Origin of the sequence: Jatrophihabitans endophyticus (genome assembly GCF_900129455.1) — a bacterium.
Lineage (GTDB): Bacteria > Actinomycetota > Actinomycetes > Mycobacteriales > Jatrophihabitantaceae > Jatrophihabitans > Jatrophihabitans endophyticus.
In genome coordinates this window covers 168,979-224,557 of sequence record NZ_FQVU01000006.1, presented here as the reverse complement: position 1 = coordinate 224,557, position 55,579 = coordinate 168,979, and the positions used below count along the sequence as shown (strand labels likewise).

The 55,579-nt window shown below is 72.9% G+C and carries 58 protein-coding genes (2 of these 58 running past the window's edge); 15 read left to right on the top strand and 43 right to left on the bottom strand.

Features of this window, described 5'->3' with window-relative positions:
- The 4 genes in view from BUE29_RS19770 to BUE29_RS19755 are tightly spaced (at most 10 nt apart) and all read right to left on the bottom strand, a layout consistent with a single transcriptional unit that may run on beyond the window.
- Positions 1 to 611 carry the 5' portion of an SIS domain-containing protein gene (locus BUE29_RS19770; RefSeq protein WP_073392170.1) on the bottom strand. 547 nt of this gene lie to the left of the window's left edge, so 611 of the gene's 1,158 nt are visible here — the first part of the coding sequence; the start codon lies at positions 609 to 611; its stop codon lies off the left edge, out of view.
- Positions 612 to 621: 10 nt separating this feature from the next.
- On the bottom strand, positions 622 to 855 hold the full coding sequence (locus BUE29_RS19765) for a Trm112 family protein (RefSeq protein WP_073392169.1): 234 nt from the start codon (positions 853 to 855) through the stop codon (positions 622 to 624).
- A 3-nt stretch (positions 856 to 858) separates the two neighbouring features.
- Complete coding sequence (locus BUE29_RS19760; RefSeq protein ID WP_073392168.1) at positions 859 to 2,229, bottom strand: phosphomannomutase/phosphoglucomutase; 1,371 nt, start codon at positions 2,227 to 2,229, stop codon at positions 859 to 861.
- 10 nt (positions 2,230 to 2,239) lie between these two features.
- On the bottom strand, positions 2,240 to 2,590 hold the full coding sequence (locus BUE29_RS19755) for a DUF3499 domain-containing protein (protein WP_073392167.1): 351 nt from the start codon (positions 2,588 to 2,590) through the stop codon (positions 2,240 to 2,242).
- 173 nt (positions 2,591 to 2,763) lie between these two features.
- Between BUE29_RS19755 and BUE29_RS19750 the strand changes: the two genes are divergently transcribed.
- Entirely contained in the window at positions 2,764 to 3,240 is a 477-nt protein-coding gene (locus BUE29_RS19750) for a metallopeptidase family protein (protein WP_073392215.1), read from the top strand.
- A gap of 197 nt (positions 3,241 to 3,437) precedes the next feature.
- On the opposite strand, the gene BUE29_RS19745 is transcribed toward BUE29_RS19750, so the two are convergent.
- Positions 3,438 to 3,686, bottom strand: a complete 249-nt coding sequence (locus BUE29_RS19745) for a WhiB family transcriptional regulator (protein ID WP_200800338.1) — start codon at positions 3,684 to 3,686, stop codon at positions 3,438 to 3,440.
- Positions 3,687 to 3,865: 179 nt separating this feature from the next.
- Entirely contained in the window at positions 3,866 to 4,813 is a 948-nt protein-coding gene (locus tag BUE29_RS19740) for a LysR family transcriptional regulator (protein ID WP_073392165.1), read from the bottom strand.
- Between the two features lie 54 nt (positions 4,814 to 4,867).
- Between BUE29_RS19740 and amaB the strand changes: the two genes are divergently transcribed.
- Positions 4,868 to 6,418 (top strand): L-piperidine-6-carboxylate dehydrogenase, encoded by a 1,551-nt coding sequence (gene amaB, locus BUE29_RS19735; protein WP_073392164.1) that lies wholly within the window; start codon positions 4,868 to 4,870, stop codon positions 6,416 to 6,418.
- A gap of 14 nt (positions 6,419 to 6,432) precedes the next feature.
- Here the strand turns inward: amaB and BUE29_RS19730 are convergent, their stop codons facing one another.
- From BUE29_RS19730 to BUE29_RS19680, 11 genes are all read right to left on the bottom strand, one after another.
- Positions 6,433 to 6,927 (bottom strand): pyridoxamine 5'-phosphate oxidase family protein, encoded by a 495-nt coding sequence (locus BUE29_RS19730; RefSeq protein ID WP_073392163.1) that lies wholly within the window; start codon positions 6,925 to 6,927, stop codon positions 6,433 to 6,435.
- Positions 6,928 to 6,999: 72 nt separating this feature from the next.
- Positions 7,000 to 7,173 (bottom strand): CsbD family protein, encoded by a 174-nt coding sequence (locus tag BUE29_RS19725; protein ID WP_073392162.1) that lies wholly within the window; start codon positions 7,171 to 7,173, stop codon positions 7,000 to 7,002.
- A gap of 86 nt (positions 7,174 to 7,259) precedes the next feature.
- Positions 7,260 to 8,108, bottom strand: a complete 849-nt coding sequence (locus tag BUE29_RS19720) for a transglutaminase family protein (RefSeq protein WP_073392161.1) — start codon at positions 8,106 to 8,108, stop codon at positions 7,260 to 7,262.
- Positions 8,108 to 9,031 carry an alpha-E domain-containing protein gene (locus tag BUE29_RS19715; RefSeq protein ID WP_073392160.1) on the bottom strand — a complete coding sequence of 308 codons (924 nt, stop codon included), beginning with the start codon at positions 9,029 to 9,031 and terminating at the stop codon, positions 8,108 to 8,110. The genes BUE29_RS19720 and BUE29_RS19715 overlap by 1 nt, the downstream gene beginning before the upstream one ends.
- A complete protein-coding gene (locus tag BUE29_RS19710) occupies positions 9,031 to 10,605 on the bottom strand; it encodes a circularly permuted type 2 ATP-grasp protein (RefSeq protein ID WP_073392159.1) in 1,575 nt (524 codons plus the stop codon). The genes BUE29_RS19715 and BUE29_RS19710 overlap by 1 nt, the downstream gene beginning before the upstream one ends.
- Positions 10,606 to 10,622: 17 nt before the next feature.
- Positions 10,623 to 11,720: an aminotransferase class I/II-fold pyridoxal phosphate-dependent enzyme gene (locus tag BUE29_RS19705; protein ID WP_073392158.1), complete on the bottom strand. Its 1,098-nt coding sequence runs from the start codon at positions 11,718 to 11,720 to the stop codon at positions 10,623 to 10,625.
- A gap of 31 nt (positions 11,721 to 11,751) precedes the next feature.
- A complete protein-coding gene (locus BUE29_RS19700; RefSeq protein ID WP_234971533.1) occupies positions 11,752 to 14,622 on the bottom strand; it encodes an FAD-binding and (Fe-S)-binding domain-containing protein in 2,871 nt (956 codons plus the stop codon).
- Positions 14,623 to 14,665: 43 nt separating this feature from the next.
- Complete coding sequence (locus BUE29_RS19695; RefSeq protein ID WP_200800328.1) at positions 14,666 to 15,811, bottom strand: NAD(P)/FAD-dependent oxidoreductase; 1,146 nt, start codon at positions 15,809 to 15,811, stop codon at positions 14,666 to 14,668.
- An 11-nt stretch (positions 15,812 to 15,822) separates the two neighbouring features.
- Positions 15,823 to 16,575, bottom strand: coding sequence for an amino acid ABC transporter ATP-binding protein (locus BUE29_RS19690; protein ID WP_073392156.1), 753 nt, complete (start codon positions 16,573 to 16,575; stop codon positions 15,823 to 15,825).
- A 53-nt stretch (positions 16,576 to 16,628) separates the two neighbouring features.
- Positions 16,629 to 17,561 (bottom strand): amino acid ABC transporter permease, encoded by a 933-nt coding sequence (locus tag BUE29_RS19685; protein WP_073392213.1) that lies wholly within the window; start codon positions 17,559 to 17,561, stop codon positions 16,629 to 16,631.
- Positions 17,558 to 18,454: an ABC transporter substrate-binding protein gene (locus BUE29_RS19680; RefSeq protein ID WP_073392155.1), complete on the bottom strand. Its 897-nt coding sequence runs from the start codon at positions 18,452 to 18,454 to the stop codon at positions 17,558 to 17,560. The genes BUE29_RS19685 and BUE29_RS19680 overlap by 4 nt, the downstream gene beginning before the upstream one ends.
- A 211-nt stretch (positions 18,455 to 18,665) precedes the next feature.
- Here BUE29_RS19680 and BUE29_RS22920 point away from each other — a divergent pair, with 211 nt between their 5' ends.
- Positions 18,666 to 19,073: a hypothetical protein gene (locus BUE29_RS22920; protein WP_200800327.1), complete on the top strand. Its 408-nt coding sequence runs from the start codon at positions 18,666 to 18,668 to the stop codon at positions 19,071 to 19,073.
- A gap of 78 nt (positions 19,074 to 19,151) precedes the next feature.
- On the opposite strand, the gene glgC is transcribed toward BUE29_RS22920, so the two are convergent.
- Positions 19,152 to 20,372 (bottom strand): glucose-1-phosphate adenylyltransferase, encoded by a 1,221-nt coding sequence (gene glgC / locus BUE29_RS19670; RefSeq protein ID WP_073392153.1) that lies wholly within the window; start codon positions 20,370 to 20,372, stop codon positions 19,152 to 19,154.
- A 90-nt stretch (positions 20,373 to 20,462) separates the two neighbouring features.
- On the opposite strand from glgC, the gene glgA reads away from it, so the two are divergent.
- From glgA to BUE29_RS19650, 4 genes are read left to right on the top strand one after another with little or no spacing between them, the layout of a single operon-like run.
- Positions 20,463 to 21,620, top strand: a complete 1,158-nt coding sequence (gene glgA / locus BUE29_RS19665) for a glycogen synthase (protein ID WP_073392152.1) — start codon at positions 20,463 to 20,465, stop codon at positions 21,618 to 21,620.
- 7 nt (positions 21,621 to 21,627) lie between these two features.
- Positions 21,628 to 22,770: an acyl-CoA dehydrogenase family protein gene (locus BUE29_RS19660; RefSeq protein ID WP_073392151.1), complete on the top strand. Its 1,143-nt coding sequence runs from the start codon at positions 21,628 to 21,630 to the stop codon at positions 22,768 to 22,770.
- Between the two features lie 31 nt (positions 22,771 to 22,801).
- Entirely contained in the window at positions 22,802 to 23,056 is a 255-nt protein-coding gene (locus BUE29_RS19655) for a type II toxin-antitoxin system Phd/YefM family antitoxin (protein WP_073392150.1), read from the top strand.
- Positions 23,043 to 23,426: a type II toxin-antitoxin system VapC family toxin gene (locus tag BUE29_RS19650; RefSeq protein WP_073392149.1), complete on the top strand. Its 384-nt coding sequence runs from the start codon at positions 23,043 to 23,045 to the stop codon at positions 23,424 to 23,426. Before BUE29_RS19655 ends, BUE29_RS19650 begins: the two co-directional genes overlap by 14 nt.
- Here BUE29_RS19650 and BUE29_RS19645 read toward each other — a convergent pair.
- The 3 genes from BUE29_RS19645 to BUE29_RS19635 form a co-directional block, all read right to left on the bottom strand.
- Positions 23,404 to 24,087 (bottom strand): peptidyl-tRNA hydrolase, encoded by a 684-nt coding sequence (locus tag BUE29_RS19645; protein WP_084181489.1) that lies wholly within the window; start codon positions 24,085 to 24,087, stop codon positions 23,404 to 23,406. The two genes, BUE29_RS19650 and BUE29_RS19645, sit on opposite strands and share 23 nt — an antisense overlap.
- Complete coding sequence (locus tag BUE29_RS19640; protein ID WP_073392148.1) at positions 24,084 to 25,370, bottom strand: leucyl aminopeptidase family protein; 1,287 nt, start codon at positions 25,368 to 25,370, stop codon at positions 24,084 to 24,086. Before BUE29_RS19640 ends, BUE29_RS19645 begins: the two co-directional genes overlap by 4 nt.
- Positions 25,371 to 25,477: 107 nt before the next feature.
- Positions 25,478 to 25,645 (bottom strand): DUF3117 domain-containing protein, encoded by a 168-nt coding sequence (locus tag BUE29_RS19635; RefSeq protein WP_073392147.1) that lies wholly within the window; start codon positions 25,643 to 25,645, stop codon positions 25,478 to 25,480.
- A gap of 241 nt (positions 25,646 to 25,886) precedes the next feature.
- On the opposite strand from BUE29_RS19635, the gene BUE29_RS19630 reads away from it, so the two are divergent.
- Positions 25,887 to 26,687, top strand: coding sequence for an enoyl-CoA hydratase-related protein (locus BUE29_RS19630; RefSeq protein ID WP_073392146.1), 801 nt, complete (start codon positions 25,887 to 25,889; stop codon positions 26,685 to 26,687).
- Here the strand turns inward: BUE29_RS19630 and BUE29_RS19625 are convergent.
- The 4 genes from BUE29_RS19625 to BUE29_RS19610 form a co-directional block, all read right to left on the bottom strand.
- On the bottom strand, positions 26,674 to 28,713 hold the full coding sequence (locus tag BUE29_RS19625) for a phosphocholine-specific phospholipase C (protein WP_073392145.1): 2,040 nt from the start codon (positions 28,711 to 28,713) through the stop codon (positions 26,674 to 26,676). The two genes, BUE29_RS19630 and BUE29_RS19625, sit on opposite strands and share 14 nt — an antisense overlap.
- A gap of 70 nt (positions 28,714 to 28,783) precedes the next feature.
- Positions 28,784 to 29,350 (bottom strand): DNA-3-methyladenine glycosylase I, encoded by a 567-nt coding sequence (locus BUE29_RS19620; protein ID WP_073392144.1) that lies wholly within the window; start codon positions 29,348 to 29,350, stop codon positions 28,784 to 28,786.
- Positions 29,331 to 29,828 (bottom strand): hypothetical protein, encoded by a 498-nt coding sequence (locus BUE29_RS19615; RefSeq protein ID WP_073392143.1) that lies wholly within the window; start codon positions 29,826 to 29,828, stop codon positions 29,331 to 29,333. Before BUE29_RS19615 ends, BUE29_RS19620 begins: the two co-directional genes overlap by 20 nt.
- Before the next feature lie 37 nt (positions 29,829 to 29,865).
- Positions 29,866 to 30,294 carry a PPOX class F420-dependent oxidoreductase gene (locus tag BUE29_RS19610; protein ID WP_234971531.1) on the bottom strand — a complete coding sequence of 143 codons (429 nt, stop codon included), beginning with the start codon at positions 30,292 to 30,294 and terminating at the stop codon, positions 29,866 to 29,868.
- 69 nt (positions 30,295 to 30,363) lie between these two features.
- On the opposite strand from BUE29_RS19610, the gene BUE29_RS19605 reads away from it, so the two are divergent.
- Positions 30,364 to 31,083, top strand: a complete 720-nt coding sequence (locus tag BUE29_RS19605; RefSeq protein ID WP_073392142.1) for an enoyl-CoA hydratase/isomerase family protein — start codon at positions 30,364 to 30,366, stop codon at positions 31,081 to 31,083.
- Here the strand turns inward: BUE29_RS19605 and BUE29_RS19600 are convergent.
- The 3 genes from BUE29_RS19600 to dapE all read right to left on the bottom strand — a co-directional run bounded on the left by BUE29_RS19600 (position 31,073) and on the right by dapE (position 33,577).
- A complete protein-coding gene (locus tag BUE29_RS19600) occupies positions 31,073 to 31,618 on the bottom strand; it encodes an LOG family protein (protein WP_234971530.1) in 546 nt (181 codons plus the stop codon). The genes BUE29_RS19605 and BUE29_RS19600 overlap by 11 nt on opposite strands.
- The gene (locus BUE29_RS19595; RefSeq protein ID WP_073392140.1) at positions 31,615 to 32,415 is read right to left on the bottom strand and encodes an LOG family protein; all 801 of its coding nucleotides are present in this window, start codon (positions 32,413 to 32,415) and stop codon (positions 31,615 to 31,617) included. Before BUE29_RS19595 ends, BUE29_RS19600 begins: the two co-directional genes overlap by 4 nt.
- 94 nt (positions 32,416 to 32,509) lie before the next feature.
- Positions 32,510 to 33,577 (bottom strand): succinyl-diaminopimelate desuccinylase, encoded by a 1,068-nt coding sequence (gene dapE / locus BUE29_RS19590; protein ID WP_073392139.1) that lies wholly within the window; start codon positions 33,575 to 33,577, stop codon positions 32,510 to 32,512.
- A gap of 105 nt (positions 33,578 to 33,682) precedes the next feature.
- On the opposite strand from dapE, the gene dapD reads away from it, so the two are divergent.
- Together dapD and BUE29_RS19580 are read left to right on the top strand one after the other, a co-directional pair.
- A complete protein-coding gene (gene dapD, locus BUE29_RS19585; protein ID WP_073392210.1) occupies positions 33,683 to 34,633 on the top strand; it encodes a 2,3,4,5-tetrahydropyridine-2,6-dicarboxylate N-succinyltransferase in 951 nt (316 codons plus the stop codon).
- A 44-nt stretch (positions 34,634 to 34,677) separates the two neighbouring features.
- The gene (locus tag BUE29_RS19580; RefSeq protein ID WP_143168275.1) at positions 34,678 to 35,469 is read left to right on the top strand and encodes a hypothetical protein; all 792 of its coding nucleotides are present in this window, start codon (positions 34,678 to 34,680) and stop codon (positions 35,467 to 35,469) included.
- A gap of 61 nt (positions 35,470 to 35,530) precedes the next feature.
- Here BUE29_RS19580 and fdxA read toward each other — a convergent pair whose 3' ends face one another.
- Positions 35,531 to 35,854: a ferredoxin gene (gene fdxA / locus BUE29_RS19575; RefSeq protein ID WP_073392137.1), complete on the bottom strand. Its 324-nt coding sequence runs from the start codon at positions 35,852 to 35,854 to the stop codon at positions 35,531 to 35,533.
- A gap of 85 nt (positions 35,855 to 35,939) precedes the next feature.
- On the opposite strand from fdxA, the gene BUE29_RS19570 reads away from it, so the two are divergent.
- Complete coding sequence (locus tag BUE29_RS19570; protein WP_159440911.1) at positions 35,940 to 36,893, top strand: GNAT family N-acetyltransferase; 954 nt, start codon at positions 35,940 to 35,942, stop codon at positions 36,891 to 36,893.
- Here the strand turns inward: BUE29_RS19570 and BUE29_RS19565 are convergent.
- From BUE29_RS19565 to BUE29_RS19515, 11 genes are all read right to left on the bottom strand, one after another.
- A complete protein-coding gene (locus BUE29_RS19565; RefSeq protein WP_073392135.1) occupies positions 36,890 to 37,339 on the bottom strand; it encodes a hypothetical protein in 450 nt (149 codons plus the stop codon). The genes BUE29_RS19570 and BUE29_RS19565 overlap by 4 nt on opposite strands.
- Positions 37,336 to 38,226 (bottom strand): N-acetyl-1-D-myo-inositol-2-amino-2-deoxy-alpha-D-glucopyranoside deacetylase, encoded by an 891-nt coding sequence (gene mshB / locus BUE29_RS19560; RefSeq protein ID WP_073392134.1) that lies wholly within the window; start codon positions 38,224 to 38,226, stop codon positions 37,336 to 37,338. The genes BUE29_RS19565 and mshB overlap by 4 nt, the downstream gene beginning before the upstream one ends.
- A 35-nt stretch (positions 38,227 to 38,261) precedes the next feature.
- Positions 38,262 to 39,515, bottom strand: coding sequence for an ABC transporter ATP-binding protein (locus BUE29_RS19555; protein WP_073392133.1), 1,254 nt, complete (start codon positions 39,513 to 39,515; stop codon positions 38,262 to 38,264).
- Positions 39,512 to 40,600: an ABC transporter ATP-binding protein gene (locus tag BUE29_RS19550; RefSeq protein ID WP_073392132.1), complete on the bottom strand. Its 1,089-nt coding sequence runs from the start codon at positions 40,598 to 40,600 to the stop codon at positions 39,512 to 39,514. Before BUE29_RS19550 ends, BUE29_RS19555 begins: the two co-directional genes overlap by 4 nt.
- Entirely contained in the window at positions 40,597 to 41,556 is a 960-nt protein-coding gene (locus BUE29_RS19545) for an ABC transporter permease (protein ID WP_073392131.1), read from the bottom strand. The genes BUE29_RS19550 and BUE29_RS19545 overlap by 4 nt, the downstream gene beginning before the upstream one ends.
- A complete protein-coding gene (locus BUE29_RS19540) occupies positions 41,549 to 42,535 on the bottom strand; it encodes an ABC transporter permease (protein WP_073392130.1) in 987 nt (328 codons plus the stop codon). The genes BUE29_RS19545 and BUE29_RS19540 overlap by 8 nt, the downstream gene beginning before the upstream one ends.
- A gap of 136 nt (positions 42,536 to 42,671) precedes the next feature.
- Positions 42,672 to 44,420: an ABC transporter family substrate-binding protein gene (locus BUE29_RS19535; protein WP_073392129.1), complete on the bottom strand. Its 1,749-nt coding sequence runs from the start codon at positions 44,418 to 44,420 to the stop codon at positions 42,672 to 42,674.
- 159 nt (positions 44,421 to 44,579) lie between these two features.
- Positions 44,580 to 45,335: a nitrilase-related carbon-nitrogen hydrolase gene (locus BUE29_RS19530; RefSeq protein ID WP_073392128.1), complete on the bottom strand. Its 756-nt coding sequence runs from the start codon at positions 45,333 to 45,335 to the stop codon at positions 44,580 to 44,582.
- On the bottom strand, positions 45,332 to 46,480 hold the full coding sequence (locus BUE29_RS19525) for a pyridoxal phosphate-dependent aminotransferase (protein ID WP_200800324.1): 1,149 nt from the start codon (positions 46,478 to 46,480) through the stop codon (positions 45,332 to 45,334). Before BUE29_RS19525 ends, BUE29_RS19530 begins: the two co-directional genes overlap by 4 nt.
- Positions 46,481 to 46,562: 82 nt before the next feature.
- Positions 46,563 to 48,431, bottom strand: coding sequence for a translational GTPase TypA (gene typA, locus BUE29_RS19520; RefSeq protein WP_073392127.1), 1,869 nt, complete (start codon positions 48,429 to 48,431; stop codon positions 46,563 to 46,565).
- Between the two features lie 20 nt (positions 48,432 to 48,451).
- On the bottom strand, positions 48,452 to 49,981 hold the full coding sequence (locus BUE29_RS19515; protein ID WP_084181483.1) for a DEAD/DEAH box helicase: 1,530 nt from the start codon (positions 49,979 to 49,981) through the stop codon (positions 48,452 to 48,454).
- A gap of 212 nt (positions 49,982 to 50,193) precedes the next feature.
- Between BUE29_RS19515 and BUE29_RS19510 the strand changes: the two genes are divergently transcribed.
- The 3 genes from BUE29_RS19510 to BUE29_RS19500 are packed head-to-tail and all read left to right on the top strand — an operon-like array spanning position 50,194 to position 52,888.
- A complete protein-coding gene (locus BUE29_RS19510; protein ID WP_200800323.1) occupies positions 50,194 to 50,865 on the top strand; it encodes a lysophospholipid acyltransferase family protein in 672 nt (223 codons plus the stop codon).
- A 20-nt stretch (positions 50,866 to 50,885) separates the two neighbouring features.
- Positions 50,886 to 52,280, top strand: coding sequence for an MFS transporter (locus tag BUE29_RS19505; protein WP_073392207.1), 1,395 nt, complete (start codon positions 50,886 to 50,888; stop codon positions 52,278 to 52,280).
- Positions 52,277 to 52,888, top strand: coding sequence for a hypothetical protein (locus tag BUE29_RS19500; protein ID WP_073392125.1), 612 nt, complete (start codon positions 52,277 to 52,279; stop codon positions 52,886 to 52,888). The genes BUE29_RS19505 and BUE29_RS19500 overlap by 4 nt, the downstream gene beginning before the upstream one ends.
- A gap of 13 nt (positions 52,889 to 52,901) precedes the next feature.
- Here BUE29_RS19500 and nicT read toward each other — a convergent pair whose 3' ends face one another.
- From nicT to BUE29_RS19485, 3 genes are all read right to left on the bottom strand, one after another.
- The gene (gene nicT, locus BUE29_RS19495) at positions 52,902 to 54,038 is read right to left on the bottom strand and encodes a Nickel transporter NicT (RefSeq protein ID WP_073392206.1); all 1,137 of its coding nucleotides are present in this window, start codon (positions 54,036 to 54,038) and stop codon (positions 52,902 to 52,904) included.
- Between the two features lie 201 nt (positions 54,039 to 54,239).
- A complete protein-coding gene (locus BUE29_RS19490; RefSeq protein ID WP_073392124.1) occupies positions 54,240 to 54,815 on the bottom strand; it encodes a TerD family protein in 576 nt (191 codons plus the stop codon).
- 77 nt (positions 54,816 to 54,892) lie between these two features.
- On the bottom strand, positions 54,893 to 55,579 hold the 3' portion of the coding sequence (locus BUE29_RS19485) for a TerC family protein (protein WP_073392123.1). The gene runs 327 nt beyond the window's last position; only the last 687 of its 1,014 coding nucleotides appear in the window; its start codon lies off the right edge, out of view — the gene reads right to left on this strand; its stop codon occupies positions 54,893 to 54,895.

Sequence of the window (55,579 nt, the reverse complement as noted above, 5' to 3'; positions counted from 1 at the left end):
GTGAAGGCGTCCCCGTCGGGGCGGCACGCCTCGGCCTGCCCGTCGAGCGCCTCGGCGATCTCGACCAGGACGGCCTGCGGCACGCTCGCGGCCCCGAGGACGTCCAGCGCCTGCAGCAGCGGCACCAGTACCGACCACCGGGCGGCGCGCGGGTGCAGGTCGCGGGGCAGCTCGGCCACCGGCGCGCGCCCGGCCGCCACGGCGACCCGACTCCCCGGTGGCGCGACGACGGCCATCGACAGGCCGCGTTGCACGCCCTGCGCGGCGAGCTCGGCGAGGCGGGGGTGTCGGCCGTCGGCCGACCCGACGAGCAGCGCGTCGGTGGCGCCGGCCCAGCGGGGCAGCTCCACGCCGTCCCAGCTCAGCGCCGGGGCGCGACTGCCGCTGAGCCGCCCGAGCAATCGGGCCGCGCCGGGCGCGCCGTCGACCGCGATGAGCAGGGCGCGCGGCGGCCCGGCGCCGGCGAGGCGGTCCACGCCGAACTCGCCCACGGTCTCGATCGCGCGGCGCACCTGCGCACCGGCCGTCGCCAGCGCCCAGAGCAGCCGGCTCTCGTCGTGCCGGCGCAGCTGCGCGGGCTCGTCGAGCAGGGCCTCGTCGAAGGGGCTCACGATCTCGGGCTCAGCCGTCCGCTGCCGGGCCTGCTGCCGGGCCGGGCGCCGGCACGCCGATGCCGTTCGGCCCGGGCGTGGCCTCGTCGAGCAGCAGCACCGGGATGCCGTCGTCGACGGGGAAGCTCGACGCGCAGGAGGTGCACACGAGCACGTCGGCGCCGTCGCGGGTGTCCTCGCGCAGCGGCGCGTGGTCGTCGCTCGGGCAGGCGAGCAGACCGAGGAGGTCGGCGTCGAGAGCCATCGCCTAACCCCGGATCGCGGCGAGGGCCTCGTCGCGCACCGTGGCCATGGCGTCGTGCGTCGGCCCCTCGACGTTCAGCCGCAGCAGCGGCTCGGTGTTGGACGCGCGCACGTTGAACCACGTGCCGTCGGGCAGTTCGACGGTGAGGCCGTCGAGCTCGTCGATGCTGGCCGCGCGCTCGGCGAAGGCCGCGCGCACCGCCTCGACCCGGCCGGCCTGGTCGTCCACCGTCGAGTTGATCTCCCCCGACGCGACGTAGCGGGAGAACTCGGCGGTGAGGTCGGCGAGCGAGCGGTCCTGCTCGCCGAGCGCGGCGAGGACGTGCATCGCAGCCAGCATGCCGGTGTCGGCGAACCAGAAGTCGCGGAAGTAGTAGTGCGCGGAGTGCTCGCCGCCGAAGACGGCGCCGGCCTTGGCCATCTCGCCCTTGATGAACGAGTGCCCCACCCGGGTGCGGATCGGCTCGCCGCCGTGCTCGCGGACGATCTCGGGGACGGCGTGCGAGGTGATCAGGTTGTGGATCACCGGGCTGCCCGGCGACTTGGCGAGCTCCCGGGTCGCGACCAGCGCGGTGATGGCACTCGGCGAGACGGGTTCGCCGGCGGCGTCGACGACGAAGCAGCGGTCGGCGTCGCCGTCGAAGGCGATGCCGATGTCGGCGCGCTCGGCGACGACGCGCTGCTGCAGGTCGACGATGTTCGACGGCTCCAGCGGGTTGGCCTCGTGATTGGGGAACGAGCCGTCCAGCTCGAAGTACAGCGGGACGATCGTGAGCGGCAACGCGGGCAGCACGCTGTCGCCGAGGACGGCGGGCGCGGTGTAGCCGCCCATGCCGTTGCCGGCGTCGACGACGACGGTGAGCGGGCGGATGCCCGACAGGTCGACCAGGCCACGCAGGTGCTCGGCGTAGGCGGTGAGGAGGTCGACCTGCTCGCTCTCGGCGGTGGTCGCCCCGGTCTCGGGGATGCCCTCGTCGAGGTAGCGGCCGGCGAGGTCGCGGATGTCGGCGAGGCCGCTGTCCTGCCCGATCGCGACGGCGTTCGCCCGGCACATCTTGATGCCGTTGTACTGCGCCGGGTTGTGGCTCGCGGTGAACATCGCGCCCGGCAGCCCGAGGTGCCCGGAGGCGAAGTAGAGCATGTCCGTGGACGCGAGCCCGCCCTCGACGACCGAGGCGCCGCGCAGCATGGCGCCCTCGGCGAACGCCCGGGCCAGCCCGGGGCCGGATTCGCGCATGTCGTGCGACGTCACGATCCGCTCGGCGCCGACGACGTCGACGAACGCCGCGCCGATGGCGCGCGCGATCGACTCGTCGAGCTGATCGGGGACGATGCCGCGTACGTCGTAGGCCTTGACCAGTGCCGAGAGATCCACGCCCCGAAGCCTAGTGGGGCGGGGGCACCACCCGCAGGTGCCCGCGGCGACCGGTCGCGGCGTCGCCGTCACCGGCACGGGGGGCGACCTCGGTGCGGGCGGCCTCGCGCACCGCGTCGGCGAGCGCCTCGAGGTCGTCGGCGTGCGGGATCGGCGCGGGGAACTCCCCCACGTGGCGCATGACCTCCCAGCCGCGCGGGACGGTGAGTCGGACCGCGTGCTCCTCGCACAGGTCGTAGGAGTGCGGCTCCTGGTAGGTGGCCAGCGGGCCGACCACCGCGGTCAGGTCGGCGTAGGCGTAGGTGAGGGTCGCCACCGCCGCCCTCGGGCAGCCGGTGCGCGTGCAGCGTCGCGGGGTCATCGCCTCGCTCCGGATCGCCGCTGCGCGCGGCCCCCCACCCCGCGGCTTGCGCCCGGCAGCCCCCGTCGTCGCGTCACAGCATCGGACGATAGCCCGGCGGGGGCCGCGCACCCGGCAACGCCGCCCTTCGCGTCGCCGTGTCGCGCCGGGAGCGGCTGCGTACGCTGAACTCCGTGCGCAGCGACAGCCGCGAGTCCCGCCGAGGCGGGCGTCGCGTCCGCCCCGCCCGGCGACGCGACCGGCGCGGCCGCGGCCTGCGCGGCCAGCTCGCGCCGACCGGTGTCCCGCTGCACCGCACGCGCAGCGAGTCCTTCGACGACCTGGTCATGGCCGCGGTCGACGAGCTCGACGACCACTGGGCCGCCGAGATCGCCGGCCTCGAGTTCGCGGTCGAGGACGTGCCGCCCGAGACCACGGCGCGGCTCGATCTGGGCCCCGAGGCGGTCACCGACCGCGGGGTGGTGCTCGGCCGGCTGTTCCGCGAGGGGTTGCCCGAGATCGCGCAGCCGGTGATCGTCGTCTACCGGCGGCCGGTCGAGGCGCGGGCGACCGACCGGGAGGACTGCGCGGACCTCGTCTTCATGGTCGTCGTCGACCTGGTCGCCGAGTACCTCGGCCGCGACATCGACGAGCTGGACCCGCCGACCTGAGCTCGTCCTGCGTGATCGAGGGACGTAGCGGCCGCCCTGACGACCACGACGTCCTCTCGATCACGGGGATGGGACGGCGAAGGGGCCACCCCGCCCCCGCGGGATGGCCCCTCCTTCGATGCCGCCGGCGCCGCGTCCCCACGCGTGGCCGGCACCTCGATCGCGCCCCCGCGGGATCGAGTGGTCCTCGTGTCGCCTCAGATGGCCCGGCGCTTCAGGCGACGGCGTTCCCGCTCGGACAGCCCGCCCCAGATGCCGAAACGCTCGTCGTTCTCGAGGGCGTACTCCAAGCACTCGGAACGGACCTCGCAGCCCGTGCAGATCTTCTTCGCCTCGCGCGTCGAGCCGCCCTTCTCGGGGAAGAACGCCTCGGGATCGGTCTGCGCGCACAGCGACCGCTCCTGCCAGCTGGCCTCCTCGGGCAACCCGAAGATCTCGGCGAGCATGCCGTCGTCGACGGTGTTGTCCAGTTCCGTCATGGCGGCCTCCGACAGGTCGTGTGCTGGTGGGTGCTTCGGTGCCGAAGCGGTGACACGTACGAAATTACACGCGTGTCGTTCCCTGGTGTCAACCCGGGTCGCTGCTACCCGCGCCGCGACACGCCGAGGATGTCCGGCCTGCACCGTCAGCCGGCGGCGACGGCGGCCTCCACCGCGCGCAGCACGGCCGTGACGACGGGACGCGCGGCCACGCTGCCGCGGGCGACCGCGAGCAGCCGCCGCGACGGTGTGGGCGCACGCAGCGCGACCGCCGCGATCGCCGGCCCGCCGCGCGCTGCTCCGGTCGCCGCCCCCGCGAAGGAGCGCCGGGGCAGCACCGCGACCCCGTGACCCGCGGCGACGGCTGCGCTCAGCAGCAGCATGTCGTCGGTCTCCCACCGCACCCGCGGCTCGAAGCCGGCGATGCGGCAGGCGGCACGCACGGCCCGACCGCAGGCCGCGTCCGCCGGCGGCATGACCCAGTCGGCGCCGGCGAGCTCGGTCAGCGCGACCGGCCGGCCGGCCCGGTGGCCCGCGTCACCACGCTGCGCCGGAGCGGGCCGGACGAGGACCAGCGGCTCCACCGCGAGCTCGCGCACGACCGCCCCCTCGGGCAGCGCCAGCGGGACGGCGTCGTACTCGTCGACGACGGCGACGTCGACGTCGCCGGTGAGCAGCAGCGCGATGCCGCGATCCGGTTCGGCCGCCACGACCGAGACCTCGACCTCTGGTGCGGACTCGCGCAGCGCGCGGACGCCGTCGGAGACGAAGGTCGCCGCCGCGCTCGCGACCGCCGCGATGCGCACCCGGCCGGCCAGCGAGCCGCTCAACCGGTCGAGCTCGGCGGCGGTCGCGGCCAGCAGGTCGAGGACCTCCGCGGCGCGGTCGGCCAGCAGCCGGCCGGCCCCGGTCAGCTCGACGCCGCGCGACGACCGGTGGAGCAGCGCCGTCCCGGCCTCCCGCTCGAGCACCGTCAGCTGCTGCGACACCGCGGACGCCGTCAGCCCCACCGCCCGCGCGGCCCCGGCGATCGAGCCGCGCAGGCCGACCTCGCGCAGCAGCCGCAGCCGTCCCACGTCGAGGTCGCTGGCCATCAGTTCAACTTACGACATACCCTGGTCCGACATCAGCATTTCGAAGGAGTCGCCATGACCCTGACCGCGCACGACGACCTCGTCGCCCGCACCACCTCCATCCTCGACCGGCTCGGCGTGACCGCGATCGACCCCGACGGCGACCTCGCCGCCCGCTCGCCCGTCACCGGCGGTGACCTCGTCCGCGTGCGCAGCCACAGCGCCGCCGAGGTCGGTGAGATCGTCACCGCCGCCCACGACGCCTTCCTCGCCTGGCGCGAGACGCCGGCACCGGTACGCGGCGCGCTGGTGCGCGAGCTCGGCCTGCTGCTGCGCGAGCACAAGGCGGACCTCGGCGCGCTCGTCTCGGTCGAGGCGGGCAAGATCCGCTCCGAGGGCCTCGGCGAGGTGCAGGAGATGATCGACATCTGCGACCTCGCCGTGGGGCTGTCGCGCCAGCTCACCGGCCTCACCATCGCCTCGGAGCGCCCGGGCCACCGGATGATGGAGCAGTGGCACCCGCTCGGGGTGGTCGGCGTGATCAGCGCCTTCAACTTCCCGGTCGCGGTGTGGTCCTGGAACGCCGCGCTCGCGCTCGTCTGCGGCGACCCGGTGGTGTGGAAGCCGTCGGAGAAGACCGTCCTCACCGCGCTCGCCTGCCAGGCCCTCGTCACCGAGGCCGCGCGCCGCGTCGGGGCGCCCGAGCACCTGTCCAGCGTCGTGCTCGGCACGGCCGAGGTCGGCGAGGCGCTCGTCGACGACCATCGGGTCGCGCTGGTCAGCGCCACCGGTTCGACCCGCATGGGCCGCGCCGTCGCGCCGCGGGTCGCCGCCCGCTTCGGCAAGCTGCTGCTCGAGCTCGGCGGCAACAACGCGGCGATCGTCACGCCGTCGGCCGACCTCGACCTGACCGTGCGCGGCATCGTCTTCTCCGCCGCCGGCACCGCGGGGCAGCGCTGCACCACGCTGCGACGCGTCATCGTCCATGCCTCGGTCGCCGACGAGCTGTGCCGGCGCATCGCCGCCGCGTACGGCACGCTGCCGATCGGGTCGCCGCTCGACGACGGCACGCTGGTCGGGCCGTTGATCGACGCAGCGTCCTATCAGGGCTACGCCGACGCGCTCGACAAGGCCCGCGCGAACGGCGGCACGGTGCTGGCCGGCGGCGAACGCGTCCTCGCCGACGAGGCCGCCGACGCCTACTACGTGCAGCCGGCGCTCGTGCGCATGCCGACGCAGTCCGAGATCGTCCAGGCCGAGACATTCGCGCCCATCCTCTACGTCATGACCTACGGCTCGGCCGACTCGACGGACCCGGCGCGCGACTTCGACGAGGCGCTCGCGATGCACAACGACGTGCCGCAGGGCCTGTCGTCGTCGGTCTTCACCCTGAACGTCCGCGAGGCGGAGCGCTTCCTCTCGGCCGCGGGCTCGGACTGCGGCATCGCCAACGTCAACATCGGCCCGTCCGGCGCCGAGATCGGCGGCGCGTTCGGCGGCGAGAAGGAGACCGGCGGCGGACGTGAGTCCGGTTCGGACGCCTGGCGCGCCTACATGCGCCGCGCGACCAACACCGTCAACTACTCCACCGAGCTGCCGCTGGCCCAGGGCGTCGAGTTCGGCTGACCGGGCGGCACCGCCTAGAGCTTGCGGAAGTCCCAGCTGACGATCTTCGACGGCGTCACGCGCAGCCAGCCGTGGCGCCCGTCGTGGATCATCTCGTCCCCGCCGAGGTACTTGCGGGCGTAGTGCACCTCGGCCGCGGCCAGCTCGGCGGCGGTCACGTCGTCGCCCGTGCGCGGAACCTCGCCGACGACCTCGGCGTGGCCGGTGATCTCGACGCCGCGCAGGTCGGCGTACTCCTCGCCGGCGTCGACGACGACGCCGACGCGGGGGTCGGCCACCAGGTCGGCCCAGCGGCGGCTCCGCACGATCGAGTAGAGCCAGAGCGCGCCGGGCCCCGCACCGTCCCAGCCGAACCAGAGCGGCGTGGCGTGCGGCCCGTCGGCCCCGACCGTCGCGACGCGGCAGGTGCGCTGCTCGGCGAGGAAGGCGTCGCGCTCGGCGTCGCTCATCGCGATGGATCGACCGCGGCGCTGCGGTCGCAGCCCGCCGGGTCCTGCCGTCCCGGTCATGGCGCGAACCTACCCGGACACGCGACAGGGGCCCCGGGACGGTTCGTCCCGGGGCCCTGGTCGGACGCGCGGTCAGTGCTTGAACGCGTCCTTGACGTTCTCGCCGGCGTTCTTGAGGTCGGCCTTCGACTGGTCGGTCTTGCCCTCGTTCTCGGTGCTCCGGTCGCCGGTCGCGCGGCCCAGGGCTTCCTTGGCCTTGCCCTCGACGTCCTCGATCGCGTTCTTGATCTTGTCCGTGGCGCTCACAAGTCGCTCCTTCGCGTGGTAGCCGGTCCCCCATGACGTACCCGACGCGACCGGCGGGTAACCGGGACCGTTGCCCCAGTCACGATTCACGCGAGCCGGGTGAGCTCCACGGTGACGGCGAGGCTGTTGGTCCGGTGCGGCCCGGCGACGATGCCCTTGATCGGCGGCACGTCGCCGTAGTCGCGACCGGTGCCGACCATGACGTGCCGCTCGGCGACGGCGGCCCGGTTGGTCGGGTCGTGCGGCGCCCACTCCCCCAGCCAGCCTTCGGCCCAGGCGTGGCTCTCCCCCCGCGCGGTCTCGCCGACGGCGGGGTCGGCGGCCGGGTGCAGGTAGCCCGAGACGTAGCGGGCGGGCACGCCCACGTGACGCAGCGCGCCGACGAGCAGGTGGGTGTAGTCCTGGCACACGCCGCTGCGCTCGGCCCACGCCTCGGCGGCGGTGGTGTGGACCTCCGTGGCGCCGGGGACGTACGTCAGTGCCGCCGAGACGGCGTCGCTGATCCGCTCCACCGCGGCCACGGGTCGATGATCGGCGGCGATGGACTCGGCGAGGTCGCGCAGCTCGTCCGGGGGCGTGGTCACCGGCGTCTGCGTCAGGTACTCCACGAAGCGGTCGACGACGTCGGGCGCGCGCAGCTGCGCCCACGACGGGTCCCCCGGCGCGGGCCGGCGCGACGCGTCGACCTCGACCAGGCTGGTCGCGCGGACGGTGAGCGCGCGGTGCGCCGAGTTGGCCTCGAACACCCGGACCTCGGTGCCCCAGTAGTCGGTGAAGCGGTGGTGCCAGGTCGACGGCTCGACGTGCAGGTCGGACTCCAGCCGCGTCTGCCAGAGCGTCTGCGCGGGCGTCAGCCGCGCCTCGTTGAACGACGCGGCGACCCCACGGTCGTACTCGTAGTGGGACGTGTGGGTGATCCGGTAGCGCACCGCCATCAGCTCGCCAGCCAGGACGTGACGACGCTACGGGGGAAGTAGCGCTGCGACACCGCGTCGCTCGCCACCGAGCAGGCGCTCTGCACCCGCTCCATCACCTGGTACACGTCGTCGAGCAACTCCGCCGGCGGTGCGAACTCGAGCTCCGAGCGAATCATGCCCAGCACCCGGTGCGCCTGGCCGGCCCGCCCCCGGTCGTTCCCGCCGTGGCGGGCCGCCAACTTGTCCAGCGACTTCTCGGCCACGACGAGCGCGCTCATCAGCGAGCGCGGGAAGAGCGCGTCGAGCAGCAGGAACTCCGCCGCCCGCCGCTCGTCCACGGCGCCGCGCGCGCTGCGCAGGAACGCTTGGTAGGCGCCGCAGCTCTGCAGCAGCGTCACCCACGAGGGCCCGACGTCGCCGGCCAGCGCCCGCGCGGCGGCCATGCGCGCGATCATGTCGGCCCGCTCGATGCTGCGCCCCAGGACGAGGAAGTGGTACGCCTCGTCGCGCGAGAGCGTGCTGTCGGCGATCCCGGTGAACGCGGCGGTCCGCTCACGCACCCACGACAGGAACGGGAACGGGTACGTGCGCCGGGCCGGCCGGCTCGCCTCGTGCCAGGTGACGTTGATCGTCTCCCACATCTCCGACGACACGACCTCGCGCGAACGGCGGCCGTTCTCGCGGGCGGCGGCGATCGAGCCCAGCACGGCGGCCGGGGTGGCGGCGTCCCACACCAGCGCCTCGAGGACCTCCTCGCGGCGGACCGCCCCGACCTCCTCGTGGCCCATCGCCGACAGCAGCGAGGCGCACACGACGTCCTCGGGCGCCCACGGGTCGTCGAGCAGGAGGCTCAGATGGACGTCGACGATGCGGCTGGTGTCCTCGGCCCGCTCGACGTAGCGACCGATCCAGTACAGCGACTCGGCGATGCGCGACAGCATCAGAGCGCTCCTCCGTCCTGCTGCTGCTGCATCTGCTGCTGCCTCATCTCCACGTCGACCGCGGACTCGACCGCGGGGAGCGCGCCGCGCTCGGGCCGTTCGCGCACGACGGCGCGCGCCGCCGGGGTGTGCCGCTCGCCGGCGAGCACCCAGGTGTCCTTGGAACCGCCACCCTGGCTGGAGTTCACGACGAGCGAGCCCTCGGGCAGCGCGACCCGCGTCAGGCCGCCGGGCAGCACCCAGACGTCGTCGCCGTCGTTGACCGCGAAGGGACGCAGGTCGACGTGGCGCGGGGCGACGGTGTCGCCGATGAGCGTGGGCACCGTGGACAGCTGGACGACCGGCTGGGCGATCCAGCCACGAGGGTCGACGATCAGCCGCTTGCGCAGCGCGTCGAGCTCCGCGGCGTCGGCCTGCGGGCCGATGACGAGCCCCTTGCCGCCCGCCCCGTCCACCGGCTTGACGACGAGCTCGGGCAGCCGGTCCAGCACCTCCTCGAGCGCGCCGTCGTCCTCGAGGCGCCATGTGTCGACGTTCTTGAGCACCGGCTCCTCGGCGAGGTAGTACCGGATCAGGTCGGGCAGGTAGGTGTAGATCAGCTTGTCGTCGGCGACGCCGTTGCCGACCGCGTTGGCGATCGTCACGTTGCCTGCCCGCGCCGCGGTGAGCAGCCCGGGGCAGCCCAGCATGGAGTCCGAGCGGAACTGCACCGGGTCGAGGAAGTCGTCGTCGACCCGCCGGTAGATGACGTCGACGCGTCGCTCGCCGGAGGTGACGCGCATGCGCACGACGCCGCCGGAGCAGACGAGGTCGCGTCCCTCGACCAGCTCGACGCCCATGGCGCGGGCCAGCCACGCGTGCTCGAAGTAGGCGCTGTTGTAGACGCCGGGCGTGAGCACGACGACGTTCGGCTCGGCGACGCCGGCAGGGGCGGCGGCCCGCAGCGCCGCGAGCAGCCGTTGGGGGTAGTGCGAGACCGGGCGCAGCCGCACCCGGCTCAACACGTCGGTCCACTGCTGGCGCATCGCCGCCCGGTTGGCGAGCACGTAGCTGACGCCGGACGGCACCCGCACGTTGTCCTCGAGGACCCGGAAGTCGCCCTGCTCGTCGCGGATGAGGTCGATGCCGCCGACGTGCACGCGGACGCCGTTGGGTGGCTCGATGCCGTGCGCGGCGCGGTGGAAGTGGCTGGAGGAGGTGATGACGCTGCGCGGGACGACGCCGTCGGCGACGACGTGGGCGCTGCCGTAGACGTCGGCCAGGAAGGCCTCCAGCGCGTGGACGCGCTGCCGCACGCCGGCCTCGATCGTCGCCCAGCTCTCGTCGTCGATGACCCGGGGCACGATGTCGAGCGGGAACGGCCGCTCCTCGCCGCCGACGTCGAAGGTGACGCCCTGGTTGAGGTACGCGCGGGCGAGCGCGTCCACCCCGGCGCGCAGCTCGCCGGTGCCGCTGCGTTGCAGCGACTCGTGCAGCATCCGGTACGGGGCACGGGGCGAGCCGTCCGCGCCGATCATCTCGTCCCACGCCGCGCCGAGCGCGTAGCTCTCGAACAGATCGGCCGTGCTCGCCATCGCGTGGGCTCCCCCGTCTACTCGCCTCGCGCGCCGACCCTGCCGGCGGCCAGATCGATCCGGTCGTCCGGCTGCACTGCCGCGACTCGGAAGTATGCCCGACCGTGCTCGCCGTAGAACTCCCCCGGCGACACCACGATGCCGGCCCGCCGCGCGAGGTCGTGCGCCGCGGCCCAGGCGTCGCCGCCGGGTGCGGCGCACCACAGGTAGAACGCCCCGTCGGGCAGCTCGGCCGGGTAGCCCGCGGCCGTCAGCAGGTCGGCGAGGCGGCGCAGCCGGTCCAGGTAGCGGGCGCGTTGCGCCTCGACGTGCTCGTCGTCGCCGAGGGCGAGGACGGCAGCGGCCTGCACCGGCCCCGGCGGCATCAGCCCGGCGTGCTTGCGGACCTCGCGCAGGTAGTGCACCAGCGTGTCGTCACCGGCGTAGAAGCCGATGCGCGCACCGGCGAAGTTGTCGCGTTTGGACAGCGAGTGCAGGGCGAGGACGCCGTCCGTGCCCGAGCGCAGGATCGTCGTCGGTGACCCCGTCCAGGTGAACTCGGCGTAGCACTCGTCGGAGATCACCGGGATACCCCGCAGCCGCCCCCAGGCGGCCGCCGCGGCGAGGTCCTCGAGCGCGCCGGTGGGGTTGGCCGGCGAGTTGACCCACACGCAGAGCGCCCGCCCGGCGTCGTCGTCGCTGATGTCGTCGAGCTCCAGGTACGGGACCGCGCGGCACCCCGCGAGGGTCGCCCCCATCTCGTACGTCGGGTAGCTCACCGCCGGGTAGAGCACGGTGTCGTGGTACGGGTCGCGCAGCTTCAGGTACTGCGGCAGCGACGCGACGAACTCCTTCGTCCCCACGCACGCGGCGACCTGCGTGGCGGGGTCGACGGTGGCGCCGAGCCGGCGCTCGAGCCACGACGCGGCCGCCTGCCGCAGGGCCGGCGTGCCCACCGAGGGCGGGTAGCCGCGCGACGAGTCACCGGCCGACAGGGCCGCCACCACCGCGTCCGGCGCCGGGTCGCACGGCGTGCCGATCGACAGGTCGACCGCGCCGCCGGCGTGCCCGTTGGCGATCGCGACGACGTCGTCGAGGCGGTCGTACGGGTAGGGCGGCGGCACGAAACCCGTCATGCGATCACCGTATCCCGACCGGATCGTGGACTCAGCTGCTCGCGTCATCGGCATGTCGGTCCACGATCGCGGCGGAGTCGAGCACCTCGGCCAGGTGACGCCCCTTGACCTGAGCCAGCTGTTCGAGCTGGGTGCGGCACGAGAAGCCGTCCGCGAGCACGACCGCGTCGTGGTCGGCCGCGCGCACGGCGGGCAGCAGCGCGGTCTCGGCGACCGCGACCGAGACGTCGTAGTGCCCCTGCTCGACGCCGAAGTTGCCGGCGAGTCCGCAGCAGCCGCCGACCGCGTCGATCTCGGCGCCGGCCCCGGCCAGCAGCGCGGCGTCGGCCTGCCATCCCATCACCGCGTGCTGGTGGCAGTGCGGCTGCGCGACACCGTGGACGCCGTCGAGGCGCGGCGGCGTCCAACCGGGGGTGGCGGCGAGCAGCTCGGCCAGCGTGCGGGTCTGCGCCACCACCTTCGGCGTCCGTGGGTCGTCGGGCAGCAGGCCGGCGAGGTCGTGGCGCAGCACCGCGGTGCACGACGGCTCCAGCCCGACGATGGGCGTGCCGTCGCGCACGGCGCCGTCGAGCGCGTCGAGGGAGCGACGCAGCTGGCGGCGGGCCCCGTCGAGCTGACCGGTCGAGATCCAGGTGAGCCCGCAGCACACGGTGCGGTCGACGATCCGCACCGTGTAGCCCGCGGCCTCGAGCACCCGGACCGCGGCCTGCCCGACCTCGGGGCTGAAGTGGTCGGTGAAGGTGTCGACCCACAGCAGCACCGGCCCCGCCGACCCCGGCGTGCCGGTCGCCGCGGGCCGGCCGGCGAACCAGCGCCGGAAGGTGCGGGTGGCGAACTGCGGCAGCGGACGCCGCTGGTCGATCCCGCCGGCCCGCTTGGCCGCCCGGGCGAGCGTCCGCGACCGCAGCGACGCGTTCGCGACGCGGGGCAGGTGGGACGCGAGCCGGGCCCAGCGCGGCAGCATCCCCAGCGCGTAGTGCGAGGGCGGTCGGAGCCGGCGCCGGTAGCGCTGGTGCAGGACCTCGGCCTTGTAGGTGGCCATGTCGACACCCGCCGGGCAGTCGGCCGAGCAGCCCTTGCACGACAGGCAGAGATCGAGCGACTCCGCGAGCTCGGGGGCGGCGTAGCCCTTGACCAGGGCGCCGTTGGCGAGCTCCTGCAGCACCCGGGCCCGGCCGCGGGTGGAGTCCTTCTCGTCGCGGGTGGCGAGGTAGGACGGGCACATCACGCCACCGGCCGCGGTGGTGTCGGCGCGGCACTTGCCGACACCCACGCAGCGGTGCACCGCGGTGGACAGGTCCCCACCGTCGCTCGCGTACGCGAAGCCGAGACCGCGGGTCAGCGGTCGGGCCGCCGGGACCCGCAGGTCGGCGTCCAGCGGCGCCGGGTCGACGATCACGCCGGGGTTGAGCAGGTTGGCCGGATCGAAGAGCGCCTTGACCCGTCCGAACGCGGCCAGCGCGCCGGCCGAGTACATGTGCGCGAGCAGCTCGCCGCGGGCCCGCCCGTCACCGTGCTCCCCCGACAGCGACCCGCCGTGCCGGCCGACGAGCGCGGCGGCGTCCTGCACGAACGAGCGGTACGCCCCAGGTGTGGAGCTCAACGGGAAGTCGATGCGCACGTGGACGCAGCCGTCGCCGAAGTGGCCGTAGGTGAGGCCGTCGAGCCGATGGTCGCGCAGCAGCGCCTCGAACTCGCGCAGGTAGGAACCCAGCCGGTCGGGCGGGACGGCGGCGTCCTCCCACCCCGGCCACGCCGGTTCGCCGGCGGGTGTCCGGCCGCCGAGCCCCGCGCCGTCCTCGCGAATGCGCCAGAGCGCCCGCGCGGTGGTCCCGGTGACGACGGCGTGGTCGAGGCACCCGGAGTCGGCGACCAGCTTCTCGGCGCGCGCGACCGCCTCGGCCTCGGTGGCGCCGGCGGTCTCGACGAACAGCCAGCCGGCGCCGCGGGGCAGGTCGGGGACGGCGGCCGGGCCGCGCCGGTTGCGCACCACCTCGACCAGCCGGGCGTCCATGCCCTCGAGGGCGACCATGCCGTGCGGCAGCAGGGCGGGCACGGCGTCGGCCGCGGCCGGCATGTCGGGGTAGCCGAGCACGCACAGCGCGACCGCCCGGGGCGTCTCGACCAGGCGGACGGTGGCGCCCAGCAGCACCGCGAGCGTGCCCTCGGTCCCGGCGAGGAAGCGGGCGACGTCGCTGCCGTTCTCGGGCAGCAGGTGCTCGAGCGAGTAGCCCGACACCTGCCGCGTGAAGCGGCCGAACTCGGTGCGGACGAGCGCGAGCTCGTCGCGGACCAGCGCGTCCAGGCCCGCGTAGATCGGCGCCGCCGGCCCCTGCGTCGGCAGCCCCGACCGGCCGAACCGGCGCGCGGCGAAGCGCGTGCCCGAGGCGGTGAGGACGTCGAGCTCGACGACGTTGTCCGCGGTGCGGCCGTAGCTCAGCGCGCGCGGGCCGCAGGCGTTGTTGCCGATCGAGCCGCCGATCGTCGCCCGGGCGTGGGTGGACGGATCGGGCCCGTAGCGCAGCCCGTGGGGGGCGGCGGCCTGCGTGATCGAGTCCAGGATCGCACCCGGTTCCACCAGCGCCGTCCGCGTGACCGGGTCGACGTCGAGGACGCGGTTGAGGTGACGCGAGAAGTCGAGCACCAGTCCGGCGCCGATCGAGTTGCCGGCCGTCGACGTGCCGCCGCCGCGGGTCGTGACGGGCACGCCCAGGGACGCCGCGGTCGACACCGCCGCCTCGACCTCGGCCACGTCGCGCGGGTACGCGACGACCGCCGGCACGACCCGGTAGTTGGAGGCGTCGGTCGCGTACTCGGCACGGCGCCGGCTCGCGTCCTCGGCCTCGGCGACGCCGGCCCGGTGCAGCGCGGCGGCGAGAGCGCGCGGCTCGACGTCGGTCACCCCCACATTCTTCCGCACCGCCGCACCGGCCGTGCCCACCGGCTCAGCTCGCGAGGTAGGCCGGCGGCGCCGTCCCCGACAGCGCGTACGCGAGCGCGGCGCGCGCCGCGACGGGCCCGACCAGGTTGCCGGTGCCGCTGTAGCCGCCGACCGCGACGACGGCACCGCCGGGACCGTCGGCCACCCGGACGCACAGCGGCCGGCCGTCGCCGGTGTAGCCGACCGACGCCGCCCACCGGTGCGTGACGGCCGGCGGCGCCCCGAGGAGGCGCGCGGCCGCCGTCTCGAGGTGCGCCTGCACGCCGTCGGTGACCGCCACCGAGTCCGTCCACTCCTCGTCGACGAACCGGTCGCGACCGCCACCGATCAGCACCCGCCCCGCCGCGTCCTGCTGCGCGTAGTCGTACCCCCAGCGCCCGTACACGGGGCACGGCACCGCGCCGGGCGGGGCCGCGGCGGTCGCGAGCATCTGCAGCCGGACCGTGCGGACCCGCTCGCCCAGCTCGGGCAGCAGCGCCGGCAACCGGCCGTCGACGGCGACGACGACCGCGCCGGCGTGCACCGTCCCGCGCGTGGTGCGGACGGCGCCCGGACCGACCGCGGTGACGGCGGTGTGCTCGTGCAGCGCCGCCGCGGGCACGAGCCGCTGCGCGGTCGCGAGGGCGCGGACGGCCGGGTTCACCGCCGCGTCGTCGGGCAGCACGATGCCGGTGCCGAGCGGCCCGTCGTAGTCCTCGACCGCGATGCCGTGCTCGCGCAGCGCGGCGGCGTGGGCACGGCAGTCGTCGACCTCGCGCTCGTCGGGCGCACCCGGCCACCCGGCGAGCCGGATCGAGCCGATCCGCCGCACCGTGCCGGCGGGCAGCGCGGCGGTCAGCCGGTCCAGCTCGGCCAGCGTCTCGCGGTACAGCGTCACCGCGACGTCGCCCCACCGCGCGATCGCGTCGTGCAGGAAGGGCGCGGCCCCGCCGAGCAGGAAGCCGCCGTTGCGCCCGGCCGCCCCGCCCGCGACGCGACCGGCATCGAGGCCGACCACCGACAAGCCCTGGGCGAGCGCCGCCTCGACGGCGGCCAACCCCGAGGCGCCGAGCCCGACCACGCACACGTCGGCGGTGCGGTCACCCGGCAGCGGCGGCAGTCCTCGCCAGCGGGCCACCGGCTCGGCGTCGTCCCAGGCGGCGGCGGTCACGACACCGCGGCTCACAGCACCTTGGACAGGAACGACCTCGTCCGCTCGTGCTGCGGATTGCCGATCACGTCGCGCGGATCGCCCCGCTCAACGACCACCCCGCCGTCCATGAAGATCAGTTGATCGCCGACCTCGCGGGCGAAACCCATCTCGTGCGTGACCACGGCCATCGTCATGCCGTCGCGCGCCAGCTGCTTCATCACCTCGAGCACCTCGCCCACGAGCTCGGGGTCGAGCGCCGACGTCGGCTCGTCGAAGAGCATGAGCTTGGGCTGCATCGCCAGCGCCCGCGCGATGGCCACGCGCTGCTGCTGGCCGCCCGAGAGCTGCAACGGATACATGCGCGCCTTATCGGCCAGCCCGACACGATCAAGCAGCTCGTGGGCGCGCTGCTCGGCGTCCTTGCGGCGGACCGACTTCACGCGGGTGGGGGCCTCGACGACGTTCTGCAAAACGGTCATGTGCGGGAAGAGGTTGAAATGTTGGAACACCATGCCGATGTCGCGCCGCTGCTTGGCGGCTTCGCGCGGGTGCAGCTCGTGCAGCTTGCCGTTGTGCTCGCGGTAGCCGATGAGCGAGCCGTCGACGTGCAGGCGTCCACTGTTGATCTTCTCGAGGTGGTTGATGCAGCGCAGCATCGTCGTCTTGCCCGAGCCCGACGGCCCGATGAGACAGGTGACGCTGCCCCGCGGAATCTCGAGGTCGATGCCGCGCAGCACCCGTACGTCACCGAAGCGCTTGTGGATGTTGACGGCGCGCACCATGGGTTCGCCGGACGACGGACCCACCGAAGACGTCGGACGCTTGGACAGATCAGTCACGGCGTCTCGTCCCGAGGGCCGACCGTCATCGCCCGCAGCTGTCGATCCGTCATCGTTCGCGATGCACCGCGCGAGAAACGCTTCTCGAGGAAGTACTGACCGACCATGAAGACGCTGGTGATGGCGAGATACCAGGTGGCGGCCGCGAGCAGCAGCGGCACGGGCTGGAAGATCGCCGCCGAGATCTGTCGCGACTGGTAGTACAGCTCGCTGGTCAGCGGGATCGCGACGACGAGCGACGCGGTCTTGAGCATGCTGATCACCTCGTTGCCGGTGGGCGGGATGATCACCCGCATGGCCTGTGGCAGCACGACACGACGCATGGTCAACGACCACGACATGCCCAGCGCGGTCGCGGCCTCCGACTGTCCCTCACCGACCGACGTGATGCCGGCGCGCACGATCTCCGCCATGTAACCGGCCTCGTTGAGTCCCAGCCCGACGCAGGCGAAGAAGAACGCGGCCTCGAGGTTCTGAATGTCGAGGTGGAGCAGGGTTGGCCCGAACGGCACGCCGAAGCGCAGGTTGGGGAACAGCGTCCCGAACAGGCCCCAGAAGACGAGTTGTACGTAGACCGGGGTCCCGCGAAAGATCCACACATAGGTCCACGACACCGACTTCAGCACCGGGTTGTCGGTCAGCCGCATCACCGCGAGCAGGGAGCCGAGGCCGATGCCGATGACCATGGCCCAGAACGTCACCTGGAGCGTCACCCATGCACCGCTGGACAGCCGCTGGTCAACGACGTACTTGCTGTAGATGTCCCAGCGGAACCGGTCGTTCGTCGCCACCCCGTAGACGAAGAGGGCCACGAGCGCGAGCACCACGACCGCGGCGATCCAGCGGCCCGGCCGCCGGAGCGGGACCGCGTCGATGTCGGCGTCGTCGCGGACCGGCTCGTCGGTACGCGTCGGCGGTGTGGTGGTCAGATCGTGCCTCCGTTGATCTTGACGGTCTTGATCGCTCCGGCTTGCACGCCCCACTTGGTGCAGATCTGCAGGTAGGTGCCGTCCTTGATCAGCGACTCGAGCGCGCCCTTGAAGGCCTGCCCGAGCGTCGAGCCCTTCTTCACCGCCCAGCCGTAGGGCGCCGCCTCGCGCAAGGCGCCGGCCTGCTGCAGCTTGCCGCCGGACTGCTTGATCGCGTAGAGCGTGATCGGCGAATCGGCCGACATCGCGTCGACCTTGCCGAGGACGACGGCGTTGGTGGCCTCGTCCTGGTCGTCGTAAGGCACGACCGTGATGGGCTTCTTGCCGGCGGACTTGCACTTCTTGCTCAGCGCGGGGAGCTCGTCGGTCTGCTCGTACGTGGTCGACTGCACCGACACCCGTAGCCCGCAGGCGTTGAGCGGGTCGACCTTCTTGCCCTTCGGCGAGGCCCACAGCACGCCGGCGTTGTAGTAGTCGACGAAGTCGACCGACTTCTGCCGCTCCACGGTGTCGGTGAACGACGAGGTGCCGGCGTCATAGGTGCCGCCCTGCACCCTGGGGATGATCTGCTCGAAGGCCGACTGCCGGAACTGCACCTTGAGGCCGAGCGACTTGGAGATCGCGGTCATGAGGTCGATGTCGAAGCCGACGACTTTGCCGTTCTGCACGAACTCGTTGGGGGCGTAGGGCGCGTTGATCGCGGCGATGAGCGTCCCGCGGCTCTTGATCTTGGCCGGGACGTTCTTCGCGGCGGTGTCGTCCTTCGAGACGGTGCCGGTGACGCTGCCGGTCGGCCCGCCGCCCTCGCTGTTGCTGGCGCATCCAGTGAGCGCCACGGCGGAGGCGGCGGCGAGGCCGAGCAGGGTTGACAGCGTGCGGGTGCGGGTTGGCACGGGCGCTCCTCGAACGAGATCGATCGACAGTGACGCAAACCCTAGCTGCGAGCGATCCTGCCGTGCGGGGTGGAAACAAAACCGTGACGTCGAGGTGTCACGACCGGACCATCGGTGCCGGCCCGCGAGCACGATCTTGCACTCTCCGGGGGACGAAGAGTATGCAATCGCCCAGGTGCGGCGAAGCCGCGTCCAACTTCTGGGAGGAATCATGAACCGTCTGAACACGGCCGCCGCGGCGGCGGGCGCCGCCGCGCTCTGTCTGCTTGGCAGTTCGGTGGCCGAAGCGACACCGAGACCGATGGATCCGTCGCCGTCTTTCTGCAACCAGACCGTGGGCAGCGACACGCGCAGCTGGAGTTCCAAGACGTGCAACCCGGCCGGTGACGATGTCATCGGTTTCTACTGGAACAGCAGCTCGGGTGTGAACGTCTCCGTATGGCAGGGCGCCTCGGGATCGACCACGGGCATCAAGTACTTCGGCTCCGGTTCGGCAGCCGGGGGCCCGGTGTGCCTGCACGTCAACGGCAATCAGTTCTGGGTACAGCTGTCGTCCAAGACCGGTATCACCAAGAGCGTGAAGGCCGGCGATTACTTCACGGCCAAGCACTCCTGTTGATCGGCGCCGACGACGCCGGAGCCGACCGTCCGCGAGACTGTTGACGGCTCGCTCGAGGCCAGCACGCCTGGCCCGCAATCAGGGCTGGGCGTGCTGGTTCTTGCCCAGGACGACGACGCCGCCCTCGGAGACGTGGTACCGCTGCCGGTCCAGCTCCGGCTCGAGGCCGATGTGCGCGCCCTCGGGCACGACGACGTCCTTGTCCAGGATCGCCTTGCGCACCACGGCACCGCGGCCGATCTGCACGCCGTCCATCAGCACCGAGCCCTCGACGTAGGCGCCGGCCGCGAGCCGGACGTTCTTCGCGACCACGCTGTGACGCACCGTCGCGCCGGCGACGATCGCGCCCGCGCCGATGATGGACTCCTGCGCGATGCCACCCTCGACGAACTTGGCCGGCGCGAGCTGCGGGTGGTGCGTGAACAGCGGCCACTGCAGGTTGTAGAGGTTGAAGATCGGGTGGACGGCGACGAGGTCCATGTGGGCGTCGTAGTACGCGTCGATCGTCCCGACGTCGCGCCAGTAGCCGTGGTCGCGCTCGGTGGCGCCGGGCACGTCGTTGTCGGCGAAGTCGTAGACGTAGGCCGACCCCTTCTTCACCATCAGCGGCATGATGTTCGTGCCCATGTCGTGCACGGACTCCTGGTCGTCGGCGTCCTCCTTCAGCGCCTCGAGCAGGGCGTCGGTGGTGAAGACGTAGTTGCCCATCGACGCGAACGTCTGGTCCGGGTTGTCGGGCAGCCCCGGCGGGTCGGCCGGCTTCTCCAGGAAGTCGACGATGCGGTGGTCGGGGTCGGCGTCGATGACGCCGAACGCGCTGGCCTCGCCGCGCGGCACGCGGATGCCCGCGACCGTCGCGCCCGCGCCGGTGCGGATGTGCTGGTCGACCATCTGCCGCGGGTCCATGCGGTACACGTGGTCGGCGCCGAAGACGATGATGTACTCGGGCTTGTCGTCGTAGATCAGGTTGGCCGACTGCAGGATCGCGTCGGCGCTGCCGGTGTACCAGCGCGGGCCGAGCCGCTGCTGGGCCGGCACGGTCGTCACGTAGTTGCCGAGCATGTTCGACAGCCGCCACGTCTGCGTGACGTGCCGATCGAGCGAGTGGGACTTGTACTGCGTGAGCACGCACAGCCGCAGGTAGCCCGCGTTGACGAGGTTGGACAGCACGAAGTCGACGAGGCGGTAGTTGCCCCCGAACGGCACCGCCGGCTTGGCGCGATCGGCCGTGAGCGGCCACAGCCGCTTGCCCTCGCCGCCCGCCAGGACGATCCCCAGTACCCGCGGCTCCCGCGCCATGCCCCCACCCTAGTGCGCCCCGCCCACGAGGGGTGAACTCCGACCGCCCCACCCCACGTCGGCCTCACGCCGCGGCCCTACAGTGCAGCCATGCGCGTCGCGGTGTTGTCGCGGGAGTACCCGCCCGAGGTCTACGGCGGCGCGGGCGTCCACGTCGAGTTCCTGGTGCGCGAGCTGCGCCGCCTCGTCGACGTCGACGTGCACTGCTTCGGCGCGCCACGCGACGAGGCGGGCACGGTCGCCTACGCCACGCCGCCCGGCCTCGCCGACGCGAACCCGGCGCTGCGCACGCTCGGCGTCGACCTCGAGATCGCGAACGCGGTGGGCGGCGTGGACGTCGTCCACTCGCATACCTGGTACGCGAACCTCGCCGGGGTGCTCGCCGCCCAGCTGCACGGCGTCCCGCACGTGCTGAGCGCGCACTCGCTGGAACCGCAGCGGCCGTGGAAGGCCGAGCAGCTCGGCGGTGGCTACCGGGTCTCGTCGTGGGCCGAACGACAGGCCTACGAGACGGCCGACGCCGTCGTCGCGGTCTCCTACGGCATGCGCGCCGACGTCCTCGACGCCTACCCGTTCGTCGACCCGGCGAAGGTCCACGTGATCCACAACGGCATCGACACGACCCTCTACGCGCCGGCCACCACCGACGACGCCCTCGACCGGCACGGCATCGACCGCGACCGCCCCTACGCGATCTTCGTCGGCCGCATCACCCGCCAGAAGGGGCTCGCCCACCTGCTGCGGGCCGCGGCGGCGTTCGACCCCAAGATCCAGCTCGTGCTCTGCGCCGGCGCCCCCGACACCGCGGAGATCGCGGCCGAGACCGAGGCGGCCGTCGCCCAGCTCGCCGCGACCCGGACCGGCGTCGTCTGGATCCGCGACATGCTCCCGCGCGACCAGCTCTCCCAGCTGCTGACCCACGCGACCGTCTTCGTCTGCCCGTCGGTGTACGAGCCGCTGGGCATCGTCAATCTCGAGGCGATGGCGTGCGAGACAGCGGTGGTGGCGAGCGCCGTCGGCGGCATCCCGGAGGTCGTCGCCGACGGCGTGACCGGCGTGCTCGTCCCCTACCACGCGGTGACGGTCGAGGAGTTCGAGGACGGTCTCGCGCACGCGGTCAACGAGCTGTGCGGCGACGTCGCGCGGTCGGCCGCGATGGGCCTGGCCGGCCGCGACCGGGCGGTCCGCGAGTTCGGCTGGGACGCCATCGCCCACCGCACCGTCGAGCTGTACGAGTCGCTGGGCTGAGGTACCGATGGACGACGCGGACTTCCGGACGGCGCTCGCCGAGGTGCGCCGTTTCGTGCGCACCGAGGTGCTGCCGCGCGAGACCGAGATCGACGAGCGCGACGAGATCCCGGCCACGCTGCGCCGGCAGGCCGCCGACATGGGGCTGTTCGGGTTCGCCCTGCCCGTCGAGTACGGCGGTCTCGGCCTGACGATGGCGCAGGAGGCCGAGCTCGTCGGCGAGCTCTCCTACGCCGCACCCGCGTTCCGCTCGATGCTCGGCACCAACAACGGCCTCGCCGGCCAGATCCTGGTCATGGCCGGCACGGCGGCGCAGCAGGAGCGCTGGCTGCCCGGCATCGCGGCCGGCGAGATCATCGCGTCCTTCGGCCTCACCGAGCCCGAGGCCGGCTCCGACCCGTCCTCGCTGCGCACGACCGCGCGTCGCGAGGGCGAGGAGTACGTGCTCGACGGCACGAAGCGCTGGATCACCAACGCGCCGGCCGCGCACGTGGTGATGACCTTCGCGCGGGTGCTCGACGGCGACACCGAACAGGGCATCTCCGTCTTCGCCGTCCCGACCGACGTCGCCGGCGTGACCGTCGGCCCCAAGGACCACAAGATGGGCCAGGCCGGCAGCCTCACCGCCGAGGTCCACTACGACGGGGCGCGGGTGCCCGCCGACGCCCGCATCGGCGGTGACGAGGGGTACCGCATCGCGATGCGCTCGGTCGCGCGCGGCCGGCTGTCGGTCGCCTCGATCTGCGTCGGCATGATGCGCCGGCTGCTCGACGAGTCGGTCTCGTTCGCCGCGGGACGCGAGCAGGGCGGGGCGCGCATCGCCGACCACCAGTTGATCCAGGCGCTGCTCGCCGAGTCGGCGACCGAGCTCTACGCCGCCGAGGCCATGCTGACCCGCGCCGCCGCCGCGTTCGACGCGGGGACGATCGGGCGCACCGAGCCGTCGATGGTGAAGTACTTCGCCTCCGAAGCGGTCGGCCGGGTGGCCGACCGCGCGGTGCAGATCCACGGCGGGATGGGCTACATGCGCGGCGTGGCGGTGGAGCGTCTCTACCGCGACGCGCGGCTCTTCCGGATCTACGAGGGCACCAGTCAGATCCAGCAGCTGATCATCGGCCGAGGCGTCGTCCGGGACGCCGAACCCCGTTGACCTGACCAGGCCTGGTCAATACGCTGGGTCGGTGCCCACCCAGGTCAACATCTACGACGCGAAGACCAACCTGTCCAAGCTGATCGACCGGGTCCTGGCCGGCGAGCAGGTCGTCATCGCCCGGGCGGGCCGGCCGGTGGTGGACCTCGTCGCGCACACGGGCAGCCCGATCGTGCTGGGCGGGCTCAAGAATCAGATCCACTTCGACCAGGACGAGTTCGACGCGGCCGACTCCGAGATCCGACGCATGTTCGACGTCGCCGGCGAACGCGATGCTCCTGCTTGACACCTCGGCCCTGCTCTGGGTTCTCGTCGACTCACCGCGACTCGGCCGGGCGAGCCGGGCACGCATCGCCGCGGCGTCGCGCGTCCACGCCTCGGCGGTCTCGGTGGTCGAGCTCGTCGTCAAGGGCATGCTCGGCCGCATCGAGCTCCCACCCGACCTCCCCGATGCCATCCGCGCCCAGTCCGTCGTCGAGCTACCGCTCGGCTTCGACGACGCCGCCGCGATCCGCGACTTCCCCGAGCTCGTCGGTCACGACCCGTTCGACCGGATGCTGGTGGCGCAGGCGCATGCACAAGGCCTGACACTGCTCACGTCCGACCGGGTGCTGCTCGGGCTCGACCGCCACTTCATTCTCGACGCCACCCGGTGACCTCGTCGGGTCGAAACGGCTGGGGCAGCACCACGAGGGCAGTGGCGGTGCCCGGCTCGACCTCGGTGAAGCCGCCGTCGTGCACCACCGGGGCGCCGGCGTCGATCGCCGCCTGCCACTGCCGTGGCGTCGCGTCCCGCACGGCGAGCGCGAACCCGTCCGCGCGCCAGCGTTCGCGCTCGGCCGCGTCGAGGGCACGCCACCCGAGCTGTGCGGCGTGGGCGGCCTGGGCCATCGCCTTGCCCGTCGTCATCGTGGCGTGCGGCGAGAGCAGGACCACCGGCCGCCCGGCGGTCGGCGCCGGCGGCGGCTCCGGATCGGTCAGGGTCGTGCCGCCGACCTGCAGCCGGGCCAGCGCGGGCGGCCACCCGTCGATCGGCACGGGCGGGTAGACGCGCAGCTCCGCCGAGCCGTGCACGACGTCCAGTCCGTCGACGGTGAGCGCCCGGCGCCAGTCGGCGCCGCGGGCCCGGCGCACGACCTTGCGGATGCGCTGGCCGTCCCAGGCCCGGACGGCCTGCTGCCACTCCGGCCGTTCGGCGGTCAGCATGGCGAGCGCGGCGACCGCGGCGGCCTCGAGCGCGTCGGTCCGCGTCGGCGGTTCGTCGCGCTCGAGGCGCACGACGAAGGGCAGGACGAGCTCGCCGGCCGGGGCGGTCACGCCCGCGCTTCCACCCAGGTGCTGAGCAGACGGGCCCCGAAGCCCGTGCCCCCCTTGCCGAACATGCCGTCGTCGCGCGGCGCGCGGGCGGGGCCGGCGATGTCCAGATGGGCCCACGGCACGCCGCGCACGAACGGCTCGAGGAACAGCGCGGCGGTGATCGCGCCGGGGTTGCCGGGCGCGTTGTTGGCGTCGGCGACGTCCGAGCGCAGCGACGACGCGTACTCGACCGGCATCGGCAACCGCCACAGCGGTTCGCCGCTGCCGGTGCCGGCGGCCAGCAGCTCGTCGGCGAGCGCATCGGAGGTCGCGAACAGCCCGCCGGTGCGCAACCCGAGCGCGATCTTCATCGCGCCGGTGAGCGTCGCGACGTCGACGATCGCGGTGGGCCGCAGCCGCGCCACGGCGTAGGCGAGCGCGTCCCCGAGCACGATGCGTCCCTCGGCGTCGGTGTTGCGGATCTCGCTGGTGCGCCCGCCGTAGTGCCGTACGACGTCGCCCGGTCGGTAGGACGAGCCGGAGAGCGCGTTCTCGGCCGCGGGGACGAGGGCGGTGACGCGCACCGGCAGCCGGCGTTCGGCGATCGTGCGCAACGCGGCGAGGACGGCGGCTCCGCCGGACATGTCGGTGTGCATGGTGCGCATGCCGTCGCCGAGCTTGCGGTTGACGCCGCCGGTGTCGAACGTGATGCCCTTGCCCACGAGGACGAGGTGGGTGGCGGCCGCGGCGCCACGAGGGCGCCAGGACGCCTCGATCAGCCGCGGCGGCGACGCCGACCCGGCGCCGACGGCGAGCACCCCGCCGAAGCCCTGCTCGGCGAGCCAGTGCTCGTCGTGGACGTCGACGGTGACGCCGCGCGGCTCGAGCTCGGCCGCGGCCTGCCGGGCCAGCCAGTCCGGCGTCTTCGTCCCGGCCGGGGTGTTGGCGAGGTCGCGGGCCCAGCTCGTCGCGGCCGCGCTCGCGAGCCCCCGCTCGATCGCGGCGACGTCGGCGGATCCCGCGGTGCCGTCCACGCCGTGCAGGTCGACCCGCGTCGGGGCGGGGGCCGGATCGGTGGCGTAGCCGAAGCGATAGCCGCCGAGCACCAATCCCTCGACGAACGCCGTCAGCCGCGAGCCGGCGAGCCCGTTCACGGTCAGCGCGCTCGTCCCGGCGGGGAGGGACCGGGCCCGCACGCCGGCCGCGGCGCGGACCGCCGTCGGATCGTCGGGCAGATCGGTGACGGGCTCCGGCGCGGCGGCCGCGCGGACGTCGTCACGGGCGGCGGCGCGCACGTCGAGCATCCCCCGATCCTGCCCGACGGCTTCCACGGACGGCACTCGGCCCCGGCCGCGCGGGGCGCGGTCGGGGCCGGGTACACGAGGATCGTCGGCGGGTCAGCGGGCCTGGCTCAGGTGCCGACCGCCTTGAGGGCGTCGCCGAGGGCGTCGGCCTCTGCGGGTGTCATCTCGACGACGAGACGCCCCCCGCCCTCCAGCGGCACGCGCATCACGATGCCGCGGCCTTCCTTGGTGACTTCGAGCGGGCCGTCGCCCGTCCGCGGCTTCATGGCCGCCATGCCAACCTCCTCAAGGTGAGCCGCAACGCTCACGATCCAGACACGTTCCGTCCGGCGCGCGGAACAGGTGCGACGCCAGCCAACGCCGTCCATTCTCCCGTATCCCCGGTCGGTTCCCCAAGTCCGGGGTCGACGGGCCGGTGACGCGGAGCGGTAGCGTCGCGGTGTTCCCGCCCGGCCGACCGTCCGGCCGGCCACCGGGACGTGCCCCGGCCCGATCCTGTGACCACGAGGTGCTGCCATGACCGACGCGACGTCCGACGTCCTGCTCGTCCATCGCTCGGAGGGCGTCGCCACGCTCACCCTCAACCGTCCCGAGTCCATGAACTCGCTCTCCGTCGCCCTCAAGGAGGCGCTGCTGGCCGCGGTCCGCGAGGCCTCGGCCGATCCCGCGGTGCGCGCGGTGGTGCTCGCCGGCAACGGCCGCGGCTTCTGCGTGGGGCAGGACCTCCGCGAGCACGTCGCGCTGCTCGAGAGCGGGGACCCGGCACCGTTGAACACGGTCGCCGAGCACTACAACCCGCTGATCCTGGCGCTCGCGCGGATGCCGAAGCCGGTCGTGGCCGCGGTCAACGGCATGGCCGCCGGCGCCGGTGCCGGCCTCGCCTTTGCCGCCGATTTCCGCATCGCCGCGCAGGGCGCCGGCTTCCTGCTGGCGTTCGCCAACGTGGGGCTCTCCCTCGACAGCGGCGTCTCGTGGACGCTGCCCCGGCTGATCGGCTCCGCCCGCGCCACCGCGCTCGCGCTGCTCGCCGAGCCCATCACCGCCGAGGCCGCCCTCGCGATGGGCCTGGTGAACGCCGTCGTCGACGACGAGCGTGTCGGCGACGCCGCACACGAGCTCGCCGCCCGGCTCGCCGCCGGCCCGACCGCCGCCTACGCCGCAATCAAGCAGTCCATCGCCTACGGCGCCGACCACGACCTGGAGGCGTCCCTCGCGATGGAGGACCACCTGCAGGCACGGATGGGCGCCACCGAGGACCACCGCAACGCCACGACGGCCTTCGTCGGCAAGCAGCGGCCGACGTTCACCGGCCGCTGAGCTGGGGGTCGCTCACGCTCGGCCGGCCCGTCTCGACCCGGCCCGCCATCGCGCGGCGGAAGCCGTCAGTACCCGGATGGGTGACCGTGAGGTCGTACCAGCCGTGCTGCCGCTCGGTGGACACGCGGACACCGACCCGGTCGCGACCGCGCACGCGAACGGTGCGCGCGCGGCCGTAGGCGTCGGCGACCCGGAACGTCACCGCCGCCCGACCCCGGTTGACCAGCACGAGCTCGATGCGGTCGCCGTGCGTCGTGACCCAGGCCTCGGTGTCGACGTCCGCGGCGTCCCCGGCGAACCGCCGGAAGAAGCCGTGCGGCCCGTGCAGGGCGATGTCGTACCGGCCGCTGACCGGCAGCGACGCGGTCAGCGAGTCCTTCGCCCCCACGGTGAACGACACCGGCGCCGCGCCGGTCTGCGAGCGGGCCTGCAGGTGCACGCCGAGACGGCCGGCGTTGCGCATCGCGAGCGCGAGACCGTCGTCGCGCACGGTCGCCGACACGTCCAGGCGGTAGCCCAGCGGCCGTGACGGCCGCACCCCGGCCTCCTGGCTCGGCAGCCGCCCCGGCTCGGGCGGGACCGGCACGAAGCTGTCGTGGCGCGCGCGGTCCGGCGGCCGGTAACCGGCCGTGCTCGGCAGGTCGGGCGCGGCGGCGCGGTGCCGGGAGAAGTCGAATGCCGACGTCAGGTCGCCGCAGACCGCGCGGCGCCACGGCGTGATGTTGGGTTCGCGCACGCCGAAGCGCGCCTCCATCAGCCGGATGATCGAGGTGTGGTCGAAGGTCTCCGAGCACACCCAGCCGCCGGTGCTCCACGGCGACACGACGAACATGGGGACGCGCTGACCGAGGCCGTAGGGGGCCGGCGCGAACTCGGTGCCGCGGTAGACCTCGTCCACGGTGGGGACGGTCGACGCCCCCGCCAGCTGGTCGGTGTTCGGGTACGGCGGGACGACGTGGTCGAAGTAGCCGTCGTTCTCGTCGTAGGTGACGAGCAGGACGGTCTTGGACCACACGTCCGGATCGCTCGTCAGCGCGTCCAGGACCTGCGAGACGTACCAGGCGCCGTAGTTCACCGGCCAGTTCGGATGCTCGCAGAACGCCTCGGGCGCGGCGATCCACGAGATCTGCGGCAGCCGGCCGGCCGCGACGTCCGCCCGCAGGATGTCGAAGTACCCGTCGCCCGCCGCCGCGTTCGTTCCCCGCCGCGCCTTCTCGTAGAGCGCGTCACCGGGGCGGGCGTTGCGGTAGTTGTCGAAGTACAGCAGCGAGTTGTCGCCGTAGTTGCCGATGTAGGCGTCGTCGGTCCAGCCCCAGGAGCCGGCGGCGTCGAGCCCGGTGCCGACGTCCTGGTAGATCTTCCACGAGACGCCCGCGCGCTCGAGCCGCTCGGGGTAGGTCGTCCACGCGTAGCCGGCCTCGGCGTTGGTGACGACCGGTCCCTTGCCCGCACCGTCGTTGCCCACCCACCCCGTCCACATGTAGTAGCGGTTGGGGTCGGTCGAGGTCATCGTCGAGCAGTGGTAGCCGTCGCAGACGGTGAACGCGTCGCCGAGCGCGAACTGGAAGGGCATGTCGCCGCGGCGCAGGTGGGTCATCGTCGTCTGCGTCTTCGCCGGCACGAACCGGTCGTAGTGACCGTCGTGGAAGGCCTCGTGCGTGTCGGGCCAGCCGTGCGGCGTGCCCTCGAGGAACGCCATGCCGAGGTCGTCGTGGTCGGGCCGGTAGGGCAGGACCTCGCGCGTGCCGTCGGACTGGTGCCACACCGACCGGCCGCTCGGCAGCACCGCCGGGTGCGGGTCGCCGAAGCCGCGGACGCCCCGCATCGTCCCGAGGTAGTGGTCGAAGGAACGGTTCTCCTGCATCAGCACGACGATGTGCTCCACGTCGCGCAACGAGCCGTGGCGACGGGACGCGGGGATCGCGGCGGCACGGGCGATGCTCTCGCCGAAGGTCTGGGCCAGCGCGGACGCCGCGAGGCCACCCCCGGCGAGCTGCAGGAAGCGGCGGCGGTCGAGTTCGGACATGCCCGAAGCCTCACAAGCCGCCCGGAACGGACGGCGACCGACACGTGAACGGCGTCGGTGCGGTGGTGGATCAGCCGGTCGCGCGCCAGCAGCTCGCGACGTGGTCGTCGACCATGCCCGTCGCCTGCATGAGCGCGTAGGCGGTGGTGGGGCCGACGAAGCGCAAGCCGCGCCGCTTGAGCTCCTTCGCGAGGGCCGTGGACTCCGCGGACGTCGCCGGCACGTCGGCGAGGGTCGCCGGCCGGGTGCGTGGGCCGCTCGGCGCGAACGACCACAGCAGCTCGTCGAGCCCCTCGGGCACCGCCGCGCGCACCGCGCGGGCGTTGGCGATCGCCGCCTCGATCTTGGCCCGGTTGCGCACGATGCCCGCGTCGGCGAGCAGGCGCGCGACGTCCGCCTCGCCGAAGCCGGCGACCGTGTCCACGTCGAACCCGGCGAACGCCCGGCGGAACGCCGGCCGTTTGCGCAGGATCACCAGCCACGAGAGCCCCGACTGGAACGCCTCGAGCGTCATCCGCTCGAACAGCTCGGTCTCGCCGTGCAGGACGGTGCCCCACTCGTCGTCGTGGTAGGCCACGTAGTCGGGTGCGGACGTCGCCCAGGCGCAGCGCGGCCGCTCAGGGGCGGTAGCGGGCATGGTCGTCGGGTGCGTCGGGCTCCGGACGGGTCTCGGGTTCCGGACGGACGTCGGGCCCGGGCGTGTCCTCGACCGGCCGCTCGGCGTCGTCGGGCGGCGGCGGCTGCGGGGGCTCGGGCGCGACCGCGTCGAAACCGTCGGCCGGCCCCGACGGGATCGGCGGGGCGGGCGGCGCCCCGACGCCGGTCGGGTAACCGCGCAGTCGCGCGATCTCCTGGTCGCGCGCGCGGAGCTCGCCGGCGAGGCGGTCGAGCAGGATGTCGGTCTCGGCGAAGCGGTAGCCGCGCATCGCGACCGGCAGCCGGATGCCGTCGATGTCCTCGGCACCCAGCAGGCGTTCGGCGGGCAGCTCCCACGGCGGCTCGTCGCGCAGTGGCGGTGCGATCTGCTCGCCGGCGGGCAGCACCCGCGACGCGATCAGGAAGAGCACGACGGCGAGCACGACCGCCAGCAGCCCGTAGAGCAGCAGTTGCAGCACCCGACGATGGTGCCACGCGGCGGCGACACGCCCCCGGTCAGTCGGCGACGGCGTCCTGGGCGGTGACCCGGCGCGGGGTGAGCCGGACCAGCAGCTCGCCCGGGACGGCGTTGCGACGGCCGAACTGCTCGGCCGCCGCCTCCCCCATGTACCGCCCGCCGAGCCGGGTGGCCCACTGGAGCAGGGCGTCGGGGTCGTCGACGATCTCGACGTCGCCGGTCAGGGTGACGAACGAGAACGGCGGGGCGGCCTCGTCCACGGTCACGGTCGCGACCCCCGTGCGGCGCAGGTTGCGGCCCTTCACGGTGTCCTCCCCCGTCGTGAAGACGACGACGTCGCCGTCGAGGACGAACCAGATCGGGGCGGCGTGCGGTGTGCCGTCCTTGCGGACGGTCGACAGGATCGCGGTGCGGGTGCCCGCCGACAGGAACTCGCGGCGTCGCTCGTCGCTCATCGTGGTCGTCACGTGTGGATTGTGCCTCGATCGTGGAGCGACATGCTCGCGGATCGAGCAGATGGCTCCACAATCGACGCCGTGCACCACGACCGGCTCGACCACGGCGTCCACGTCCTTCGTCTCGACCGGCCCGAGAAGCGCAACGCGCTCGACTCGACGACGCTCGCCGCGCTCGTCGACGCGCTGGACGAGGTGGCCGTCGACGAGACGGCCCGCGTCCTCGTGCTGTCCACGACGTCGCCCACCGCGTTCTGCGCCGGCGCCGATGTCGGGGAACAGCTCGACCACGACGGCGGTGTCGCGCGCATGGCGGCCTTCACCCGGCTCTACACCGCCCTCGACGCGATGCCGGTGCCGATGATCGCGGTGGCGGTCGGCAACTGCGTCGGGGCGGGCGCCGAGATCGTCGCCGCCGCCGACCTGCGGGTGGGTGGCGACAACCTCGCGCTCGCGTGGGCCGGCGCCCGGCACGGGGTGCCGGTGGGCCCGGCCCGCCTCGTCCCGCTGGTGGGGCTTGCCCGCGCCAAGGACCTCGTCCTCACCGGCCGCACGGTCGGCGTCGAGGAGGCGGAGCGGCTCGGCCTGCTGCAGCGCGCCGTGCCGGCCGCCGACGCCGAACGCGTCGCGCTGGAGCTCGCCGACCAGCTGGCGGCGCGGGACCCCGCCGGCCTGCGCGTCCTCAAGCAGCTGTTCCGCGAGCTCGACGGCACGGCACGGCGGGTGGCCTACGAGAACGACCGGCTGCTGGACTTCCAGCTGCACGGGACCGGCCTGCCACGGGGCGGCGTCACGGGCTGAGCGCGGCCAGGGCATCCTCGACGGTCGTCGTCCGACGGACCGCGTCCAGCCCTGCCTGGCGGACGAACCCCTGGACGCGCAGGCCGTCGAGATAGGCCCACAGCGGGTCGAAGAAGCCGTCCGGATCGAGCACGACGACCGGCTTGCGGTGCATGTCCAGCGAGCGCGACGTCCACACCTCGAACAGCTCCTCGAACGTGCCGAGGCCGCCGGGCAGGGCGAGGAACGCATCGCTCGACTCGTCCATCACGCGCTTGCGCTCGCGCATGGTGTCGACCACGACCAGCTCGTCGGCCTCGGTGTCGGCGACCTCGAGGTCGACGAGGTGCGCGGGGATCACGCCGGTGGTGTGCGCGCCGCCGGCTCGCGCGGCGCGCGCGACGTCGCCCATCATGCCGACCCGGCCGCCGCCGGAGACGAGCGCGTGGCCGGCCGCTGCGAGGCGGGTTCCCACCTCGCTCGCGAGCGCGCGGAAGGAGGGGTCGATCGTCTCCGACGACGCGCAGTAGACGCAGATCCGCATCCCCGCGCTCACTGGCCGTCGTTGCGGCGGACGGTGTCGGTGGCGACGGCGACCTCGGCGCGGGTCTGCTCCGAGCGGGCCTGCTCGGCCGCGACGATGTGGGCGACCGCGTCGTCGACGTCGTCGGTCAGGTGCAGCAGGTCCAGGTCGGCGGCGTTGATCTTGCCCGCCGGCTGGACGGTGCCGCGCAGCCAGTCGAAGAGCCCCTGCCAGTAGGCGGTGCCGAAGAGCACGACCGGGAAGCGGGTGACCTTCTGCGTCTGCACCAGCGTCAGCGCCTCGAACATCTCGTCGAGCGTGCCGAACCCCCCGGGCATGATCACGAACGCCTGCGCGTACTTGACGAACATGGTCTTGCGGGCGAAGAAGTAGCGGAAGTTGATGCCGACGTCGACCCACTCGTTGAGGCTCTGCTCGAACGGCAGCTCGATCCCGAGCCCCACCGACACGCCACCGGCCTCGGACGCGCCGCGGTTCGCGGCCTCCATCGTGCCCGGGCCGCCGCCGGTGATGACGGCGAAGCCGGCCCGCACGAGCGCCTCGCCGAGGCGGCGCGTCGTCGCGTACTCGGGGTGGTCGACGGCGGTGCGGGCCGACCCGAAGACCGACACCGCCGCGCCCAGCTCGGCGAGCAGGCCGAAGCCCTCGACGAACTCGCTCTGGATCCGCAGCACCCGCCACGGGTCGGTGTGGATGAAGTCCGCGGAGCCCCGGGAGTCCAGCAGGCGCTGGTCGGTGGTGCCCGCGCCGATCTGGGCCCGCCGCAGGATCACCGGCCCGCGCTGGTGCTGCTTGCGTCCGTCGGTCATGGGGGGACCGTATCGCCCGCCGCTGTCGCCTTCCTCGGCGAGTTGGTGGCAGATCCGCGCCGGAATGCGACCAACTCGCCGAGGAAGGCGAGGATCAGGCGGACAGGAACCGGACCAGCGACTCCTCCGCGGCGAGGACCGCATCGACCGAGACGTGCTCGTCGGCCTTGTGGGCGAGGTTGGGGTCACCGGGACCGAAGTTCAGCGCGGGGACGCCGAGGCCACCGAAGCGGGCCACGTCGGTCCAGCCGAGCTTGGCCCTCGGCGCACCGCCGACGGCGGCGACGAACTCGCCGGCGATCGGCGTGTCGAGCCCCGGCCGGGCGGCGGGTGCGCTGTCGGTCAGCTCGACGTCGAAGCCGGCGAAGACGTCGCGGACGTGCGCGAGCGCGTCGGCCTCGGACCGATCGGGGGCGAAGCGGTAGTTCACCGTCACCGCGCACTCGTCGGGGACGACGTTGCCCGCCACCCCACCGGAGATGCCGACCGCGTTGAGGCCCTCGCGGTAGGTCAGGCCGTCCACGTCGACGGTGCGGGCGTCGTAGGACGCGAGCCGCGCGAGGACGGGTGCGGCGGCGTGGATCGCGTTCTGCCCCAGCCACGACCGGGCGCTGTGCGCGCGAATGCCGGCGAGCCGCACCACCACGCGCAGCGTGCCCTGGCAGCCGCCCTCGACCACCGCGCCGGTCGGCTCGAGCAGGATCGCGAGGTCGCCGGCGAGCTCGGCGGGGCGGGTGCGGGCGAGCCGCCCCAAGCCGTTGCGTGCCGCCTCGATCTCCTCGCACTCGTAACAGACCCAGGTGAGGTCGACGCCCGGATCGAGCGCACCGCTGCCGACGAGATGGGCGACGCGCAGCATGACCGCGACGCCGGACTTCATGTCGCTCGTGCCGCACCCCCACAGCGTGTCGCCGTCGCGGCGCGAGGGCAGGTTGCCCGCGACCGGGACGGTGTCGAGGTGCCCGGCGAGCACCACGCGGCGGTCCCGCGCCAGTGCCGTCCGGGCGAGGACGGCGTCGCCGTCGCGCTCGACCGCCAACTGCGGGTACCGGCGCAGCGCGGCCTCGACGAGGTCGGCGAGGCGCGCCTCGTCACCGGACACCGATTCGACGTCGACGAGGGCCGCGGTCAGCCTGGCTGCATCGCTTGCGAGATCGAGCACGTCCGCGGACGTTACGCGCGACGACCGGCACCGCGGGGCGTGGCGTGACCCGACGCACCCCCGGGCGACGGCGGACGCACAGCCGCCCTCGTTAGGGTGGCCCGCGTGAGCGAACGTCGAGCATGGGGTTACGGCCTGACCACCAGCGAGGTGTCCGGCGGCAACGCCGGCCGCGTGCTCGACTGCTGGTTCCCCGAACCGCAGCTGGGCGAGCAGCCGGCGACGGCCGCCGCACCCCACGAGCTGGCGTCGCTGACCGGCTCGCAGGAGTCGGCCGCCGACCGCAACGTGCGCCTGGACGTCGCGGTGTGCGCGATCGACCTCGACGAGGCGCCGGTCGACGCCGTCGACGTCTACCTGCGGCTGCACCTGCTCTCGCACCGGCTCGTGCGCCCGAACGACGTCAACCTCGACGGCGTGTTCGGCCTGCTGGCCAACGTGGTGTGGACGTCGCTGGGCCCGTGCGCCGTCGAGGACTTCGAGCGCACCCGCGTGGCGCTGCGCCGCAAGGGTCCGATCCACGTCTTCGGCGTCGACAAGTTCCCCCGCATGACCGACTACGTCGTGCCCACCGGCGTCCGGATCGCCGACGCCGACCGCGTCCGCCTCGGCGCGCACCTCGCCCCCGGCACGACCGTCATGCACGAGGGGTTCTGCAACTACAACGCCGGCACGCTGGGCACGTCCATGGTCGAGGGACGGATCTCCGCGGGCGTCGTCGTCGGCGACGGCTCCGACGTCGGCGGCGGGGCGTCGATCATGGGGACGCTGTCCGGCGGCGGCAAGGAGCGCATCGTCATCGGCGATCGCTGCCTCATCGGCGCCAACGCCGGGATCGGCATCTCGCTCGGCGACGACTGCGTCGTCGAGGCGGGCACGTACGTCACCGCCGGGTCGAAGCTCACGCTCGACGACGGCCGGGTCGTCAAGGGCGGCGAGCTGTCCGGCGTGTCCGGGCTGCAGTTCTGGCGCAACAGCGTGACCGGCGCGCTCGAGGCGCGCCCGCGCACCGGTGTCGCGGTCACCCTGAACGAAGCGCTGCACGCGCACAACTGATGGCGGTCACGCGCCGGACAGGCGTCGTCGTCACCCTCCTGGTGGTGGTTGCGGTCCTGGTGGTCGCGGCCGTCCTCGTCCGCACCTTCTGGGACCGCGCCCGCGACACCTTCACCGCCGACACCTGCACGTTCGGCAGCTACGAGGTCGACCCCGACCAGGCGAGCGTCGCCGCGACGATGATCGGCGCCGTCACGAGGTACCGCACGGAACTGCCGACGCGGGCCCAGGTCCTCGTGCTCGCGGCCGCGATGCAGGAGAGCAAGCTGACCAACATCCCGGCCGGCCAGGGCGACCGCGACTCCGTCGGCGTCCTGCAGCAGCGCCCGTCGCAGGGCTGGGGCAACGGCAAGGCCGCGCCCCTCACCGACGTCGGCGAGGCCACCACCGAATTCCTCGACGCGCTCGTCAAGATCGACGGGTGGGAGAAGATGCCGGCGGCCGAGGCGATCCAGGCGGTGCAGATCTCCGCCGACGGCAGCCTGTACGCGCAGCACGAGCCGCAGGCGACGGTCATGGCCGCCGCGCTCTCCGGACGCCGGGCCGCCGCCGTCAGCTGCCGCTTCGACGCCCCCACTAAGGTCGCGAGCGCCACCCGCGTCGCGCGGCAGGTCGCCCGCGAGCTGGGGATCGACACCCCGACCGCGACCGACGCGCGGACGGTGCGCGTCCCCGGCGCGCGATGGCAGACCGCGGCGTGGCTCGTCGCGAACGCCGACCGGCTCGGCATCGACCGGGTCGCCTACTCGGGTCGGGAGTGGACGCGCCAGAACGGCTGGGGCAAGGGCACGACGTCCGAGGCGGCGGTCGTCGCCACCATGGCGACGACCGGCTGACCGACTGACCGACTGACCGGACGCTGACCGCGCTACCGGTCCGACCGGGCGCGGTGCGGGCTCAGCCCTCGCCCTGAGGCGGGAGGTCCTTGATCCACTGCGGATCGTGCTCGGTCTTGCCCGTCTTGGAGGCGCCACCGGGCGAGCCGAGCTCGTCGAAGAAGTCGACGTTGGCCTTGGTGTAGTCGCGCCACTTGTCGGGCAGGTCGTCCTCGTAGAAGATCGCCTCGACGGGGCAGACCGGCTCGCAGGCGCCGCAGTCGACGCACTCGTCCGGGTGGATGTAGAGCATCCGGCCGCCCTCGTAGATGCAGTCCACCGGACATTCCTCGATGCAGGCCTTGTCGAGCACGTCGACACAGGGTTCCGCGATCACGTATGTCACTGCATGTCCTCCGGGCGATCCAGGGTGTGCCTGTGCGGCCGACTGCCTGCCGCAGCGGTGTTCACTGCGTCCTAGTATGCCGCTCGTGGTGGAGCCTAGTTGGGTGGGGCGTCGCGTCAGCGTGCGCCGCGTCGTCGAGCGCAGTGCCGAGGGTCGACTGTTGTTCGGCGACGTCGTCGGCGAACTCGTGGGTCTGGACGCGCAGACGGCGGTCCTGGACACCCGGAGCGGTCTGGTCGAGGTGCCGGTGCCCTACGTCGCGGCCGCCCGGCTGGTGCCGGCCTCGACGGCCGACGAGCTCGCGCTCGATGCGGTGGCCGCGCGCGGGCTGCGACCGGCCGAGACCGGCGAGCTCGGCGGCTGGCTGCTACGGGCCGACGACGGCACCGTCCGCCGGGCCAACTCGGTCCTGCCGCGGCGTCAGCTCGGCATGCCCCTCGACGACGCGCTCGCGCAGGCCCGACAGTGGTACGCCGACCGCGGCCTGCCGCTGCTGATCGGCGTGCAGGCCGAGGCACGCCGGCTGCTCGACGCCGAGCTGGGTGAGCGTGGTTGGAACCCCGTCGGCGAGTCGCACGTGATGGCGACGACCCTGCGGTCGACGACCGCCGACGTGCCGCGCGACACCGCGGCCGGCGTGGCGGTGGAGCTCACCGCCACCCCGGACGACGACTGGCTCGCGCTCTACCGCGGCGGCGCGGCGGCCACGGCGGCCGGGCTGGCGCTGCTCACCCGGCACGACCGGGTCGTCTTCGCCCGGGTACGCGTCGACGGCCGCACCGTCGCCGTCGCCCGCGGCGCGGTGGACGAGCACTGGCTCGGCGTCATGGCCGTCGAGGTGGCACCGCAGCACCGGCGCCGCGGTCTCGCCCGCGCCGTCACCGCGCGCCTGTGGGAGTGGGGACGCGAGCAGGGCGCGACCCGCAGCTACCTGCAGGTCGAGGCGGCCAACACCGCCGCCGTCACGCTCTACGAGCGGCTGGGCTACTGGGTGCACCACGACTACCGGTACCGCGAGGACCCCGAGACGACCCGCTAACCGCGCGGTCGCCGTTGCGGTGGCGGTGCGGACGTGACGACCGACAGCGTGCCGACGAGCGCGCCGCCGAGCATCACCGCATAGCCGACGTACTCGACCGCCGACCCGCCGGGCAGGATCACGTCGCCCTCGGGACGACCGCCCGCGGCCACGAAGAAGACCACGGCGAGCCACGCCACGAAGGGCAGCACGGCCGCGACGGTCCGCGGCACGAGCGCGCGGGCGAGCCGGGGCAGCACCCAGTTGCTCGCGAGGGCGAGCAGGATCGTCACCGGGACGAGGGCCGCGCCGACGTAGTAGGGCACGAGCAGCGACTCGAGCCAGGCCGCGGCGGCGCCGCTGGCGGTCACCAACGCCACCCCGGTCCAGGCCAGCGCGGGATGCAGCTCCGGGGCCGCGTCGCCGGAGCCGGGCTCGACCGTGGCGGCCCGCGCGTCGGCGTTCACGCGAGCCCCGCGAACAGATCGCGCTCGTGGCCGTGCTCGTCGCGATCGCCCGACGCCCCCGCCACCAGCCGGAAGTGCTCGACACCGTCGATCTCGCGGGCGATCCGGTTCGACAGTGCGAAGAAGTCGTCGTGGACGAGGATCTGCGTCGCGTGGGCGCGGAGGCCCGCCCGCTTCGCGGCCGCGTGCGCGGACGCGTCGATCACCGTCGTCACCACGTCGTCGGGGACGCCGAAGGCGGGCACGGCCGGTGACTCGAAGGGGACGTCGGGGCGACCCCGTGCCGCGTCGTGGCCACGGGTCAGCACCGAACGCGGCGTCGCCGTCCAGTACAGCTTCGGCACCGACCACGCCGGACCGGTGCCGTAGGAGGCGTCGGCGGCCGCGGTGACGGCGGCCGTGGTCACCCGATGGGCCATGACGTGATCGGGGTGGCCGTAGTCGCCGGCGTCGTCGTAGGTGACGACCACGTGCGGGCGGACGTCGCGCACCACGCGGACGGCATCGGCGACGGCGGCGGCGAGCACCTCGGGGTCGGCCGCGGCCCGCCAGAACGCGCGGGGGTGCTCGTTGGCCGGCGTCCCGAGCATGCCGCTGTCGCGGTAGCGCCCGGCGGCACCGAGGAAGCGGTGGTCGGCGACCCCCAGGGCGCGCATCGCGCCGGCCAGCTCACCGATGCGCAGGCCGCCGAGCTGGTCGGCCCGGTCGGCGGCCAGCTCGGCCCACGCCGGGACCAGGATCTCGCCCTCCTCGCCGAGCGTGCACGTCAGCAGCGTCACGGCCACGCCGCGCGCGGCGTAGTGGGCCATGGTGGCGCCGGTCGTGATCGTCTCGTCGTCGGGATGGGCGTGGACGAGCAGCAGCCGATGGCCGGCGGGCGGTGGCACGCCGCGACGCTACCGCGCGGCGCGCGACGGGCCGCTCAGGAGTCCGCCGCGTCGGTGACCAGCTCGCCCTCTTCGTCCACGACGACGTCCTCGCCGAGCCGCGTCGGCTCGCGCGGCGGGCCGTCGGGCTCGCAGGCCATCGGCCGGGACGCGTCGGCGTCGCTGGGACGTCCGGTGGGCCAGGTGTCGAGCGCCGGGCCGACCTCGTCCTGTTCGACGGTGTCGAGGATGTCCACCCGGGCGGCCGCGAAGTGGCAGGCGGCCTTGTGACCGGTGAACTTCTCCCCCAACGGCGGCTCGACGTTGACGCACCACTCGCGCTGCGTGTTGTCCAGCTCGTTCGCGAACTTCGGGCAGCGGGTGCGGAACCGACAGCCGCTGGGCGGGTTCACCGGGCTCGGGACGTCGCCGGTCAGCAGGATCCGGGTGCGTTCGCGCTCCTTGATCGGGTCCGGCAGCGGGATCGCCGACATCAGCGCCTGCGTGTACGGGTGCGAGGGGTGGCGGAACAGCTCGTCGACGTCGGCGGTCTCGACCACCTTGCCGAGGTACATGACGACGACCCGGTCGGCGATGTGGCGGATCACCGACAGGTCGTGCGAGATGAACAGGTAGCTGAGCCCGAACTCCTCCTGCAGGTCCTCGAGCAGGTTGATGACACCGGCCTGGATGGAGACGTCCAGCGCGGAGACCGGCTCGTCCAGGACGAGCAGCTTGGGCCGCAGCGCGAGCGCGCGGGCGATGCCGATGCGCTGGCGCTGGCCACCGGAGAACTCGTGCGCGTAGCGCCGGCCGTGCTCGGGGTTCAGCCCCACCTGCGCCATGAGCTCGCGGACGCGGTCGCCGCCGGCCTTGTCGCCACGGTACTCGCCGTGGATCTTCAGCGGCTCGGCGATGAGCTCGTGCACCGTCATCCGCGGGTCGAGCGAGGCGAACGGGTCCTGGAACACGATCTGGACGTCGCGGCGCACCGGGCGCATGCGCTTGTCCGAGAGGCCGGTGAGGTTCTTGCCCTGCCACGCGACCTCGCCGGCGGACGCCGCGATCAGGTTGAGCACCACCCGGCCGGTGGTCGACTTGCCGCACCCGGACTCGCCGACGACGCACAGCGTCTCGTTCTCGTGGATGTCGAACGAGACGTCGCACACCGCGTGGACGTCGCCGACCTTGCGGCGGACGAGGCCCTTGGAGCGGATCGGGAAGTGCTTGGACACCCCGTGGACCGACAGGACCGGTTCGCCGCGTCCCCGGGCCGGCGTCGCGCCGTTCGTCTCGAGCGCGCTGCTCATCGGGTGGCCTCCTGTTCGCCGACCTCGGTGTCCGCCGCGAAGATGTCCGCGGGTTCGGCCGCCTGCAGTCGGTCCCGGAAGTGGCAGGCCGAGAAGTGGTTGGATCCGCTGGCCGGCAGCAGCTCGGGCTCCTCGTGCTCGCAGACGTCCTCGGCCATCGGGCAGCGCGGGGTGAACGGGCAGCCCGGCGGCAGGTTGAGCAGCGAGGGCGGCGAGCCCTTGATCGGGGTCAACCGCTGCCGCTGCTCCTGGTCGAGCCGGGGCAGGCTGCCGAGCAGACCCAGCGTGTACGGCATCCGCGGCCGGTAGAAGACGTCCTCGGTGGTGCCGGTCTCGACCAGCTTGCCGGCGTACATGACGCCGATCCGTTCGGCGTGACCGGCGATGACGCCGAGATCGTGCGTGATCATGACGAGCGCGGCGCCCGTCTCGGCCCGGGCGGCCTCGAGGGCCTCGAGCACCTGCGCCTGCACCGTGACGTCGAGCGCCGTGGTCGGCTCGTCGGCGATGATGAGGTCCGGGTTGTTGGCCATGGCGATCGCGATGACGATGCGCTGCCGCATACCGCCGGACAGCTCGTGCGGGTAGGCCTTGACGCGCTGCTCCGGGAACGGGATGCCGACCACGCCCAGCAGCTCGATCGCACGGTCGATCGCGGCGTCCTTGGAGACGTCGTTGTGCGCCCGGACGGCCTCGGCGATCTGGTAGCCGACCGAGTACACCGGGTTCAGCGAGGTGAGCGGGTCCTGGAAGATCATCGCGATCTTGTTGCCGCGCAGGGACGCGTAGCCGCGCTCGCCCAGGCCGATGAGCTCCTGACCGCGGAAGCGCACCGACCCGGAGATGCGGGCGGTGTTGGGCAGCAGCCCCATCACCGCGAGCGAGCTCACCGACTTGCCCGAGCCGGACTCGCCGACGATCCCCAGCGCCTCGCCGGAGCGCACGCTGTAGCTCACCGAGCGCACGGCCTCCACCAGCCCGTCGTCGCTCGGGAACGAGACGGTGAGGTTCTCGACGGTCAGGATCTCCTCGCCGGGCGCGGCCTTCTCCAGGCCCACCGTGCCGGCGTTCGCGTCCGTGGTCATCGGCGCTCCCTCGTCTGGCGCGGATCGAGCGCGTCACGCAGGCCGTCGCCGATGAAGTTGACGCTCAGCACGATGAGGATGATGAACACACCGGGGATGTAGAACAGCCACGGCCGGGTGTCGATGGCCCCGACGCCGCCGTAGACGAGCAGGCCGAGCGACGTGTCGGGCGGCCTGATGCCGAAGCCCACGAACGACAGCGCGGTCTCGGCCAGGATGCCGGTCGCGATCAGCAGGGTGGCGTTGACCAGCAGCACCGGGAACGCGTTGGGCAGCAGGTGGCGCAGCATGATGCGGCTGCTGCTCGCCCCCAGGGCTCGCGCCGCCTCGATGAACTCGCGCTCGCGCAGGGTCAGCACCGTGCCGCGGGTGACACGGGCGACGTAGGGCGTGGCCGTGCCGGCGAGGACGAGGCCGATGATCCACCACGAGCCGCCGAAGTTGTGCCCCAGAGCGGCGGCGAGGGCGAGGCCCGGGATGGTCAGCAGCAGGTCGGCGAAGCGCATCAGCGCCGAGTCGGTCAGGCCGCCGTAGTAGCCGGACACGACACCCCAGATCGCGCCGACGGCCGTGCCGAGCAGGCCGATCATCAGCGCGATCTTGATCGACTGACCGGTGCCGCGCATGACCACGGCGAGCTGGTCGATGCCCAGGTTGTCGGTGCCGAAGGGGTGGGCGCCGTCCGGCGGTGTCGAGAGGTCGATGGTCAGCTCGTCGGTGCCGTACTTCCACAGCAGCGGGCCGACGAAGGCGAACAGCAGCAGCAGCACGAAGACGACCACGCTGATCATCGCGACCCGGTGCCGCCGGAAGCGCTGGAAGGCGATCTGCCATTGCGTGCGTTCCTTGGCGCCGAACTCACGGTCGGCGCGATGGCCGCGGCGGACCTCGGGCGCGTCGGCCGTGGTGTCGGTCGCGTCGTCGAGCAGCGGGCGGGACGTGCCGGCGTCAGGCATTGCGGATCCTCGGGTCGAGCACGCCGTAGAGCAGGTCGGCGATGAGGTTGAACAGGATGACGATGACCGCGCTGACCAGGAGCCACGCCAGCATGACGTTGAAGTCCGTTCCCTGCAGGGCCCGCAGGAACAGGTTGCCCATGCCGTTCCACTGGAAGACCCGCTCGGTCACGATCGCGCCGCCGAGCAGGGCGGCGATGTCGAGCGCCGTCACGGTGGTGAGGGGGACGAGCGCCGTGCGCAACGCATGCCGGACGAGCACCCGCCGTGGTGACAGGCCCTTCGAGCGGGCCAGCCGCACGTAGTCGCTGTTGAGCACCTCGAGCATCGACGCGCGGGTGAACCGGCTCCACGCCGCGTAGCTCACGAGCCCGAGCACGACGACGGGGAGTATCGCGTGGCTGACGATGTCCTTGAACGAGCCCCAGACCGAGTCGTCGGTGATGGGGATCGAGCGCTCGCCGATCGTCTGGAAGAAGGTCGATCCCGTCGAGCGGTTGACGTTGATGCCGCCCTGCTTGAGGAGCGCGGCGAAGAACACCGTGGGCATCGAGAGGAAGAGGAAGCCGATCGTGGTGACCGAGTAGTCCAGGATGCTGTACTGCTTGACCGCGCTGAGCACACCGGTGATGACGGCGAGGATGAGCGCGATGATCACGGCGACGATGACGAGCCGCAGCGTCACCCACAGCGCCGAGAAGACCAGCGTGCGGATGTTCTCGGTGCCGCGGACCTGCTCGCCGAAGTTGCCGTGGAAGACCAGGTTCGAGATCCAGTGCCAGTACTGCTCGGGCCAGGACCGGTCGAGGTAGAGCCGGTGCGCCTCGCCGTCGATCTGCGACTGCGGCGGGCGCGGGTTGCGCAGCTTCAGGTACTGCAGCGGATCGCCCGAGATCTTGACCAGGACGAACGTGAGGATCGTCGATGCGATCAGCACCGGGATCGAGATCAGCACTCTTCGGATCACGAAGACGAGCACGGGCGTGGGACTCCCAGTCTGGCAACGGAGTCCCCGGGCCGAGGTGACGGCCCGGGGACGCCGCGAGGGTTAGGGGCTGATGCCTTGCAGTCGGTCCGGACGTAACGCGGGTAACGCTACGCCCGGACCGTCGCGATCAGGACTTCACGCCCCACTGCTGCACGTTGTACGGCGGTCCCACGCTGGTGGCGTTGTCGCGCACGTTGACGATGGTCGACTTCGTCGCGAGGAACGTCGGCTTCTGGAACAGCGGGAGCACGTACGCGTCCTTCGTCAGCATGACGTCGGCCTGGTCGAGCAGCTGGTTCCGCGTCGCGGTGCTGGTCGCCTGCGAGGCCTGGGTGATCTTGGCCTCCATCGCCGGGTCGTTGTTCTTGCCGTAGTCGGCGCCGCCCTTGATCGTCCAGATCTGCTGGGCACCACTGGCCACGTACGGCGTGCTGACCCAGGCGAACAGGATGAGGTCGAAGTCGCCCTTGTCCAGCGTGCCGCCGAGGTCGTCGGTCGGGTCCAAGGTGACCTTCACGCCGAGCTTCTTGAGCTGCGTCTGCACGATCTGGCAGGTCTGCTGGCGCAGCGTGTTGCCGGTCGTGAAGGTGCAGCGGATGTTGACGGCCTGACCCGACTTGTTCTTCAGCGTCGAGCCGACGCCGGTGTAGCCGGCGTCCTGCAGGATCTTCTTGGCGGCGTCGACGTCACCGGAGCCCTGCTTGGTCGAGGTGGTGTTGTCCTTGTAGCCCACCTGGCCGGGGACGAACATGTGGTTGCCCATGGGGCTCGCGCCCGGGACGAACTGGCCGATGGTGCGGGTGATGATGTCCTTCTGGCTGATGGCCGTGAAGATGGCCGTGCGCAGCTTGACGTCCTTGAGCACCGGGTTGACGGTGTTGAAGTCCAGGTGCTCCCAGTTCAGGCCCTTGCCCAGGAAGTACTGCGCGTCCTGGATGTCGCCCGTCTGCTTGACGATGTCGGCGTTCGGCTGCGGGTAGATCGCCTGCACCTCGTTGTTCTCGAGGGCGGGGACCTCCTGGTTCTGGTCGGTGATGATCCGGAAGATCAGCTTCGACAGCGACGGCTTCTCGGTGCCGTACCACTTGGGGTTCGGCACCTCGGTGACGGACGTGTCGGGCTTGGCCGCGGAGATCACGTACGGACCGGCCGACCACGTGGGCACGGTCTTGTCGAACCACTCGAACGACGACGCGAGGCCGGCCGCGGTCTTGATGTCACCGTGCTTGGCCGCGAGGTGCGCCGGGTACAGGTTGCCGAACATGCTCTGCCAGTCGGCGTACGGCTTCTGCATCTTGACGACGACGGTCTTGCCGTTGTCCTGCGGCGTGATCGTGTCGATGAGGTCGTAGCCACCCGTGCTCGCGGGGGCGCACTTGGTGCAGTCCTTGGTGTTCGAGGTCTTCCAGTAGTACTGGAAGTCGTCGGCGTTGACCGGGACACCGTCGTTCCAGACGGCCTTGGGGTTGATCTTGTAGGTCAGCGTCTGGACGCCGCCGGAGACGGCCTGCGTCGCCGACACCATGAGGTCCTTGTTCAGCGCCGGCTTGAAGTCGGGGTTCGCCGTGAACACGCCGGGGCTGATGCCACCGATGACCTCGACGATGTCGAACGTGTTCGTGTTCGAGCTGTTGACGTTCCAGCCGGTGACCTCCTTCTCGATGGTGTACGTGAAGGTGCCGCCGGCCTTGGCCTTGCCGCTGTTGCAGCTGTTCGGCGTGCTGGAGCACGACGCGAAGGCGCCGGTGCCCTTGGTGCCGCCGCCCTTGCCGCCCTTGTCGCTGTCGCTACCGCTGTCGCCGCTGCCGCACGCGGCCGCGCCGAGCGCCACCAAGGCGAGAGAGGCGACGAGCGCCTTTGTTCCGTGGGCTCTCACTTGTGAGTGACCTCCTGTTTTCCCGGCGCGCGGACGATCTGTCCTGCGGCCAACGACGAATGCAAGCCCGAGACGAGCCGCCCTCGCAACCCCCCGGGGCGGCGCCTTCGCGATCGTGACCAAAAGTTGATACGCGGCGAGAGGCCGGGCGTGCACCGGTCAACGGCGATCTGCGAGGAATGGGAAGTTCGCCCGGATCTCCGCGACGGTGGCCGCGGCGACGTCCCCGGCGACGACGACCGGCTCCGCACCGGCCTCGACGACCACCCGCCCGAGGGGGTCGATCAGCGCCGACCCGCCGTCGTGGCCGAGGTCCTTCGCGGCGCCCACCCGGTTCACGCCGAGCACGTAGGCCTGGTTCTCGACCGCGCGGGCGCGCAGCAGCAGCCGCCAGTGCTCGTGCCGCGGCGCCGGCCAGTTGGCGACGACGACGTACAGGTCCGTGTCCCGGGCGAGCGCCCAGAACTCGTCGGCGAAGCGCAGGTCGTAGCAGACGAACAGACTGACCCGCAGGCCGTCGACGTCGAGCGTCAGGTGCTCCGTCCCGGCGGTGTACTTCTCGTGCTCGCCGGCGTAGGAGAACGGGTGGATCTTGGCGTAGCGGTGCACCGTGCCGTCGGGACGGGCGAGCACGGCGTTGTTGCGGTAGCCGCCGTCCGCTCCCCGCTGGGCGATCGAGGCGAGCAGGTAGGCGTCGTGCTCGCGGGCCTGCTCGCACAGGAACCGCTCGCTCGGGCCGCCCTCGTCCTCGGCGATGCGCTCGGGGCGCATCGAGAACCCCGTCGCGAACATCTCGGGCAGCGCCACGAGGCGCGCACCCCCGGCGACGGCCTGCGCGATCATGGGGCGCACGCGGTCGCGCGTCTGCGTCGCGGACTCCCACTCGATGTCGTGCTGGACCGCGGCAACCCTCATCCGAGCACCTTCTCCAGTCGCGCCAGCGCGTCGTCGAGCACGTGCGGCTGCTTGCAGAACGCCAGGCGGACGTAGTGGTCCCCGGCGTCGGTGTCGTAGAAGACGCTGCTGGGGATCGCCACGACCCCGGCGCGGTCGGGCAGCTCGCGACACCAGGCGACGGCGTCGGTGCCGACGTCGACGGTGGCGAAGTACGTCGCCTGCGGGCGGGCGACGTCCAGGCCGAGCCGGTCGAGCCCGTCGCAGAGCAGGTCGCGCTGGGCCTGCAGCGCCGCGGCCGGCGCCAGCGTCTCGGCGCGGTCGAGCACCTGCGCCACCGCGGGCTGGAAGGGCGCACCGTTGACGAAGGTCAGGAACTGCTTCACCGTGCGCACCGCCGCGACGAGGTCGGGCGGGGCGCACACCCAGCCGATCTTCCAGCCGGTGACGCCGAAGGTCTTCCCGGCGCTGCTGACGGTGATGGTGCGCTTCCGCATGCCCGGCAGCGTGGCGATGGGGACGTGCGCCCGGCCGTCGAACGTCAGGTGCTCGTACACCTCGTCGGAGACGACGACCAGGTCGTGCTCGACGGCCACCCGCGCGATCTCGGCCAGCTCGGCGGGCCCGAACACCGTGCCGGTCGGGTTGTGCGGCGTGTTGAGGACGATCGCCTTCGTCCGGGGGGTCACCGCCGACGCCAGGGCGGCGGGGTCGAAACCCCAGCCGGCGCCGTCGCGCTCGACGGTGACCGTGCGGCGCGTCGCGCCGCCGAGGGCGACGCAGGCGGCGTAGGAGTCGTAGTACGGCTCGAAGAGCACGACCTCGTCGCCGGGGCCGGCCAGGGCCGTCACGGCCGCGGCGATCGCCTCCGTGGCGCCGGCGGTCACGAGCACCTCGGCGTCCGGGTCGTGGTCGAGGCCGTAGTTGCGGCGCTGGTGCTCGGCTATCGCGTGCCGGAGCGCCGGCACGCCGGGGCCAGGCGGGTACTGGTTGTGGCCGCCGCGGATCGCCTCGACCGCGGCGTCGAGCAGTTCGGCCGGGCCGTCGGTGTCGGGGAAGCCCTGCCCGAGGTTGACGCTGCCGGTGGCCACCGCCCGCGCCGACATCTCGGCGAAGATCGTCGTCCCGAACCCGCGCATCCGCTCGACGAGCCGCTCGTCACTCACGAGCCCGACCCTAACCCCCGCTTCCTCGGCGAGTTGGTTGATCGACAGGCCTGTTGATCAACCAACTCGCCGAGGAAGGCGATCAGGGACGCTTCGCGCGGGAGCGCAGCTTCTCGCGGTCCTGCGCGGCCAGCGCCACCTTGCGGATGCGGACGGTCGCGGGCGTGACCTCGACGCACTCGTCGTCGCGGCAGAACTCGAGCGCCTGCTCCAGCGAGAGCACCCGGTGCGGGATCAGCGGCACCAGCACGTCGCCGGACGACTGCCGCATGTTGGTGAGCTTCTTCTCCTTGGTCGGGTTGACGTCCATGTCGTCGGCCCGCGAGTTCTCCCCGACGATCATGCCCTCGTAGACGTCGGTGCTCGGGCCGACGAACATCGTCCCGCGCTCCTGCAGGTTGGCCAGCGCGAAGCCGGTGGTGGCGCCGCGCCGGTCGGCGACCAGCGAGCCGGACGGTCGGGTGCGGATGTCGCCGGCCCACGGCTCGTAGCTGTCGTGGATGTGGTGCAGCAGCCCGGTGCCGCGGGTCTCGGTGAGGAACTCGGTGCGGAAGCCGATCAGCCCGCGCGCGGGGACGAGGTACTCCATGCGGATCCAGCCGGTGCCGTGGTCGACCATCTGCTCGAGTCGGCCCTTGCGCAGCGCGAGCAGCTGGATGACGACGCCCTGGTACTCCGACGGGATGTCGATGGTCATCCGCTCGACCGGCTCGTGCACCTTGCCGTCGATGGTCCGGGTGACCACCTGCGGCTTGCCGACGGTGATCTCGAAGCCCTCGCGGCGCATGATCTCGACGAGGATGGCCAGCGCCAGCTCGCCGCGGCCCTGCACCTCCCAGGTGTCGGGCCGCTCGGTGGGCAGCACCCGGATCGACACGTTGCCGATGAGCTCGGCGTCGAGGCGGTCCTTCACCTGCCGGGCGGTGAGCTTCTTGCCCGACTCGCCGGCCAGCGGCGAGGTGTTGATGCCGATCGTCATCGAGATCGACGGCTCGTCGATGGTGATGACCGGCAGCGGCCGCGGGTCGTCGAGGTCGGCGAGCGTCTCGCCGATGGTGATGTCGGTGATGCCGGCGATCGCGATGATGTCACCGGGGCCGGCGGACTCCGCCGAGCGCCGCTCGAGCGCGTGCGTCAGCAGCAGCTCGGTGATCTTGACGCGCTCGACGCTGCCGTCGGCGCGGCACCAGGCGACCTGCTGGCCCTTCTTGATCGTCCCGTTGTGGACGCGGCACAGCGCCAGCCGGCCGAGGTAGGGCGAGGCGTCGAGGTTGGTGACGTGCGCCTGCAGCGGCGCCTCCTCGTCGAACGTCGGCGCCGGGATGTGCTCGACCAGCGCCTCGAAGAACGGCAGCAGGTTCTCCTCCGCCGGCATCTCGCCGTCGCCCGGACGGGTCAGCGACGCGCGACCCGCCTTGCCCGACGCGTAGACGATCGGGAAGTCGATCTGCGACTCGTCGGCGTCGAGGTCGAGGAACAGCTCGTAGGTGTCGTCGACGACCTCCGCGATGCGGGCGTCGGGCCGGTCGACCTTGTTGATGACCAGGATGACCGGCATCTTCGCCTCGAGTGCCTTGCGCAGCACGAATCGTGTCTGCGGCAGCGGGCCCTCGGAGGCGTCGACGAGCAGCACGACGCCGTCGACCATCGACAGCCCGCGCTCGACCTCGCCGCCGAAGTCGGCGTGGCCGGGCGTGTCGATGATGTTGATGGTGACCTTCTCGCCCGCCGGCGACGTGAAGTCGACGGCGGTGTTCTTCGCGAGGATGGTGATGCCCTTCTCGCGCTCCAGGTCGTTGGAGTCCATCACGCGCTCGTTGACGTCGCCGGTCTCGGCCTGGTGCGCGGTGAACGCGCCCTGCTGCCAGAGCATGGCGTCGACGAGCGTGGTCTTGCCGTGGTCGACGTGCGCCACGATGGCCACGTTGCGCAGGTCCTGTCGCTTACCCATGACGGTGATCCTCCCGTGTCTCAGTGGGGCCGGCGCTCGCGCCGCGGACGACGTTCGCCGCCCGTCTGCTGCTGCGGACGTCCCGGCCGCCGGGGCCGGTTCGACGCCTGCTTCGACTGGTTCGACGCCTTGGCCGGACGTGGCTGCTTGGGCGGCAGCACCGAGACGCCGCTGGGCGCCCGGGCACCGGTGAGGTCGGCGACGACCGGGTCGTTGGCGGCGACGTCGCGCTGCTCGGGTCGTAGCCCCGCCGCGGTGAAGAGCCCGCGGACGTCCCGCTCGACCTCCGGGGTGGCGAGCAGCACGACGGTGCCGCTCTCGCCGGCGCGTGCCGTGCGACCCGAGCGGTGCAGGTAGTCCTTGTGGTCGTTCGGCGGGTCGACGTGCAGCACGAGCGAGACGTCGTCGACGTGGATGCCGCGGGCGGCGACGTCGGTGGCGATGAGCACCGGCACCGAGCCGTCCTTGAACGCGTCGAGTGCCTTCGTCCGCTGCGCCTGGGTGCGGCCGCCGTGCAGCACGCCCGCGGCGACGCCGATGCGGCCGAGGTTGCGCGCCATGCGGTCGGCGCCGTGCTTCGTCCGCACGAAGCCGATCGTGCGGCCCTCGCGGCCGAGGATCTCCGCGGCGACCTCGAACTTGGCCTCGTGGGCCACCCGGAACACGTGGTGCGTCATCGTGTCGACGGAGGTCTCGGCCGGTCGGACGGCGTGGGCCGCCGGGTCGCTCAGGTACCTGTCGACGAGCAGCGCGACGTCGCCGTCGAGCGTGGCCGAGAACAGCAGCCGCTGGCCGCCGGCCGCGGTCTGGTCGAGCAGCCGTCGCACGACGGGCAGGAAGCCGAGGTCGGCCATGTGGTCGGCCTCGTCCAGCACGCAGATCTCGACGTCGGCGAGGTCGCAGGCGCGGCGTTCGATGAGGTCCTCGAGCCGACCCGGGGTGGCGACGAGGACGTCGACGCCGCGTTCCAGCGACGCGATCTGCTTGCCGATCGGCAGGCCGCCCGCGACGAGGCGCACCGAGGTGCCGAGCGAGGACGCCAGCGGGGTGAGCGCGTCGGCCACCTGCATGGCGAGCTCGCGGGTCGGGACGAGCACCAGGCCGCGCGGGCGGCGCGGCGCCGCAGGCTGGCCGGCGAGCCGGGCGAGCAGGGGCAGCCCGAAGCCGAGCGTCTTGCCCGAGCCGGTGGCGGCGCGGCCGAGGACGTCCCGGCCGGCGAGGGCGTCGGGGATGGTGGCGGCCTGGATGGGGAACGGCGCGGCGATCCCGGCCCGCTCCAGCGCCCGGACGAGCGGGCGCGGCAGACCGAGGTCGGCGAAGGTCGGCAGGTTCTCCGTGGGCGCGACGCGGATGTCGAGCGCGTCCCAGCCCGACCGGGCGGGGGCGGCCGCCGGGCCGCGCGAGCCGCGCCGACCCTGCTGGCCGCGCCGCCGCTGCTGCGGGCCGCGCTGCTGCGGGGCCCGCTGCGGCGAGCCGGACGATTCGGTGGCGGGACGGTCGGCGGCGTGCGGACGGCGCGCGGCAGCGCCGCGCCTGGTGGAGCTGGGCAAGGGTGGTCCTTCGCGGAACGGTGGCACGTCCCGGCGATCCGCGGTGTGCGGCGGTCCTGGCACGAGCCCGACGCGGGCGGAGCCGCGTCGCGATGTCGGTGCTTGGCAGATACGGGCAATCGGTGCCCGCGAGCACCACCAGTCTAGCGGCTCGGCGCCACGACCCCGACCACACGCTGCCGGACGGCCCCGGTTGCGCGAGGATGACCGCCGTGCCCGCGCATCCGTCCGCCTACCGCGTCGTGCTCGGCGTCGGCGGACCGGTGCTGACCCGGTGGTCCCGGCTGCGGGTGAGCGGCCTGGACTGCCTGCCCGCGACCGGGCCGGTGGTGCTCGCCGCGGACCACGACAGCTACTGGGACCCGATCGCGATCGCCGTCGCCGCCCGCGACGTGCGCTCGATCCGGGCGCTGTCGAAGTCGACGCTGTGGCGCAACCGGGTCGTCGGGTCGCTGATGACCGGGATGGGACACATCCCGGTGGTGCGCGGGGTCAGCAACGCCGAGGCGATGGCGCGGGCGGTCGCGGAGCTGCGCGCCGGCGCCTGCATCGGCATGTTCCCCGAGGGGACGCGCTCACTGGGCTGCGAGCTGCGTGCCCGCAGTGGTGTCGGCCGCCTCGCGCAGGAGGTGCCGGACGCACTCGTCGTGTGTGTCGCCGTCAACGGCAGCACCGACGTGGTGCGGGTGCCCCGCCGGCCGGCGGTCTCGGTGGAGTTCTTCCTGCCGCGCGGCGGCCAGCTGCGTCCCGGCGAGACCGCCGTCGCGTTCGCCGGCCGTCTCCTCGCCGAGCTGCGCGAGCGCGCGCCGCGCGAGATCCCCGGGCGGCGCCGCACCGCCGCGACACTGCGCGCCCGGGCCGTCGACGCCGGGAGCGGGCCGTGAGCTCCGGGATGGACTCCCGGATGCCCGGCTCCCCGACCGCCACCGTCGAGCCGGGTCCGCCGACCCGGCGGCGCGGGCCGGCCGTCGCGCTGCTCGCGGTGACGGTCGGCTTCGTGCTCGCGGACTCGGCCGTGGTCACGCTCGCGCTGCCCGACATCCTGCGCCACCTGCACACCACGGTGGCCGGCGTGGCCTGGGTCCTCATCGCGTACAACCTGGTGCTGGCCCTCGCCGTCGTGCCCGCCGCCCGGCTCGCCGGCCGTGGCGCGCCGACCCGGTCGGCCGCGGCCGGCATCGCGGTCTTCGCCGTCGCGTCCGCGCTGTGCGCGGTGGCCGGGTCGGCGGCGGTGCTGATCGGGGCGCGGTGCGTGCAGGCCCTCGGCGGGGCGTTCGCACTCGTCGGCTGCCTGGAGCTGCTGGTCGCCGCCTCCGACGATCGCCGCGGCGTCGCCCGCTGGGTCCTCGCCGGCGTGGTCGGCACCGCGGCCGGCCCGGTCGCGGGCGGACTGCTCACCGAGGCCTTCTCGTGGCAGTCGATCTTCGTCGTGCAGGTGCCGGTGGCCGCGCTCGCCGTCCCTGCCGCGCTCGCGGTGCGGGCGCCCCGCACCCCGCCGGCGCGGCGCGATCGACCGGCGCTGTCGCCGAACCTCACGCTGGCGCTGTTGTCGGCCGCGACGACCGCGGCGCTCTTCCTGCTCGTCCTGCTGCTGATCGACGGCTGGCGCCGCTCCCCGGCCACCGCGGCGCTCACGGTCATGGTGCTGCCGCTGGCCGCGCTGGCGGCCCGGCCGTTGACGCGCGCGACCCGGGCGGGGCGGAGGGCCGCCACCGCGGCGGGCTGCCTGCTCGTCGCCGGCGGACTCGCCTGCCTCGCGCTGTTGCCGTCGGCACAGCTGGCCTGGACGGTCGCCCCCCAGGCGCTCGTCGGGCTGGGGCTGGGCCTCACGCTCGACCGGCTGACCCTCGTCGCCATGCGCGGCCGCTCGCCCCGGGCCGTCCACGGCGGGTGGACGATCGCCGCACGCCACGCCGGCGTGGTGCTCGGGCTCGCGATCCTCACCCCCGTCTTCGTCGGCGACCTGCGCGACGCGCAACAGCCGGCACAGGAGGCCGTCACCGCGCTCGTGCTCGACGCGCCGCTACGGGCCACCGACAAGGTGGCCGTCGCGCAAGGGCTGAGCGACGCGCTCGTGGCGGCCGACGGGCGGGTGCCCGACCTGCATCCCGCGTTCGCTCGGCTCCGGCTCGCACCCCGCGACCGCGCGGCCGGCGCACAGCTCGAGGCCGACCTCGACGACCAGCTCCAGCGCGCGGCCACGCGGGCGTTCCGCAACTCCTTCCTCGCCGGTGCGGTGCTCGCCGCGGCGGCGCTGCTGTCGCTCCTCCCCTTGCGGCGGCGGGCGGTGACCGCATGAGCCGCCGGCTGCGCGGGCTGCTGCTGCCGCTGCTCGCCGTGGTCCTCGTCGCCGGCGTGCTCACCGTCGAGGTGGCCCACGGCGGCGGCGACTACGCGCCGCGCAGGGCGGCGGACCCGTGCGTCACCCGACCGGCGACGTCCGTGTCGACCGGCCTCGAGGGGCTGGGCGAGCAGCTCGTGCTGCTCGGCGTGAACGGGGCCGCGTGCCGGCTCGGCGAGTCGCGCGAGGCGCTGGTGCTCGAGCTGGCGCGTCCGGGCACCCGCACGCCGGCGCAGGTCGCGGCGGTACGGGCGGGTCTGCTCGCCGCGGTCGACCGGTTGCAGGCCGAGGGCCGGCTGCCACGCGCGTCGTCACTCGTCGACGAGGCGCTGGACATGTCCGACCTGAACGGCTTCGTCAAGGCGCTCATCCGCGCCGTCCCCGACTCCGTCGTCGACAACGCGCTGCACACCGACGACGTGCTGCGCCGCACGATCCGCAAGCTCGACCTCGCCCGGCTGCTGACCGATGTCAGCGACGTCGACGCCCTGAACAGGCAGCTGGGAGCCGCGGTCGGGGCCGCGGTGAAGGACGCCCTGATCGCGCGACTGCGCGATCTGCTGTGACGGGCGGCGGTGGTCAGTCCACGCAGTCCTGCGGCGGCGCGAGGTGCGCCGTCCACTTCTGCTCGATGCGGCCGTACTTCCACACGAGCAGCGCGACGACCCAGGCGAGCACGAACAGTCCGACGATGGCGTACCCGGCGTAGTCCAGCGGCACGTCTGCGATCGCCCGCAGCGGCCCGGACTCGATCTTCGCCTGGTCGGCCAGCACGCTGACGAGCTCGATGCTGCCGATGACGAGTGCGACGGCCACCGACACCGCGGTGATCGTGATGTTGTAGAAGACCTTGCGCACCGGTCTCATGAACGCCCAGCCGTAGGCGGCGTTCATGAAGACGCCGTCGATGGTGTCCATCAGGCACATGCCGGCCGCGAAGAGCACCGGCAGCACGAGGATCACGTAGAACGGCAGGTCCAGCGCGGCCGCGCCCCCGGCGATCACCAGCAGTCCGACCTCGGTGGCGGTGTCGAAGCCCAACCCGAACAGCACGCCCACCGGGTAGATGTGCCACGGCTTGCGCACCGACCTCGTGAGGCCGCCGAGGAAGCGGTTCATGAAACCGCGCTTGTTGAGGTGGTCCTCCAGCTCCTCCTCGCTGTACTCGCCGGTGCGCATCCGCCGGAACACCTTGACGATGCCGACGAGCACGATCAGGTTGAGGACGCCGAGGATCCAGAGGAATGTGCCCGACACCGACACGCCGATGATGCCGGTGACCGAGTGCAGCTCCGAGTCCTCGTGCTTGACCTGTCCGGCCAGTGCCTTCACGCCCACCGTCAGCAGGAAGGCGAGGGCGAAGACGATCGTCGAGTGGCCGAGCGAGAACCAGAACCCGACCGAGAGCGGCTTGCGGGTCTCCTCGTCGCCTCGCATCTCCTGGTCGACGTTGTCGGCCATGAGCTTGCGCGTCGTGTTGTCGACGGCGGCGATGTGGTCGGCGTCGAAGGCGTGCCGCAGCCCGAAGGTGTAGGCGAGGACGCCGACCCCCACGTTGAACACCGGATGGTCGCCGCCGAGCTGGTAGTGCCCGGGGATGACCAAGCCGAACAGCGCGCCGAGACCGAGGACGTGCAGCAGCACGATGAAGCCGGCCATCCCGGCGAGCGAGCGCCGGTCGGCCCGGGTCAGCGTGCCGCGGAACCGCGAGAGCATCGTGTCCCGGCCGGTGCCGGTGCCGGTGTCGCGGACGGCCGGAGCTGAGGTCACGAGATCCGACGCTAGCGGCGCGGCCAGCTTGTTGCAATCGGCCTGCAACAACGCGCGGCGCGGCGGTCGGACGCTCCCCCCGGGACGCGCCGCGGCCCCGTCGGCGAGCGACGGGGCCGCGGCGGAGTGCGGTGGAACCGTGGTGCGTCAGACGTTCACGCCGAAGTCGCGGGCGATCCCCACGAGCCCGGACGAGTAGCCCTGGCCGACGGCGCGGAACTTCCACTCGTTGTTGTTGCGGTACAGCTCGCCGAACACCATCGCGGTCTCGTTCGACGCATCCTCGGTGAGGTCGTAGCGGGCGACCTCGCCGTTGTTGGCCTCGTCGACGATGCGGATGAACGCGTTGCGCACCTGGCCGAAGCCCTGCCGCCGCGCCTCCCCCTCGTAGATCGTGACCGGGAAGACGATCTTGTCGACCTCGGCCGGCACCGCCGGCAGGTTGACCTTGATCGCCTCGTCGTCGCCCTCGCCCTCGCCGGTGAGGTTGTCGCCGGTGTGCTGCACCGACCCCTCGGGCGAGGCCAGGTTGTTGAAGAAGACGAAGTGCTTGTCCGAGACGACCTTGCCGCCGGCGTCGAGCAGGATCGCCGACGCGTCGAGGTCGAAGTCGTCCCCGGTGGTGGTGCGGGCGTCCCACCCGAGGCCGACGAGCACGTTGGTCATGCCCGGCGCCTCCTTGGTGAGTGAGACGTTGCCGCCCTTGCTGAGGCTGACGCCCATGGTGATCGGTCCTTTCGAATCGGTGCTGCGGGTTGGGTGGTGGGTGGAAATCGGGCGGGTGTCCGTGCCGAGCCTGCTCAGCGCTGCTGTGGGTCAGCCGTGAGCTCCGTGGGCGACGGCTGCGCCGCGGCCGTGACGCCGTCGTCCGCGTCCTCCTCCGGCGGCAGCGGCCGCTTGATCGACAGGATGATCGCGCCGGCGAGCACCGTGATGATCACCGCGAGGCTGACCGGGGACGGGATCTCCGGCACCGAGGTGCTGATGACCTTGTGACTCGCCTGCAGGATCAGCTTGACGCCGATGAAGGCCAGCACGATCGACAGGCCCTTACCGAGGTAGTGGAACTTGTCGAGCAGGCCGGAGAGCAGGAAGTACAGCGCGCGGAGGCCGAGGATCGCGAACGCGTTGCTGGAGTACACGATGAACGCGTCGTCGCTGACCGCCAGGACGGCGGGCACGCTGTCGACGGCGAAGATCAGGTCGGCCGCCTCGATCGCCACGACGACCGCGAGCAGCGGGGTCGCCACGCGCTTGCCGGCCTCCTTGACGAAGAACCTGGTGCCGGCGTACTCGTCGCGCACCGGGACGAACTTGCGCATCACCCGCAGCGCGAGGCTGCTGCTCGGGTCGTAGGTGTCGTCCTCGTCCTTCATCAGCTTGTACGCGCTGTAGAGCAGCACCGCCGCGAAGACGAACAGGATCGCGGTGAACTTGTTGACGACCGCGACGCCGGCGGCGAGGAAGATGCCCCGGAAGACGAGCGC

Coding starts and splice junctions, on each gene's coding strand:
- BUE29_RS19765 (WP_073392169.1), bottom strand. CDS start 855: ATGGCTCTCGACGCCGACCTCCTCGGTCTGCTCGCCTGCCCGAGCGAC.
- BUE29_RS19755 (WP_073392167.1), bottom strand. CDS start 2,590: ATGACCCCGCGACGCTGCACGCGCACCGGCTGCCCGAGGGCGGCGGTG.
- BUE29_RS19745 (WP_200800338.1), bottom strand. CDS start 3,686: ATGCTCGCCGAGATCTTCGGGTTGCCCGAGGAGGCCAGCTGGCAGGAG.
- BUE29_RS19740 (WP_073392165.1), bottom strand. CDS start 4,813: ATGGCCAGCGACCTCGACGTGGGACGGCTGCGGCTGCTGCGCGAGGTC.
- amaB (WP_073392164.1), top strand. CDS start 4,868: ATGACCCTGACCGCGCACGACGACCTCGTCGCCCGCACCACCTCCATC.
- BUE29_RS19730 (WP_073392163.1), bottom strand. CDS start 6,927: ATGACCGGGACGGCAGGACCCGGCGGGCTGCGACCGCAGCGCCGCGGT.
- BUE29_RS19720 (WP_073392161.1), bottom strand. CDS start 8,108: ATGGCGGTGCGCTACCGGATCACCCACACGTCCCACTACGAGTACGAC.
- BUE29_RS19715 (WP_073392160.1), bottom strand. CDS start 9,031: ATGCTGTCGCGCATCGCCGAGTCGCTGTACTGGATCGGTCGCTACGTC.
- BUE29_RS19710 (WP_073392159.1), bottom strand. CDS start 10,605: ATGGCGAGCACGGCCGATCTGTTCGAGAGCTACGCGCTCGGCGCGGCG.
- BUE29_RS19705 (WP_073392158.1), bottom strand. CDS start 11,720: ATGACGGGTTTCGTGCCGCCGCCCTACCCGTACGACCGCCTCGACGAC.
- BUE29_RS19690 (WP_073392156.1), bottom strand. CDS start 16,575: ATGGTGCGCGCCGTCAACATCCACAAGCGCTTCGGTGACGTACGGGTG.
- BUE29_RS22920 (WP_200800327.1), top strand. CDS start 18,666: ATGAACCGTCTGAACACGGCCGCCGCGGCGGCGGGCGCCGCCGCGCTC.
- glgC (WP_073392153.1), bottom strand. CDS start 20,372: ATGGCGCGGGAGCCGCGGGTACTGGGGATCGTCCTGGCGGGCGGCGAG.
- glgA (WP_073392152.1), top strand. CDS start 20,463: ATGCGCGTCGCGGTGTTGTCGCGGGAGTACCCGCCCGAGGTCTACGGC.
- BUE29_RS19660 (WP_073392151.1), top strand. CDS start 21,628: ATGGACGACGCGGACTTCCGGACGGCGCTCGCCGAGGTGCGCCGTTTC.
- BUE29_RS19650 (WP_073392149.1), top strand. CDS start 23,043: ATGCTCCTGCTTGACACCTCGGCCCTGCTCTGGGTTCTCGTCGACTCA.
- BUE29_RS19640 (WP_073392148.1), bottom strand. CDS start 25,370: ATGCTCGACGTGCGCGCCGCCGCCCGTGACGACGTCCGCGCGGCCGCC.
- BUE29_RS19635 (WP_073392147.1), bottom strand. CDS start 25,645: ATGGCGGCCATGAAGCCGCGGACGGGCGACGGCCCGCTCGAAGTCACC.
- BUE29_RS19630 (WP_073392146.1), top strand. CDS start 25,887: ATGACCGACGCGACGTCCGACGTCCTGCTCGTCCATCGCTCGGAGGGC.
- BUE29_RS19625 (WP_073392145.1), bottom strand. CDS start 28,713: ATGTCCGAACTCGACCGCCGCCGCTTCCTGCAGCTCGCCGGGGGTGGC.
- BUE29_RS19620 (WP_073392144.1), bottom strand. CDS start 29,350: ATGCCCGCTACCGCCCCTGAGCGGCCGCGCTGCGCCTGGGCGACGTCC.
- BUE29_RS19595 (WP_073392140.1), bottom strand. CDS start 32,415: ATGACCGACGGACGCAAGCAGCACCAGCGCGGGCCGGTGATCCTGCGG.
- BUE29_RS19555 (WP_073392133.1), bottom strand. CDS start 39,515: ATGAGCAGCGCGCTCGAGACGAACGGCGCGACGCCGGCCCGGGGACGC.
- BUE29_RS19550 (WP_073392132.1), bottom strand. CDS start 40,600: ATGACCACGGACGCGAACGCCGGCACGGTGGGCCTGGAGAAGGCCGCG.
- BUE29_RS19545 (WP_073392131.1), bottom strand. CDS start 41,556: ATGCCTGACGCCGGCACGTCCCGCCCGCTGCTCGACGACGCGACCGAC.
- BUE29_RS19530 (WP_073392128.1), bottom strand. CDS start 45,335: ATGAGGGTTGCCGCGGTCCAGCACGACATCGAGTGGGAGTCCGCGACG.
- typA (WP_073392127.1), bottom strand. CDS start 48,431: ATGGGTAAGCGACAGGACCTGCGCAACGTGGCCATCGTGGCGCACGTC.
- BUE29_RS19505 (WP_073392207.1), top strand. CDS start 50,886: ATGCCCGGCTCCCCGACCGCCACCGTCGAGCCGGGTCCGCCGACCCGG.
- BUE29_RS19500 (WP_073392125.1), top strand. CDS start 52,277: ATGAGCCGCCGGCTGCGCGGGCTGCTGCTGCCGCTGCTCGCCGTGGTC.
- nicT (WP_073392206.1), bottom strand. CDS start 54,038: ATGCTCTCGCGGTTCCGCGGCACGCTGACCCGGGCCGACCGGCGCTCG.
- BUE29_RS19490 (WP_073392124.1), bottom strand. CDS start 54,815: ATGGGCGTCAGCCTCAGCAAGGGCGGCAACGTCTCACTCACCAAGGAG.